The sequence below is a fragment of the Chryseobacterium capnotolerans genome (genome assembly GCF_021278965.1).
GTDB classification, from domain to species: Bacteria; Bacteroidota; Bacteroidia; order Flavobacteriales; family Weeksellaceae; genus Chryseobacterium; species Chryseobacterium capnotolerans.
In genome coordinates this window covers 3,518,962-3,576,632 of sequence record NZ_CP065589.1, presented here as the reverse complement: position 1 = coordinate 3,576,632, position 57,671 = coordinate 3,518,962, and the positions used below count along the sequence as shown (strand labels likewise).

General features: G+C 36.6%; 59 protein-coding genes, 4 tRNA genes and 3 pseudogenes (1 of these 66 running past the window's edge). 42 read left to right on the top strand and 24 right to left on the bottom strand.

The window, feature by feature from the left end:
* Together H5J24_RS17155 and H5J24_RS17150 are read right to left on the bottom strand one after the other, a co-directional pair.
* Positions 1–409 carry the 5' portion of a helix-turn-helix transcriptional regulator gene (locus tag H5J24_RS17155; protein WP_068941621.1) on the bottom strand. The gene continues 272 nt to the left of window position 1, outside the view, so the window shows 409 of its 681 coding nt (coding positions 1–409); it begins with the start codon at positions 407–409; the stop codon falls past the left edge of the window.
* A gap of 288 nt (positions 410–697) precedes the next feature.
* A complete protein-coding gene (locus tag H5J24_RS17150; protein WP_082811083.1) occupies positions 698–2,863 on the bottom strand; it encodes a TonB-dependent receptor domain-containing protein in 2,166 nt (721 codons plus the stop codon).
* 143 nt (positions 2,864–3,006) lie between these two features.
* Between H5J24_RS17150 and H5J24_RS17145 the strand changes: the two genes are divergently transcribed.
* Both H5J24_RS17145 and H5J24_RS17140 read left to right on the top strand, forming a co-directional pair.
* Entirely contained in the window at positions 3,007–4,029 is a 1,023-nt protein-coding gene (locus tag H5J24_RS17145; protein ID WP_068941627.1) for a sensor histidine kinase, read from the top strand.
* Positions 4,026–4,727, top strand: a complete 702-nt coding sequence (locus tag H5J24_RS17140; RefSeq protein ID WP_068941629.1) for a LytR/AlgR family response regulator transcription factor — start codon at positions 4,026–4,028, stop codon at positions 4,725–4,727. Before H5J24_RS17145 ends, H5J24_RS17140 begins: the two co-directional genes overlap by 4 nt.
* A 216-nt stretch (positions 4,728–4,943) precedes the next feature.
* Here the strand turns inward: H5J24_RS17140 and H5J24_RS17135 are convergent, their stop codons facing one another.
* The 3 genes from H5J24_RS17135 to H5J24_RS17125 form a co-directional block, all read right to left on the bottom strand.
* Positions 4,944–5,876 carry an alpha/beta fold hydrolase gene (locus H5J24_RS17135; protein WP_068941630.1) on the bottom strand — a complete coding sequence of 311 codons (933 nt, stop codon included), beginning with the start codon at positions 5,874–5,876 and terminating at the stop codon, positions 4,944–4,946.
* A gap of 194 nt (positions 5,877–6,070) precedes the next feature.
* Positions 6,071–6,553 (bottom strand): type II toxin-antitoxin system VapC family toxin, encoded by a 483-nt coding sequence (locus H5J24_RS17130; RefSeq protein WP_068941632.1) that lies wholly within the window; start codon positions 6,551–6,553, stop codon positions 6,071–6,073.
* Positions 6,543–7,325 (bottom strand): hypothetical protein, encoded by a 783-nt coding sequence (locus H5J24_RS17125; protein ID WP_068941634.1) that lies wholly within the window; start codon positions 7,323–7,325, stop codon positions 6,543–6,545. Before H5J24_RS17125 ends, H5J24_RS17130 begins: the two co-directional genes overlap by 11 nt.
* A gap of 186 nt (positions 7,326–7,511) precedes the next feature.
* Between H5J24_RS17125 and H5J24_RS17120 the strand changes: the two are divergent.
* The 32 genes and pseudogenes from H5J24_RS17120 to H5J24_RS16970 all read left to right on the top strand — a co-directional run bounded on the left by H5J24_RS17120 (position 7,512) and on the right by H5J24_RS16970 (position 32,774).
* Positions 7,512–8,797: pseudogene (locus H5J24_RS17120) on the top strand (adenylosuccinate synthase).
* Between the two features lie 145 nt (positions 8,798–8,942).
* Complete coding sequence (locus H5J24_RS17115; protein ID WP_068941637.1) at positions 8,943–9,233, top strand: hypothetical protein; 291 nt, start codon at positions 8,943–8,945, stop codon at positions 9,231–9,233.
* A 249-nt stretch (positions 9,234–9,482) separates the two neighbouring features.
* Positions 9,483–9,875 (top strand): hypothetical protein, encoded by a 393-nt coding sequence (locus tag H5J24_RS17110; protein WP_232815721.1) that lies wholly within the window; start codon positions 9,483–9,485, stop codon positions 9,873–9,875.
* Positions 9,876–9,904: 29 nt separating this feature from the next.
* Entirely contained in the window at positions 9,905–10,330 is a 426-nt protein-coding gene (locus H5J24_RS17105) for a hypothetical protein (protein ID WP_232815720.1), read from the top strand.
* A 162-nt stretch (positions 10,331–10,492) separates the two neighbouring features.
* Positions 10,493–11,266, top strand: coding sequence for a ParA family protein (locus H5J24_RS17100; protein WP_045494103.1), 774 nt, complete (start codon positions 10,493–10,495; stop codon positions 11,264–11,266).
* A 69-nt stretch (positions 11,267–11,335) separates the two neighbouring features.
* Positions 11,336–12,226 carry a ParB/RepB/Spo0J family partition protein gene (locus tag H5J24_RS17095; protein WP_068941641.1) on the top strand — a complete coding sequence of 297 codons (891 nt, stop codon included), beginning with the start codon at positions 11,336–11,338 and terminating at the stop codon, positions 12,224–12,226.
* Positions 12,227–12,865, top strand: a complete 639-nt coding sequence (locus H5J24_RS17090) for a DUF5683 domain-containing protein (RefSeq protein ID WP_068941643.1) — start codon at positions 12,227–12,229, stop codon at positions 12,863–12,865.
* A gap of 60 nt (positions 12,866–12,925) precedes the next feature.
* The gene (gene dapB / locus H5J24_RS17085) at positions 12,926–13,627 is read left to right on the top strand and encodes a 4-hydroxy-tetrahydrodipicolinate reductase (RefSeq protein WP_068944999.1); all 702 of its coding nucleotides are present in this window, start codon (positions 12,926–12,928) and stop codon (positions 13,625–13,627) included.
* Between the two features lie 132 nt (positions 13,628–13,759).
* Positions 13,760–15,409, top strand: a complete 1,650-nt coding sequence (lepB, locus tag H5J24_RS17080) for a signal peptidase I (protein ID WP_068941644.1) — start codon at positions 13,760–13,762, stop codon at positions 15,407–15,409.
* A 57-nt stretch (positions 15,410–15,466) separates the two neighbouring features.
* Complete coding sequence (locus H5J24_RS17075) at positions 15,467–16,084, top strand: WbqC family protein (RefSeq protein ID WP_390881145.1); 618 nt, start codon at positions 15,467–15,469, stop codon at positions 16,082–16,084.
* A 76-nt stretch (positions 16,085–16,160) separates the two neighbouring features.
* Positions 16,161–17,835 (top strand): annotated as a pseudogene (locus tag H5J24_RS17070) (S8 family serine peptidase).
* Positions 17,836–18,047: 212 nt separating this feature from the next.
* On the top strand, positions 18,048–18,539 hold the full coding sequence (locus tag H5J24_RS17065) for a lipocalin family protein (RefSeq protein WP_068941648.1): 492 nt from the start codon (positions 18,048–18,050) through the stop codon (positions 18,537–18,539).
* A 25-nt stretch (positions 18,540–18,564) separates the two neighbouring features.
* Positions 18,565–19,254: a YiaD family glycine zipper/OmpA-like lipoprotein gene (locus tag H5J24_RS17060; RefSeq protein ID WP_068941650.1), complete on the top strand. Its 690-nt coding sequence runs from the start codon at positions 18,565–18,567 to the stop codon at positions 19,252–19,254.
* A gap of 108 nt (positions 19,255–19,362) precedes the next feature.
* A complete protein-coding gene (locus tag H5J24_RS17055; protein WP_068941652.1) occupies positions 19,363–20,250 on the top strand; it encodes a decaprenyl-phosphate phosphoribosyltransferase in 888 nt (295 codons plus the stop codon).
* Entirely contained in the window at positions 20,247–21,566 is a 1,320-nt protein-coding gene (locus tag H5J24_RS17050; RefSeq protein WP_068941655.1) for an FAD-binding oxidoreductase, read from the top strand. The genes H5J24_RS17055 and H5J24_RS17050 overlap by 4 nt, the downstream gene beginning before the upstream one ends.
* Positions 21,566–22,291: an SDR family NAD(P)-dependent oxidoreductase gene (locus H5J24_RS17045; protein WP_068941657.1), complete on the top strand. Its 726-nt coding sequence runs from the start codon at positions 21,566–21,568 to the stop codon at positions 22,289–22,291. The genes H5J24_RS17050 and H5J24_RS17045 overlap by 1 nt, the downstream gene beginning before the upstream one ends.
* A gap of 3 nt (positions 22,292–22,294) precedes the next feature.
* Positions 22,295–22,882 carry an HAD-IB family hydrolase gene (locus tag H5J24_RS17040; protein WP_068941659.1) on the top strand — a complete coding sequence of 196 codons (588 nt, stop codon included), beginning with the start codon at positions 22,295–22,297 and terminating at the stop codon, positions 22,880–22,882.
* Between the two features lie 24 nt (positions 22,883–22,906).
* A complete protein-coding gene (locus H5J24_RS17035) occupies positions 22,907–23,380 on the top strand; it encodes a hypothetical protein (protein ID WP_068941661.1) in 474 nt (157 codons plus the stop codon).
* Positions 23,381–23,382: 2 nt separating this feature from the next.
* Complete coding sequence (locus H5J24_RS17030; protein WP_068941663.1) at positions 23,383–24,558, top strand: cysteine desulfurase family protein; 1,176 nt, start codon at positions 23,383–23,385, stop codon at positions 24,556–24,558.
* Positions 24,559–24,643: 85 nt separating this feature from the next.
* On the top strand, positions 24,644–24,961 hold the full coding sequence (gene trxA / locus H5J24_RS17025; RefSeq protein WP_027374941.1) for a thioredoxin: 318 nt from the start codon (positions 24,644–24,646) through the stop codon (positions 24,959–24,961).
* 132 nt (positions 24,962–25,093) lie between these two features.
* Positions 25,094–25,167, top strand: a tRNA-Asp gene (locus H5J24_RS17020).
* Between the two features lie 33 nt (positions 25,168–25,200).
* Positions 25,201–25,274 (top strand) — tRNA-Asp (locus tag H5J24_RS17015).
* 32 nt (positions 25,275–25,306) lie between these two features.
* Positions 25,307–25,380 (top strand) — tRNA-Asp (locus tag H5J24_RS17010).
* Between the two features lie 33 nt (positions 25,381–25,413).
* Positions 25,414–25,487, top strand: a tRNA-Asp gene (locus H5J24_RS17005).
* 249 nt (positions 25,488–25,736) lie between these two features.
* Positions 25,737–26,311: pseudogene (locus tag H5J24_RS25995) on the top strand (phage integrase SAM-like domain and Arm DNA-binding domain-containing protein); the annotation flags it as partial.
* Between the two features lie 33 nt (positions 26,312–26,344).
* Positions 26,345–26,974, top strand: a complete 630-nt coding sequence (locus H5J24_RS25990; RefSeq protein ID WP_346729918.1) for a site-specific integrase — start codon at positions 26,345–26,347, stop codon at positions 26,972–26,974.
* Between the two features lie 261 nt (positions 26,975–27,235).
* Positions 27,236–27,424 carry a DUF3606 domain-containing protein gene (locus H5J24_RS16995; protein WP_028123103.1) on the top strand — a complete coding sequence of 63 codons (189 nt, stop codon included), beginning with the start codon at positions 27,236–27,238 and terminating at the stop codon, positions 27,422–27,424.
* Between the two features lie 98 nt (positions 27,425–27,522).
* Complete coding sequence (locus tag H5J24_RS16990; RefSeq protein WP_034981618.1) at positions 27,523–27,765, top strand: DNA polymerase ligase N-terminal domain-containing protein; 243 nt, start codon at positions 27,523–27,525, stop codon at positions 27,763–27,765.
* A 306-nt stretch (positions 27,766–28,071) separates the two neighbouring features.
* Complete coding sequence (locus H5J24_RS16985; RefSeq protein ID WP_068941666.1) at positions 28,072–29,466, top strand: UvrD-helicase domain-containing protein; 1,395 nt, start codon at positions 28,072–28,074, stop codon at positions 29,464–29,466.
* A 391-nt stretch (positions 29,467–29,857) separates the two neighbouring features.
* On the top strand, positions 29,858–30,265 hold the full coding sequence (locus tag H5J24_RS16980) for a hypothetical protein (protein WP_228428852.1): 408 nt from the start codon (positions 29,858–29,860) through the stop codon (positions 30,263–30,265).
* A 2-nt stretch (positions 30,266–30,267) separates the two neighbouring features.
* Entirely contained in the window at positions 30,268–31,626 is a 1,359-nt protein-coding gene (locus tag H5J24_RS16975) for a Dyp-type peroxidase (RefSeq protein WP_028122561.1), read from the top strand.
* A gap of 11 nt (positions 31,627–31,637) precedes the next feature.
* The gene (locus H5J24_RS16970) at positions 31,638–32,774 is read left to right on the top strand and encodes a catalase family protein (RefSeq protein ID WP_068941668.1); all 1,137 of its coding nucleotides are present in this window, start codon (positions 31,638–31,640) and stop codon (positions 32,772–32,774) included.
* Between the two features lie 225 nt (positions 32,775–32,999).
* On the opposite strand, the gene H5J24_RS16965 is transcribed toward H5J24_RS16970, so the two are convergent.
* The 14 genes from H5J24_RS16965 to H5J24_RS16900 all read right to left on the bottom strand — a co-directional run bounded on the left by H5J24_RS16965 (position 33,000) and on the right by H5J24_RS16900 (position 44,514).
* A complete protein-coding gene (locus tag H5J24_RS16965; RefSeq protein ID WP_068941671.1) occupies positions 33,000–34,769 on the bottom strand; it encodes an oleate hydratase in 1,770 nt (589 codons plus the stop codon).
* A gap of 126 nt (positions 34,770–34,895) precedes the next feature.
* Positions 34,896–35,894: an MlaD family protein gene (locus tag H5J24_RS16960; protein WP_034972710.1), complete on the bottom strand. Its 999-nt coding sequence runs from the start codon at positions 35,892–35,894 to the stop codon at positions 34,896–34,898.
* A gap of 3 nt (positions 35,895–35,897) precedes the next feature.
* Positions 35,898–36,665, bottom strand: a complete 768-nt coding sequence (locus H5J24_RS16955) for an ABC transporter ATP-binding protein (protein WP_028122565.1) — start codon at positions 36,663–36,665, stop codon at positions 35,898–35,900.
* Positions 36,666–36,674: 9 nt separating this feature from the next.
* Positions 36,675–37,436 carry an MlaE family ABC transporter permease gene (locus tag H5J24_RS16950; protein ID WP_028122566.1) on the bottom strand — a complete coding sequence of 254 codons (762 nt, stop codon included), beginning with the start codon at positions 37,434–37,436 and terminating at the stop codon, positions 36,675–36,677.
* A gap of 36 nt (positions 37,437–37,472) precedes the next feature.
* Positions 37,473–38,432: an alpha/beta fold hydrolase gene (locus H5J24_RS16945; protein ID WP_034981335.1), complete on the bottom strand. Its 960-nt coding sequence runs from the start codon at positions 38,430–38,432 to the stop codon at positions 37,473–37,475.
* A 100-nt stretch (positions 38,433–38,532) separates the two neighbouring features.
* Positions 38,533–39,165, bottom strand: a complete 633-nt coding sequence (locus H5J24_RS16940; protein WP_068941673.1) for a porin family protein — start codon at positions 39,163–39,165, stop codon at positions 38,533–38,535.
* Between the two features lie 128 nt (positions 39,166–39,293).
* Positions 39,294–40,811 (bottom strand): oleate hydratase, encoded by a 1,518-nt coding sequence (locus H5J24_RS16935; protein WP_232815719.1) that lies wholly within the window; start codon positions 40,809–40,811, stop codon positions 39,294–39,296.
* 98 nt (positions 40,812–40,909) lie between these two features.
* Entirely contained in the window at positions 40,910–41,200 is a 291-nt protein-coding gene (locus H5J24_RS16930; protein ID WP_232815718.1) for a helix-turn-helix domain-containing protein, read from the bottom strand.
* Positions 41,197–41,784, bottom strand: coding sequence for a hypothetical protein (locus H5J24_RS16925; protein ID WP_232815717.1), 588 nt, complete (start codon positions 41,782–41,784; stop codon positions 41,197–41,199). Before H5J24_RS16925 ends, H5J24_RS16930 begins: the two co-directional genes overlap by 4 nt.
* A gap of 33 nt (positions 41,785–41,817) precedes the next feature.
* Positions 41,818–42,375 (bottom strand): hypothetical protein, encoded by a 558-nt coding sequence (locus tag H5J24_RS16920; RefSeq protein WP_028122571.1) that lies wholly within the window; start codon positions 42,373–42,375, stop codon positions 41,818–41,820.
* A gap of 11 nt (positions 42,376–42,386) precedes the next feature.
* Positions 42,387–42,527, bottom strand: a complete 141-nt coding sequence (locus H5J24_RS16915; protein ID WP_154656849.1) for a hypothetical protein — start codon at positions 42,525–42,527, stop codon at positions 42,387–42,389.
* Between the two features lie 85 nt (positions 42,528–42,612).
* Positions 42,613–43,347 carry a hypothetical protein gene (locus H5J24_RS16910; protein WP_028122572.1) on the bottom strand — a complete coding sequence of 245 codons (735 nt, stop codon included), beginning with the start codon at positions 43,345–43,347 and terminating at the stop codon, positions 42,613–42,615.
* Between the two features lie 134 nt (positions 43,348–43,481).
* Positions 43,482–44,114 (bottom strand): hypothetical protein, encoded by a 633-nt coding sequence (locus H5J24_RS16905; RefSeq protein WP_068941675.1) that lies wholly within the window; start codon positions 44,112–44,114, stop codon positions 43,482–43,484.
* A gap of 55 nt (positions 44,115–44,169) precedes the next feature.
* A complete protein-coding gene (locus H5J24_RS16900; protein WP_034981338.1) occupies positions 44,170–44,514 on the bottom strand; it encodes a helix-turn-helix domain-containing protein in 345 nt (114 codons plus the stop codon).
* Between the two features lie 672 nt (positions 44,515–45,186).
* Here H5J24_RS16900 and H5J24_RS16895 point away from each other — a divergent pair.
* From H5J24_RS16895 to H5J24_RS16875, 5 genes are all read left to right on the top strand, one after another.
* Positions 45,187–45,453 carry a hypothetical protein gene (locus tag H5J24_RS16895; RefSeq protein ID WP_028122574.1) on the top strand — a complete coding sequence of 89 codons (267 nt, stop codon included), beginning with the start codon at positions 45,187–45,189 and terminating at the stop codon, positions 45,451–45,453.
* A 22-nt stretch (positions 45,454–45,475) separates the two neighbouring features.
* Positions 45,476–47,251, top strand: a complete 1,776-nt coding sequence (locus H5J24_RS16890) for a TonB-dependent receptor plug domain-containing protein (RefSeq protein ID WP_232815716.1) — start codon at positions 45,476–45,478, stop codon at positions 47,249–47,251.
* Positions 47,252–47,556: 305 nt separating this feature from the next.
* Complete coding sequence (locus H5J24_RS16885; protein WP_232815715.1) at positions 47,557–48,459, top strand: SusC/RagA family TonB-linked outer membrane protein; 903 nt, start codon at positions 47,557–47,559, stop codon at positions 48,457–48,459.
* 59 nt (positions 48,460–48,518) lie between these two features.
* Positions 48,519–49,904, top strand: a complete 1,386-nt coding sequence (locus H5J24_RS16880) for a RagB/SusD family nutrient uptake outer membrane protein (protein WP_028122576.1) — start codon at positions 48,519–48,521, stop codon at positions 49,902–49,904.
* Entirely contained in the window at positions 49,891–52,476 is a 2,586-nt protein-coding gene (locus H5J24_RS16875) for an alpha/beta hydrolase family protein (protein ID WP_068941678.1), read from the top strand. Before H5J24_RS16880 ends, H5J24_RS16875 begins: the two co-directional genes overlap by 14 nt.
* A gap of 37 nt (positions 52,477–52,513) precedes the next feature.
* Here H5J24_RS16875 and H5J24_RS16870 read toward each other — a convergent pair whose 3' ends face one another.
* From H5J24_RS16870 to H5J24_RS16850, 5 genes are read right to left on the bottom strand one after another with little or no spacing between them, the layout of a single operon-like run.
* Positions 52,514–52,774, bottom strand: coding sequence for a DUF6520 family protein (locus H5J24_RS16870; RefSeq protein WP_232815714.1), 261 nt, complete (start codon positions 52,772–52,774; stop codon positions 52,514–52,516).
* A 32-nt stretch (positions 52,775–52,806) separates the two neighbouring features.
* Positions 52,807–53,331: a hypothetical protein gene (locus H5J24_RS16865; RefSeq protein WP_232815713.1), complete on the bottom strand. Its 525-nt coding sequence runs from the start codon at positions 53,329–53,331 to the stop codon at positions 52,807–52,809.
* On the bottom strand, positions 53,315–54,313 hold the full coding sequence (locus H5J24_RS16860; protein WP_232815712.1) for a MauE/DoxX family redox-associated membrane protein: 999 nt from the start codon (positions 54,311–54,313) through the stop codon (positions 53,315–53,317). The genes H5J24_RS16865 and H5J24_RS16860 overlap by 17 nt, the downstream gene beginning before the upstream one ends.
* 11 nt (positions 54,314–54,324) lie before the next feature.
* Complete coding sequence (locus H5J24_RS16855) at positions 54,325–54,489, bottom strand: hypothetical protein (protein ID WP_167386977.1); 165 nt, start codon at positions 54,487–54,489, stop codon at positions 54,325–54,327.
* A 35-nt stretch (positions 54,490–54,524) separates the two neighbouring features.
* Positions 54,525–54,776: a hypothetical protein gene (locus H5J24_RS16850; RefSeq protein WP_123882493.1), complete on the bottom strand. Its 252-nt coding sequence runs from the start codon at positions 54,774–54,776 to the stop codon at positions 54,525–54,527.
* 307 nt (positions 54,777–55,083) lie between these two features.
* Between H5J24_RS16850 and H5J24_RS16845 the strand changes: the two genes are divergently transcribed.
* From H5J24_RS16845 to H5J24_RS16835, 3 genes are all read left to right on the top strand, one after another.
* Complete coding sequence (locus tag H5J24_RS16845) at positions 55,084–56,067, top strand: hypothetical protein (protein ID WP_232815711.1); 984 nt, start codon at positions 55,084–55,086, stop codon at positions 56,065–56,067.
* Positions 56,043–56,741 (top strand): helix-turn-helix domain-containing protein, encoded by a 699-nt coding sequence (locus tag H5J24_RS16840; RefSeq protein ID WP_232815710.1) that lies wholly within the window; start codon positions 56,043–56,045, stop codon positions 56,739–56,741. The genes H5J24_RS16845 and H5J24_RS16840 overlap by 25 nt, the downstream gene beginning before the upstream one ends.
* Positions 56,742–56,909: 168 nt before the next feature.
* On the top strand, positions 56,910–57,638 hold the full coding sequence (locus tag H5J24_RS16835; protein ID WP_232815709.1) for an RteC domain-containing protein: 729 nt from the start codon (positions 56,910–56,912) through the stop codon (positions 57,636–57,638).
* Positions 57,639–57,671 lie beyond the last annotated feature (33 nt).

Below are 57,671 nucleotides of genomic sequence, written 5' to 3'. Positions count from 1 at the left end.
CTTTACTGCGGTCAGTCTCAGGCGAAACATAGATGCCAATCTTTTTCTGCAATTGATCTGCTTTTTCCTTTTCACTATATCGTAAGACCGATTTTATTTTGTCTATAGCATTGGAAACATTCTTGTGTATCGTTTTGTCTGTATAACGTTCCGACAGTTTGGAAATCATAATCAAAGCATTGGCTTCATCACTGGTAAGAAGAATCGGAGGAAGGAAGAAGCCTTGTAAAACGGTATAGCCTTTCTGAGGCTCATAATCAATAGGAACTCCAATTTCACCTAGCGCTTTAATATCCCTGTACACTGTTCTGATACTGATCTCATATTTATCAGCAATATAATCAGCCGTTACAAATTGTTTAGATTGCAAAGTAGTAAGCACGGAAATCAGTCGGTCAATTCTGTTCATTGTTTTTAAAACATGAGATTCAAAAATATAAAATTATTAGATATGTCATTGCGATGAAGTGGAGTGATCTAAAAAACTCTTCCGGATATTCTTTGTATAATTTGAAATCTGTGTAATCTCGAGAATTTTAGAATTAAAATAATTCCAAACTATTCAGGTTCTCGGATCTGTAATCTGATTCATATAGTCTCACGCAGATCTCACAGATTTCGCAGATGTTTCTGTATGATTGAATCCGCTTAATCCGCAAAATCTGTGTGAGTTTATTAAATTAAGAATATTTGAAGCTTATTGATTCATCCTGTTTCTTTCCTCTTCATTTCCGAAATTTCTATCCTTAGATTTTAGATCATTATTCCCAAATCTGTAACTTAATGAAAGTCTGAATCCTCGTGTATAATTATTGTTTCTGAAATTGGTTTCAATACCATTGGATTGATAAGAGATCAAAGGTCTTTGGCTGTTTAGAAGATCAGTTCCGGTAAGAGATACGGAGAATTTTTTATCAAGACACAGAATCTTTACTGTCACATCCAAAATATTCATCGTGGAAATATGGAAAATTTGATATCTGCCCGGAAGTTGTAACCCATAATTGACACTCAGAGAAAACGTTTTTTTCTTATTCAGAGTAAAGTCATTATTACTATACAGATAAGCATTGTAACCATCAATAGAGGCGGTGTACGGAACTTTAGATTTTACATTCTGATAATTAACATTGAATCCTGAAAAGCTGTTCCACCATTTTACAGCACTGAAATTATAAGAGGTGGAAAAACCAATCTGGTAAGTGTCTGCATAATTTACAGGAGTATTTCTGGTCACATTGGTATCCGGATTTAAAATAGATAATGCCTGCCCGAAATCTGAAACTTTGGAATAATATAATGAAGAAGTCCATTTTTGCCCCTTGATATAAGAAAACTCAATATTGTCAATAATAGAAGGCTTCAGATAAGGGTTGCCTTCGGAATAATAAAAAGGACTTGAACGGACAACAAATGGATTCAGGTAATCAAAATCCGGACGTCTGATTCTTCTGTTGTAATTCAATGAAAAAGAATGGTTGTTGTTCATCGTATAAGTAAGATAAGCTGTTGGAAACAGTTTGATATAATCATTTTTGTCAGTTTGGTTGCGGGTTTCTGAAAACCCGGTTGTTTGGGTAGCTTCAGCACGTAATCCAAGTTTAGCTTCCCAATGGTTATTAAATTTTCTGCTTAATGAAAAATATAAAGCCTCGTTATATTCTTTATAAATGAAGGTATTGGATTGATCGGTATTAAGGACTGGAACACCGGTTTCTTTATTGTAGGCTAAAAAATTATTATCGGTACGGGTAAAAGAAAAACGGCCACCAAAATTAAAGTCTGCCCAGGAAAGTTTGGTTTCCAGATCTGCTTTTCCTGAATAATTACGGATTTTGTTCATGTTTGAATTTAATGCTGAAAAATAAGTCCCGGGAAGCATTTGCATTTTGGAATCAAGTTCACTTCCGTAGAAATCTCTTGCATCATCCTTTTTATATTCAAAAAAATCAAAATCTGTAGTAAGTACAGTTTTAGCACTGTCCATTTTTATGGTGTTAAACCAATTTAAACTATTAATATTGGGTTTATTGGAAGATTGAGTGTCAGAAGAAATAAAAGAATCAGGCTGAGAGGTTTGATAATTCATTCTTGAAGTAAACGGAGAACTTGAACCCTCTTCTGTGCTGAAGCTTCCCAGATATTTTAATCCGGTTGTCCATTGATCTGTAACTTTGTAATCAGCTCCTAAACTGATTCCCAGATTTTTGTTTTTGCTAGCGCTCTGAGTATCCATAGCCCACAATTCATTTTGATAATAAGTATTGCTTTGGGAGCTTGATCGGGATTTTTGTTGTTCCATATACACAGAAGATTGTAGAGAAAGCTTTCCATGATTATAATTAAACATGCCCTGTACGCTGTTTCCGGCATAGAATCTTTGGGTATAATTGGTGCCTAAACTAGCATTCCACGAATTATTTTTAGCGGTTTTAAGTTTAATATTAATAATCCCGTTGTTTCCTTCCGCTTCATATTTTGCAGGAGGAGAAGTGATCACCTCAATGCTTTTAATATTATCTGAAGGAATCGTTTTCAGAAAAGCAGCTACCTCGCTTGCAGGCATCTTTTGAAGACGGTCATCAATCATAATCAATACTTCACCTTTTCCAACAATAGATACCGCTTCATTTTGTACCCTTACCATCGGGGCAGATTTTAAAGCATCCAAGGCATTTCCACCCGTTGAAGCAGTTGAATTTTCAACATTATAAATGAGACGGTCTACCTTTCTTTCAATAATTTTTTTCTGCTTTTTTATAACAACAGTTTCTAAAGAAGTTTCACTGTTGGTTTCTTTTTCCTGTGCATTCATTGTATTGATGAATAGAAGAAGTATCGCTGGAAGAAGTAAAGTTTTCATAATCTTTGTCTTTATTTTTTAGCAAAACTGCAGCTTTGAGTCTGCTGAAACCAATTTTATCGACGTTCCCTCGTATTTTGTCGACAAACCCGGTGTTGAACTTTTCCATAAAAACCTATTTTTACAAAAAAATAATAACCGATATGGGAAAACTACATCTGAATAAAAAAACGGAGATTGGCCTGCACATTTTATTTTGGCTGCTGACTTTGTATTTTATGCTGGTAGGCCAACCGCTCTCTTTCGGGATGCCGGAGCTGGATCTGTTCTTTAAAACCTATGCTATAGTCTTTGTACTGACCTTCTACTTTAATTATATCTTGGTAATGCCAAAAATCTTCAACGATTTTAAATGGATAAAGCTGTTGATAGGAATTATCATTACTTATTTGTTCTTTACATTAACACGCTTTGTTATTGAACAGGTGTTGACAGACTGGTGGCTAGGGAAGGTAAATTATACCAATCCCGTTTTAGGAAACTATCTCCTGGATAATCTTGCTTATAGCAGCAAACCTATTATTTTCAGTTCATTTCTGTGGTTAATTATCCATGTGATAAAACTTTTAGAATATAATAAGGTTATTCTGGAAGATCAGAAAAATACGGAGATCAAATTTCTTAAAGCTCAGATCAACCCTCATTTTATTTTCAATACTTTAAATAATATCTATTCAATGGTTCACTTTCAGTCACCGGAATCTCTTTCTGCTATTGAAAAACTGAGCAGCATCATGCGTTTTACCACCTATGAGGCACAGAAGGAGCATATTGCCCTGTCAGAAGAACTGGATTATATAAAAGCCTATATAGAATTGGAAGAATTAAGACATTATGAAAATAATATTGTAAAATGGCAGTCCGGGATTAAAGATGAAAAACGAAGAATAGCACCCTATATTCTGTCACCATTGATTGAAAATGCCTTAAAACATGGGGCTTACTCAGAACAAAACCCAATTGAGATCAATATATTTACAGACGATAAACTTTTGAATTTTGAAGTCATCAATTCTATAGGCAATAAAAAAACAGATAAACTGGGTGGTATTGGTTTGGATAATCTTAAAAATAGGTTAGAGATGTTATACCACAGCAAATATAAACTTGAAACCACCCGTCTTGAAAACAAATTTAAAGCATCCATACAAATTCAATTTTCATGAAACAAAAGATCAATTGTATTATCCTAGATGATGAGCCCTTTGCAGTAAGGCTTTTGAACGATTATGCCTTAAAAACCGATCTGTTGAATATCATATATGCCGGAAGTGATGTGTATGAAGTGATGAAATTATTGGGTTCAGAAAATGTAGACCTTATTTTTATTGATATTCAGATGCCTGAGCTTACAGGAATTGAAATGATGAAAATGTTTAATAAGAATCATAATTTCATTGTAACTACTGCGTATGCTGAGTATGCTTTGGAAGCTTTTGATTTCCACGTGGTGGATTTTTTATTGAAGCCCATTACTTTCAATCGCTTTTATCAGGGAGTACAAAAATTTATACAATGGCAACAGGCTTTCATTCCTGAGCCACAGCTGGATCATCTTTTCGTACGATCAGACAGAAAATATTATAAAATAGCCTTTGATGAGGTTATTTATATCGAAGGATTAAAAGATTATATCAGAATTCACACCATCAATGATAAAGTAATGGTGCTGGAAAATATGAAAGATATTTTAGAGAAACTTCCTGAAAACAGATTTATGAGGATTCATAGATCTTATATCATTGCAACCGATAAAATAAAAGTCATTGAAGGAAACAGAATCCAGATGAGAAATATGGATTTCGTTACCGTAGGAGAAACCTACCGCAAATCTTTCTCAGAATGGATTGAGACCAGCGGATAATTCTACCCTAAACTTTTAGATACTTTTTTTGATTAAGGTGAGTCTTCAATTTCAATAAAAAATCAGGACAGATAACAAAATCATTATCCCTAAAATACAAGAATTTAAATTATCTCGCAGATTTTGCAGATTACGCAGAATTTATCCATAATCATCTGTGAAAATCCGTGCTATCTGTGGGAAAAAGACTATTACATTGCCTCTATCTGCAAGAACCTATTTACAATGTCTTAACATCCAATCATAAATCTCACTCAGCACCTGCTCCCGTATTTCCTCATTCAAAATTTCATGACGCATCTCCGGATAGATCTTTGTCTCCACATCCTGAAAGCCATCACTTTTTAAATTGTTAATGGTAAGGATGACTCCTTTACCAAAATCACCAATCGGATCATTCTTTCCGCTTACAAACAGAAAAGGAAATGCTGGCGAAATAGAAGAAGCCCAATTTCTTGAAGTTGCTCTTTTATAAACTGTAAACAGCGTATAAAAAGCATTATGGGTAAAAGGAATTCCGCACAATTCATCCTGTTCAAAAGCAGTTCTGTTCTTAGGATTAATGCTTAGCCAGCTTGTATCACCAAAATCTTTATCTCTCTTAAAATGCTTATTATTGACCTTGGTAAAAACAGAATTTAAAAAAGTACGATGTTTTGGTGCTATGGCATTAGCTATGGATAAATAGCCTCTCAATAAATCAATTCCAGGCAAAGGTCCACCAGTTCCGGTAATAATAGCCCCGGCAAATTTCTTACTTGCTCTCTGAAGAAGACAACGAGTGATAAAAGATCCCATTGAATGTCCCAGAATAAAATGGGGAACATCCGGATATTGCGCTGCAAGATGATCTGCCATCATTTCTGTATCAGCAATTAGCCTCTCATCCGGTTTTTCAAGCTGGAAGAACCCTATCTCGCTTTTATCTTTTACGGACTTTCCGTGACCCAGGTGATCATACGTCAGCACTGCAATGCCATGGTTTGCAAAATACTCAGCTATTTCCGCGTATCTTCCACTATGTTCCTGCATGCCGTGAACGATAAGGAGGGTGGCTGTTACTGTTTCTGGAGTGAATAGAGTATGAAACAGGTCTGATTCTTTGTTGAGTTTGGAGGGAAGGTATGCTGATTTTTGTGATGAATTCATAAGAATGTTCAAGTGGTAAGATATTTTATTTTGATGTCAGGGAGTTTATAATTTCCAACAATTCCATTAAATATTATGATGAGACTTTGTTGGTGTTTTCAATTTTGGATGATGAGTATTTTATTAGAGATAAGATGGTAGGACAATTGATTGGTAATTGTTCTTAAGCTTTGTTAATCAAAACTTAAAAGTATCTATAAATCTAAATAACCAAAATATTCATTTGGTGGAATACTTAAATCTATAAAATTAAAATTTGGCTTTTGTCCTTCTTCTTGGAGAAGATTATAAATTTTAATACTCTCGGTGTCTGAAGACAAATAATAAATGATATTTTTCTCTACATCTGCTTGAGAAAATAATTTTGAGTCATTTGGAATTATATTTCTTTCAGCTAGTTTTAATTTTCCTTTTTTTGTGAAAACTATTTTAGCAATTTCTCCTGTTTTAATAGCATGATTCAAATTAAATGGAAGAATAGCTAAATTTCTTAAAGGTAGTTCTGATATAGAACCTCCAACACAATATTCAGCAATTGAAATTGTTGAAATGTGCATTTTGATATCTTTGTTTAAAAAATATTTATAATATTCCAAAGCATTTCTAAATAATGGATCTGCATCATTTAAAAACCTAATAAAGAAACTTGTGTCTAGTAAAACTCCATTAACTTTCATAGCTTCCTCTTATTTGTCTTAACCATTCATCAGGATTAATATTTGAAAGCCAAGATTGTTTTGCTTTATCTCTTAATTTTTTCAAATAATTTTCATCAAAAATGGGATTATAATCAATTAACTCAATGAATTCTAAATTTGTAAAATCAATTTCCCCGTTTTCTGAATGCTGATTACCTTTAGCTCTTATACCTAAAGATTTGTATAGAATATTTTCTTCTTGTTGTTCTAAGAATGAAATTGGAGTTTGAATTCTAACTGTTCCATATTCATCAGTCAATAAATGAATATTAGCTTTATCTTTACCTCCTGCATTAGTTATTTTTCCATAAAAATAAAATTCTGCTTCAGCCCAAATTGCTTCTGTTCTTTTAAAATCAGAGAATTTATCAATTCGAATACTATTAGACTCTTCAAGTGATGTCGTTATATCAAATGCAAAATCTTTTTTCTTTGCTAAATCTTGAAGGTTTTCAATAGCTTTAGCTGTTGCTAAATCTAAATAATCAATAGTATTAGTCTGGGAAATTAAACCTAATATAGCATTAAAACTAACTATATATTGTATGCCGGTTTTAAAAATATTTCTAACAGATCCCTCTTTAATATCATAAGAAATTAAAGGTCTATTTTTTTTATCTCCAGAATATAACAAGTCATCAACATTGTTTAATATAGAAATTATTTCCTTGATATCAAAGTTATCAGGATTTATATCTACGTTTCCAATTTTTCCAGAAACTTTTATTTCTATTTGACCATGTTTTTCCACAAAACAAAAGTAAACAAATTTTTATTTCAAAAAATTATACGACATGACTTTATTATTTTTGGATTAAATTATTTTAACACCTTCAACCCTATGATTTTCACCCAATCCAAAATAAATATCCCCTATAATTTGGCTGTCATTTTTTTTAAAAGTAATTTTGCACGAATCTTAAAACAAAAGTAAAATATGTCAACTTATGTAGTTGTAGGTCTTCAGTATGGAGATGAAGGTAAAGGTAAAATCACGGATGTTTTATCAGCAAAATCGGACTATGTAGTGCGTTTCCAAGGAGGAGACAACGCTGGTCACACGGTTTATGTTGGTGAAGAGAAATTCGTTCTGCACCTTCTTCCTTCAGGAGTTCTTCAATGCAAAGGGAAATGTATCATTGCGAACGGAGTAGTGGTAAACCCTAAGTCTTTTATTAGAGAAGTTGGTCAGATCGAGAGCAAAAACTTGAGAACAGACCACATTTTTATCAGCAGAAGAGCGCATGTGATCATGCCTTACCACATCCTTTTGGATACTTACCGTGAAGAGGAACACGGCGGAACTCAGATCGGAACAACCAAAAAGGAATCGGACCTTGCTATGAAGATAAAATTGCAAGAGTCGGAATCAGAATGGTTGACCTATTAAACCCTGAGATTTTAAGAGATAAAATTGAGAAAAACTTAAAAGTTAAGAATTCTCTTTTTGAAAAATATTATGGAAAACCAGCGTTAGACGTTGAAGAAATCTATAATGAATATTTAGAAATCGGAAAACAGCTTCAGGATAGAATCGTAGATACTGAATTAGAGCTAAACGAAGCGATCAGAGACGGTAAAAACGTTTTATTTGAAGGAGCACAGGCATTAATGCTTGATATCGATTTCGGTACTTATCCATACGTAACTTCATCTTCTCCATCTACAGGAGGTGTGTGTTCAGGAGCAGGAGTTCCGCCGACATCACTTCAAAACCTGATTGGAGTAGCAAAAGCATACTGTACAAGAGTAGGTAACGGACCTTTCCCATCTGAATTAGATAATGAATTAGGTGAAAAGATCAGACAAATCGGTGGTGAATTCGGGGCAACTACAGGAAGACCAAGAAGAACAGGTTGGTTAGACCTTGTTTCTTTGAAGCATGCTTGTATGATCAATGGGATCAATAACCTTGTGATTACTAAACTTGACGTTCTTACAGGGATTGAAAACCTTAAAATCGTTACGCATTACAAAACTGAAGACGGAAAAATTATCGATTACTTTACTTCGTCCACAGAGAAATTATACAACTATGAGCCAATCTACCAGGATTTACCAGGTTGGGCGGAAGATATCACAAAAGCTAGAAGCTATGACGAACTTCCTGATAACGCTCAGAAATACATCGAATTTATCGAGAAATACTTAGGAATCAATGTGTATTTAGTTTCTGTAGGTCCTGAAAGAAGTCAGAACATTATCAGAAAAGAATTATTCTAATATTCTTAGAACATACATATAGAAATAGACCATCAAACTGATGGTCTATTTTTTTTGATTAAGTTAACGATTGCCTTATATTTTGAATGGATGATATTATTTGATATCCCTGAAAATTTCTATATTTAAAAATTAATTCTATTCAATGGAAAACAATACCAGAACCCGTAATGCATTAAATAATATTGTAATCAGCCTTCTATTTATAGTTGCATACGGGGTTTTACTGTTTTTATACAATGACATACCTCTTAATGAAATCAGTAACTTTAAATTCTGGTTATTTCTGGCCTGTAGTGGATTGTTTTCTTTATCGGGAATTTTTTTCGCAGCAAAAAGCTATAAAACAGTAAAGAAAAGTTCAGTCATTCTTATTATTGTTAATTCATTAGGATTGTTAATTCCTTTGGTTCTTTTTCTGATGGTGATGATCTGATTTTAATTGGCTCAGATTCAGGATTTATCAGCTGCTATTTCATTTTTCTTTTTTTCTTAAAAACAATGCTGTTTTTAGGAAGTATTTTAAATTTCAAAATGTTAAATTTTAAACATTTTCATAAAATTTTATAATATTATGTTGTTTTGGTAAAATTATGGCAAATCTTTTGATATTGAAACATTGCTTATCGATAAGAACTAATAAAACTAATAATCACATTTTTTAACAGTTTAAATAGTAATAGTGATGAAACACCAGAATCAAAACGAGGAATTTCGCTTCAATGAAGTTCTTTTTGAGCACCGAAACAAACAATACGGTGCTTATGTATTAAGAAACGAATCAGATAGAATATTAACCAAAGCACTTTTTATAGGAGTAAGCCTAATGGCTGCAGTTTCTATTACACCAGCTGTAATTTCTGCATTTAAATCAGATGCAGTAGTGGAAAGAACAGGTGATGATGGAACACGTATAATTAAAGATATTCCAATCATAAAAGAAGATCCGCCTGTAAAAATTACTCCAGTAAGACCAGCTGCTGCGTCTAATACAAAAACATTTGACAGTACAGTTCCTACACCATCAAAAGATGCTCAGGATAATGTAAAAAAGATCCTATTCCGGATGATGCTGTAGCAGGCTTTACAAATAATTTTAAAGGCGATGTGGTAACACCTAATACCCATGTTCCTTCAACGTTACCTGTTTCAGGGCCGGTTATCAATACCGCACCGCCGGTAATTCCGGAGCCGGTAGATAAAAACAAAATTGCAGAAGCCGGAGAACTTGGGGTAGAAGCCAGTTTTAAAGGAGGAATAGATTCTTTCAGAAATAAAGTGATGAATAACTTCGATGGTTCAGGATTCGAATCAGAAGAAATAGTAAAAACTACGGTTACATTCATTGTAGAAATGGATGGAACAATTTCAGGGGTAAAAGCTAACGGAACCAATGCCGATTTTAACAATGAGGCCATCAGAACAGTGAAGTCAATTTCAAGCAAGGGAACCTGGGTTCCTGCCAAAAACAAAAAAGGAGAATTTGTAAGAAGTTACTTCAAGTTTCCAATCTCCATGAAGTTTGATAATTAATATCAAAAATCAATTTTTAAGAGTTATCCACAAAGAATTTTTTTGTGGATAATTTTTTTTATTGTTAAATTGCTTATTAACAATATTTTAACTCAATTTTGATTTTCTCTATCTATCGGGAGCAAAGAAAAAAGTGTATTTTTGAAACTTAAAGTTCTAATAATGGCAAAAATCATAGGTATTGCTAATCAAAAAGGTGGGGTAGGAAAAACTACTACCGCTGTAAACTTAGCAGCAGCATTAGGAGTATTGGAAAAGAAAATATTGATCATTGACGCTGACCCTCAGGCCAATGCTACATCTGGTTTGGGAGTAGAAGATGTTCAGTATTCCACCTATAATCTACTAGAGCATAGTGCAGATACAAGAGCATGTATCAAAAGAACGGCAACGCCGAATCTGGATATCATTCCATCACACATTGACCTGGTAGCAGCAGAGATCGAATTGGTAGACAAAGAAGATCGCGAATATATGCTGAAAAAAGCCTTGGCCAGTGTAAGAGATGATTATGACTATATCATTATCGACTGTGCACCGAGTTTAGGTTTGATTACAGTAAATGCACTTACTGCAGCAGATTCTGTGATTATCCCGATCCAGTGCGAGTATTTTGCATTAGAAGGACTTGGGAAACTCCTGAACACCGTTAAAAATGTTCAGAAGATCCACAACAAAGATCTTGGAATCGAAGGTCTTCTGCTTACTATGTATGACAGCAGATTAAGACTGTCTAACCAGGTAGTGGAAGAAGTAAACCTTCACTTCCCGGAAATGGTTTTTGAAACCATCATCAGCAGAAACGTAAGACTGAGTGAAGCACCAAGTTTCGGAGAAAGTATCCTGAATTATGATGCAGAAAGTAAAGGAGCAGTTCAGTACATTCAGTTAGCTGAAGAAGTTCTTTTAAAGAACGAAAACTTAGTAAAGAATTAAATTAATAATAAATGGCCACTGAGTGAATGCTAGCCATCACTTACCAAACATCATTTATCAATTATATCTATGAAGGACAAAAAAAGAGCCATGGGACGCGGCTTGGGCGCCATTTTAAGTGCAGAATCCAAAGCAACTGTAAATTCAGCTACTGATGAGGGAGCTGATAAGTTTGTGGGAAATATTGTAGAAGTTGCGCTTGAAGATATATATCCGAACCCGACGCAGCCGAGAACTTATTTTGATGAGAAAGCATTAGAAGAATTAGCACAGTCTATTAAAAACTTAGGGATCATCCAACCGATTACCTTAAGAAAAGACGGTGAGAAATTTGAGATCATATCCGGGGAAAGACGTTACAGAGCAAGTAAAATTGCAGGATTAACAACTGTTCCTGCTTATATCCGATTGGTAAATGATCAGGAACTTCTGGAGATGGCTCTTGTTGAAAATATCCAGAGAGAAGATCTTGATGCCATCGAAATTGCCCTTACTTATCACAGACTTTTAGAAGAAATAGGTCTTACGCAGGAAAATCTTAGCCAGAGGATAGGTAAAGACAGAAGTACCATTACCAATTCAATCAGATTGTTAAGATTGAATCCGGATATTCAGAATGCGATCAGAAGCGGTGAAATTTCTGCAGGACACGGTAGAGCAATCATCAGTCTTGAAAGCGAAGAAAATCAACAGATTTTATTTGATCTGATTATTAAAGAAAAATTGAATGTACGCCAGGCCGAACAAGCTGCCGCAGCATTGAAAAATCCAAAATCTCCAGCTGCTAAAAAAGCAAATGCGGAGTTATCCAATAACTATAAAAGAGCTCAGAAGACCATTGCTGACATCCTGGATGTAAAAGTAGAAATCAAGGCTTCTGGAAATGGTAAAAAAGGTAAAATTGTTCTGGACTTCAAAAATGAAGAAGAGCTGGAATATATTTTATCCCATATTAAATAAATGAAGAAAATATTTTTCACATTTTTCTTGTGTATTGCTGTATTAGCTTACTCACAAGTTGCACCTATTGATACGGTTCGGGTACAGAAACCTCCGAAAGAGGAACTTCCTGTGGTAAAACCAACCAAAACGGAAGCTAAGATCATTGAAGATCTTGAAAAGGCTAATGGACCAACAAAGGTTACGGTAAAACTGAACCCAACCAGAGCTGGATTATACTCAGCAGTATTACCTGGCTTAGGACAGTTCTACAATAAAAAATACTGGAAAATTCCAATCGTTTGGGGAGCGGTAGGAGCCGGAGTTGGTATTGCAATATGGAACGATAATCAATATAAGAAATATCGTGAGTACTATATTGCCAAGCTAAACGGTACGCCTAACGAATTCGTAGACGCACGTCCGTGGTTAGATAAGAGAGCGCTGGGAAATGCTCAGGACAGAGCAAAAAGGCAAAGAGATTATGCCATTGCTATTACAGGACTGATCTATATATTGAATATTGTAGATGCTGTAGTAGATGCACACCTTTATGAAAGCCGCCATGATCCTGATTTAACGTTTAAGCCCTCAGTAATCCAGGATCAATACGGATTTGATGCTCCAAAAACAGGATTCGCTTTAAGTTATAGATTTTAATACAGAATAAATACACAAAACCGAAAGGTGGAAGGTAACAATCAAAATAAAAAAGATTACATGAAAATAGCATTAGTTGGTTACGGTAAAATGGGTAAGATCATTGATGAGATCGCACAGAAAAGAGGTCATGAAGTGGTTGCCCGCCTGAAGGAAACTCCAACTGCTGAAAATCTTAACAATCCGGATGTTGTGATTGAATTTTCCCTACCGGAAGTTGCATACGACAATATCAAAGCTTGCCTTGAAAATAAAATTCCGGTAATCTGCGGAACTACTGGATGGCTGGATAAAAAAGCAGAAATAGAACAAATGGCTGTAGACAATGATACTGCATTTTTATATGGTTCCAACTTCAGTTTAGGGGTTAATTTATTTTTTGCTTTAAACGAAAAGGTGGCTGATCTGATGAAGAATGTTAATGAATACTCTTGTCAGCTGGAAGAAATTCACCATATCCATAAAAAAGACGCTCCAAGTGGAACAGCAATCTCCATAGCAGAAGGAATTATCAATAATAATCCGAAATTTGATGCATGGAAGCTGGAGGAAACAGAAGGTCGTCAACTGGGAATCTTCGCAATTCGTGAAGATGAAGTTCCGGGAACTCACAGTGTTTTTTACAGAAGTGAAGTGGATGAAATTGAGATCAAACATACTGCATATAACAGAAATGGCTTTGCATTGGGAGCAGTAGTAGCTGCCGAATGGATCAAAGACAAAAAAGGAAACTTCGGAATGAAGGACGTTTTAGGACTTTAATTGTAACAAATTCTGTAAATTGCAGACCAATAACAGGAAATGATGAATAGTAAATTGTAAATGGCAGAACGCTGTAATCATTTATTACTCATCATTTATCATTTATATCTATAAGAATAGGCACAAAAAATTATGAATTATTTTTTAACGTATACAGTGTATGTCCTCATTTTATCCATATTAATGGGGATTTCAACATGGAAGTTGTTTAAAAAAATGGGGTATAGCCCTTTATTTGCATTTATACCTTTCTATAACTATTTTATTATCCTGAAAGAAACAAAACATCCGAAATGGTGGGCCATCCTTTCCTATCTTCCGATTGTAGGACCCATCATGATGTCTGTTTTCCATCTTTATTTAGTGAAGAAATTTGGAAAAACACTTTTCAAGGATCAAATCCTTACAGTGATTCTTCCGTTTATTTATATGGCAACCATCAACTATTCCAAAGAGGTAGAACTGGAAGATGAAAATGCCAATGACCTGTATCTTACGGATGAAGAAAAAGAAGCGAAAAAGAAAGATACATTTTTGGGATCTATTACTTTCGCGGTAGTATTTGCAACCATTATTCACGTTTTTGTAACACAGCCGTTCGGAATTCCTACAGGTTCCATGGAGAGAACTTTATTAGTAGGAGATTTCCTTTTCGTAAACAAATGGAGCTATGGGTACAGACTTCCAATGCGCCCGGTAGCAATACCTTTCCTTCAGGGAACCATTATGGATACTGGAGTAAAAGGGAATCCAAAAGATGATCCAAAATCTTATGTAGACGGAGTAAAACTACCTTACACAAGAATCTTACAGTTCAATAAGCCGCAGAAAAACGATGTAGTAGTTTTCAACTACCCTCAGGATTCAGTTCATACTGCAATTGATAGAAAAGATCCATACGTAAAAAGATGTGTGGCTACAGCAGGTGATACTTTTGAAATGAGAGCCGGAAGACTTTTCGTAAACGGAAAGCCGGAAGCTGTTTTAGGAGACCAGGAAGTACAGCACAGATATATCGTTACAACTGATAGTCAATTAGATATTCCTACATTATATAAAGCTTATGGTTTTTTACCGGTACAGGAAATTCAGCAGAATAACGGAGGATTTATTTATGGCTTTCAAGGGTTAACCGATAAGATTGCTAAAGAGATCAAAGAACTTCCTCATGTAGTTGACATGAAAGAAGATGTTTCAGTAAAAGGAGAAGCAGCAATAGCCTATAGAGACGAAGCCAGAACAAAAATAGACACAACACAATCTATTTTCCCGGTTAATAAACCTTGGAACCAGGATTGGTATGGTCCGGTTAGAATTCCTAAAAAAGGAGATGTTGTAGCCATTAACAACGAAACCCTTCCCATGTTCCAGTGGATTATTTCCGAATATGAGCATAACAGCTTAGAAAAGAAAAACGGGAAAATCTTCATCAATGGAAAAGAAGCTAATCAATATACAATTCAACAGGATTATTATATGATGGTAGGGGATAACAGAGATGCTTCATTAGATGCAAGATTCTTTGGTTTCGTTCCGGAAGAAAATATCGTTGGAAAACCAATGTTTACATGGATGAGCCTTCAGGGAGCTTTTCCGGACAGCAGTTCTACATACCAGGCACCATTCAAGATCCGTTGGGACAGAATGTTTAAAGCAACCAACACAGGAGAAGCCAATAAAACTTCATACTGGTGGATTGCTGCAATGATTTTAATATTATTCTTCGGTTGGGAATATTTTGTCAAATTATTCAAAAAGAAAAAAACAGAAGACGAGTTATAAATAAAATTAAACTTAAAATAGAATGAAGTATTTGAAAAAATACTTCATTTTTGTATTATGAATATGAAGAATGTTTTATTGCCGGTATTTTATATGCCACCGGTTTCGTGGTTTTCAGTATTTTTAGATGCTGAAAATGAAGTAGTATTGGAACAGTTTGAAAACTTTCCAAAGCAAACCTATAGAAACAGAGCTAATATCTATGGGGCTAATGGGAAATTATCTTTGATTATCCCTATCAATCATAACGGGAAAAGAGAATTTAAAGATATTGAAATCTCTTACAGGGAAGATTGGAGAACACTTCACTGGAAATCAATTCAAACAGCATATCAGAGTTCGCCTTACTTCGAATATTATGAAGATAAGTTCAGAAAGATCTTTGATCTTAAAGAAAAGTTTCTTTTGGATTTTAACCTTAAAGGGTTAGAAATCATCCAACAGATATTGAAAACAGAAAAGGCACACTCTTTGAATGAAGAATATATCAAAAATCCGGAAGGAATCAATTTCAGAGAAAAATTTTCTGCAAAACAACCTTCAGAATTTGAAATGGAAAGCTATTATCAGACCTTCTCAGACAAATTCGGATTTTTAGAAGATTTATCGATTTTGGATCTTGTTTGTAACAAAGGCCCTGAATCGCTTGTTTACATAAAGAATATAAAACATTAATATAAAATCGTCGCGCTTGGTATCTATTACAACAGCAGATGACGGTTGTATATGACTTTAAAACAAATATCAGTATATGAAAAAGGTATTATTAGCTGCAGTTTTTTTAACAGGTTTTGGTTTCTCCTTTGCACAGGAGTCGAAAGCTAAAAGTGTTGACCCTAATGAAGATAAAAATCTGATGATGTGGTATCACAAAGATTTTGCTACTTCAAAAATATATGGAGTCAATACTGAAAATGCATACAAATATTTGGAATCAAAAGGATTAAAGCCTAAAACAGTAGTTGTTGGAGTTTTGGATAGTGGCGTACAGGTAGATCATCCGGGATTGGTGAAAAATATGTGGAGTAATCCTAATGAAGTACCTGGCAACGGTAAAGATGATGATGGAAACGGATATATTGATGATATTCACGGATGGAACTTCATTGGAGGAAAAAATGGTGATATCGACATTGATAACATGGAGGTAACAAGAGTTGTTGCCAAATATAAACCTCTTTTTGAAGGAAACGACTCTGCAAAGAACAAAGACAATCAGGCTAAAATGCCGGAAGACTTTGCCATGTATATGAAAGCTAAAGATCTTTTCACAAAGAAAAGTATTGAAGCTCAGCAAAACTTCAGAACCTATTCTATGATCAATGAGCTGATCCCGAATATGGTGCAGCTATTAGGAGGAAAACCAGTAACGGCTGAAAATATCGCAGCCATTAAGAAGCCTACAGATCAAAAAGGATGCCGTTGCTTTAGAGATATTAAGTCAAGTTTCTCAAAGTCCGGATTTTAAAGGAGTATCTTCTGCCGATTTTGAAAACAAGATGAAAAAGGATATGAAAGAGGCGATTGATCATTATGCGCCTGCAGCCAAGCAATATGACCTTTCATATGATCCCAGAAAAGAAATCGTAGGAGATAATTATGATGACTATTCTGAAAAAAATTATGGAAATAATCATTACGAAGGGCCTGATGCAGAACACGGTACACACGTAGCTGGAATCATTGCTGGACTTCCGCAAGGAAAAGAAATTCAGCATGGAATTGCTTCAAGAGTTGCTAAAATTATGACGGTAAGAGCTGTGCCTAATGGTGATGAAAGAGATAAAGATGTTGCAAATGCCATCAGATATGCTGTGGATAATGGGGCGAAAATTCTGAATATGAGTTTTGGTAAACCAGTTTCTCCGGGGAAAGATGTAGTTTGGGATGCCTTCAAATATGCAGAAGATAAAGGCGTTCTTTTAGTAAAAGCAGCAGGTAACGAAAATGAAGATGTTGCGGAGCATTTGGCATATCCTACCAACTATAAAAATGTTAATGATGAAAAACCATTTGTTAATAACGTGATTGTGGTAGGGGCGAGTACTAATAATGATAATGCTCTTAGAGCAAGTTTCTCCAACTTCAATAAAAAAATGGTGGATGTTTTTGCTCCGGGAGAAAGAATCTATTCTACTGTTAAAGGAAGTAAATATGAGTATCTAGATGGAACCTCTATGGCCTCTCCGGTAGTATCTGGAGCTGCGGCTGTTCTATTAGCTTATATGCCAAACCTTACGCCAATTCAGATCATTGAAGCATTAAAAAAATCAAGTAATCCAAGTACAGCAAACGGTTTCGCTGATTTTTCTGCTGCTGGAGGTGTTATAGATGTGAAAAAAGCAGCTGAATATGCGTATAATAACTTCTATAGCGGAAGCAAAGCTCCTGTTGTTAAAAAAGCAACCAAAGCTGTTAAAAAATAATTATGGTATCCGTTTTATGAATGGAGAACTCGGAGATAAAGGCGATAAACCGCGATATAAGGCTGTTTTGTTATCTTCAAAAAAATAGTTAAAATATTCATTTTTAAATATCTAATAAAAAAGTCCGAAATTTTTCGGACTTTTTTATTTTTTAAATACAATTTTGGCACGGTTTTTTGTAACTTTATTGTAACAAAATAATAAACAACAAAATGAAAAAGTTACTACTTGCAGGGATGTTAGGAACATCACTTTTTGCAGTGTCTTGTTCCTCTGTGAATAACGCAGCTACATCTCAGAATCAAAGAGCAGATTTTCTTAAATTAAAAGGAGATTGGCAGATTGTGAGCATAGACTACGATAAAGGGTATAAAATTAAGCCTTTTGACGAAGGGGCAGATGCACAGTGTTTCGTAGGAAGCCACTGGAGATTAATTCCTAATAACTGGACAGGTGCTTATACTCTGAACGGAGGTGGAAGCTGCCCAGCCATTACACAGCCTATCAAGTTTGAAATTAAGAATGGTGATACATTTATGTTTAAAAAAGTTCTTGCAGGTACAAAAGCAAAACAGAATATTGCAGGGTATACTTTATCAGTAATCAACCAAAGTACAGATCAGTTTTCTCTTCAGCAAGACGTTCCGTTTGAAGGAGGAAGTGTAAAAGTGGTTTACAATTTCGAAAGAACCGGAATGAAATAATTAAATAACATAAAAGATAAAAAAAATGAAATTTACAAAAACATACGTAGGAGCTCTTTTCTTGTCATCAGCATTATTATTGACAAGTTGTGAAGCCGTTCAGAATTCAAATCACCAACAAAGAGGTACAGCTGTAGGAGTCGCTTCAGGAGCTGTATTGGGTGGTATCCTTGGAAACAATGTAGGAAAAGGTGGAAACGGTGCTATCGGTGCTGTACTAGGTGGTATTATCGGTGGTGTTGCAGGTAACGTTATCGGTAACAAAATGGATAAGCAGGCAAAAGATATTAAAGAAACTTTACCAGGTGCTCAGGTAGAAAGAGTAGGTGATGGTATTAAAGTTACCATGAATGAAAGTATTGTAAACTTTGCTTTCGACTCTTCAAACCTTACTTCTGTTGCACAGGGTAACTTAGATAAATTAGCTAAAGTATTGGTAGATAACCCAGATACTAATATCAATATCTATGGTCACACAGACAGTGTAGGTAAAGATGCATACAACATGGCACTTTCTCAGAGAAGAGCTGATGCTGTAAAAGCTTACCTAGTAGGAAAAGGCTTAGCAGGAAGCAGAATGTTCACAAAAGGTGAAGGGAAAAATATGCCGGTTGCAAGCAATGATACAGACGAAGGAAGAGCTAAAAACAGAAGAGTTGAATTCGCAATTACTGCAAATGAAAAAATGATTAACGATGCCAAGCAAGGGCAGTAATTAATTTAACATATAAATATTTTCGTAAAAGACCGCCCTGGCGGTTTTTTTTGTATTTTTATGCCTGTCAATTTTGAATTTATTATTTTTGCAATTGAAATAACATAAATGAAAAAATATTTAAAACTGCTCCGTGTAGAGCAATGGGTGAAAAACCTTTTTGTATTTGTCCCTCTATTTTTTTCTGGTAATATTACCAATCTTGATTTACTTACCAAAAGTATCTTTGCTTTTATCATCTTTTCATTGGCTGCAAGCATCGTTTATATTCTTAATGATTATAATGATATTGAGGCAGATAGCAAGCATCCAGAGAAAAGAAGGCGCCCGCTGGCAAGTGGGGCTATCTCAAAATCTACTGCAATAGGAATCCTCATCGGATTGGTGATTGCTGATATTGCTTTTGTAGGTGTTGCCCAAATGTATTTCCAGCAGCCATTATGGAAATTTGCAACTATTATCGCTTTTTATGTGGTGATGAATCTGGCGTATACATTCAGATTGAAGCATGTTCCGATCATTGATATCTTTATCATTGCCATAGGATTTGTCCTGAGGGTTTTAGCAGGAGGCTATATTACTGGAATCAGCATTTCCCAATGGGCGATCTTGCTGACGTTTGTATTAGCATTGGTATTAGCTATTGGAAAGAGGAGAGGAGAGCTTATTAATGCCCAGGTGTCAGGTAAAACAAGAAAGGCTTTGGATGGGTATAATGTACAGTTTGCAGATATTGCACTGTCTATTTCCATTACATTAGCTATTGTCTGCTATCTGATGTTTACTCTTTCACCGGAGGTGCAGGCGAGATTCCATGAAAGAGTATTTTACACAGTCGTTTTTGTTGTATTTGCTCTTTTAAGATATCTGCAGCAGACCTTGGTGTACAACCGAACAGAATCTCCCACAAAAATTGTGTACAGAGACCGTTATATACAGGTTACTTTATTACTTTGGGTGGCCACATTTTTAATTCAAATTTACTTTAAGAAATGAAGCCGAATTTCACACAGAAAGTTACAAACTGGGGTAATTACCCGGTAGTGGAAAAAGAAATGAGATCTGAGGACAGCTTCAAAAACATAAAAGAGTTCGTACTCAGCCACAATGAAGTTATTGCAAGGGGAAACGGAAGATGTTATGGAGATGCTTCGTTGGGCGAAAGCATTTTTTCTACCAAAAAATTAAATAAATTCATCAGCTTTGACCGCCTGAACGGAATTATAGAATGCGAATCCGGCGTATTGCTTTCGGACGTGCTTGAAATATCGGTTCCGCAGGGATATTTCCTTTATGTAACACCAGGAACTAAGTTTGTTTCTGTTGGAGGAGCAATTGCTTCTGATGTACACGGAAAGAACCATCATGCAGAAGGTTGTTTTTCAGAATATGTGATTGAGTTTAAACTGATGATTGAAAACGGGGAAATTATTACCTGTTCAAGAGAAGAAAATTCAGAAAAATTCTGGGCTACTATCGGTGGAATGGGGCTTACAGGAATTATTCTGACTGCAAAATTCAAGCTTAAAAATATTGAATCTGCCTATATCCGTCAGGAAAGTATCAAAGCAGATAACCTTGACGAAATTTTTAAACTGTTTGACGAAAGTGAAAGCTGGACGTATACCGTAGCGTGGATCGATTGCCTTCAGAAAGGAAAAAATATAGGAAGAAGTATTCTGATGCGAGGAGAACATGCTTTTCAGCATGAATTGCCGCAAGCTATGACAAAAAATCCTTTAAGATTAAAGGGTAAATTGCAGCCTACAGTACCTTTTTATTTTCCTGGATTTGTTTTGAACGCCCTTACGGTAAAGATCTTCAACTGGCTGTATTATAAAAAACAATCCAAAAAAGAAGTGAAGAACTTTATTGACTACGAAACATTTTTCTATCCTTTAGATGCCATTAATGAATGGAATAAGATCTATGGAAAATCAGGTTTCATACAGTATCAGATGGTAATTCCAAAAGAAGCAGGAAAAGAAGGAATGAAGAGAATTCTTGAAACGATTGCCAATAGTGGAAACGGATCATTCTTAGCCGTATTAAAACTTTTCGGAAAGAATAATCCGGACGCTTACAATTCTTTCCCTGTGGAAGGGTATACACTGGCGCTGGATTTTAAAGTCAATTCAAAACTGAAAAAACTGGTAGATCAGCTGGATAGTATTGTTCAGGAGTTCGGAGGAAGAATTTATCTTACCAAAGACAGCATGAGCAGATCCTCATTAACCAATTATCTGAAAAATATTCGAAGTCCTAAATTTGTGTCTTTACAACACAAAAGAATTTTAAACAACAATTCATAATGATAGTTCTGGGAAGTACATCTGAAGTGGCACAGGCTTTTGTGGAAAAAGCACTTCAGGAAGGAGAAAAATTTGAAAAAGTCTATCTTTTTACCTCAAATAAAGAAACTACAGAAAGGTTTGCAAGACATATTGATGTGAAATTTCTGCAGCAGTCTGAAGTCATAGAGCTGGACCTGATGAAAGAAATTGATTATAACAAATTTGATTATATCAATTCAAATGTATTATTTTGTGCCGTAGGATATTTAGGTGAAGGAACAGAGGAAGGATTGTACGATAATAAGAATACGGAACGTATTATTAATATCAATTATTCTAAATTAATTCCGGTCATGAACTATTTTGCCCATAAATTTGAAAACAGAAGATCAGGAACGATCATTGGTCTTTCATCGGTGGCAGGAGATCGTGGAAGACAGAGTAATTTTATTTACGGGAGTGCAAAAGCTGCTTTTACAGCATATTTGAGTGGGCTTAGAAATTATCTTTTCAGTAAAAAGGTACATGTACTGACTGTAAAACCTGGGTTTATGGCAACCAAAATGACAGAAGGCCTGCCTTTAAACCCTAAATTAACAGCAACTCCTAAACAGGCAGCCGCCTGTATTTATAAAGCGTTCAAAAAGCAAAAGAACGTGGCATATGTTTTGCCGATTTGGAGTATTATTATGATGATTATCAGGAATATCCCTGAATTTATATTTAAAAAGTTAAAGCTTTAAAAAATGAAAAAGTTGTATTGTTTTGATTTTGACGGAACCCTGACGTATAAAGATACCATGTTTATGTATCTTAAATTCTACGATTCTACAAAATACAGAATACAATTTTTAAGACATGTACCGCTTTTCATTCTGCTGAAGCTTAAACTGGCAGAAACAGAAAAAGTAAAGAAAAGCTTTATTGGATCTATTTTAAAAGGACAGTCTCAGGAAAAAATAGAATTGAAATCCAAGCAATTCTTTGAATTGCATTACCCTAGAATTGTAAGGGAAAATGCGCTGGATTTTATTCAAAATATCGATAGGAATAATACACAGAGTTTATTAGTAACCGCGTCGTTAGATATCTGGGTAAAACCTTTTGCCGAGGTATTGAAAATGCAGCTTGTTTCTACGAGAGCAGAGTTTAAGAACGGTGTTTTCACAGGAAATTTTATCGGGAAAAATTGTAACGGAAAGGAAAAGCTGGTACGAATAAAGGAACAAATCCACGATTCTAAGTATGACAAAATTATTGCATTTGGTGATACTTCCGGGGATAAGCCAATGTTGAAATGGGCCAATGAGGGACATTACCAATTTTTTCACTAATTTTGGGTGATAAAAGTGTAAAAAATGAAAAGTCTGTTAATTGCATGTACAGCCATCCTGATGAGCTGCGCAACAACAACATCATCCCAACAAAAATTGTCTGATATGCAGCAGAAAGCAGAACTTCTTGTAACCAGCTCTCAAGGAGGTGCCCAACAGACTGGTTTCAGGATTATTAAAGATGAAAAAGAATACCTTGCTTTAGGGAAAGGTGGTTTTCAACTTATAGAAGAAGGAAAAGATCCTGCATCCAATTATCCAAAGTTTCCAAAAGATAAGACCGTTGTTGTATATAATCTTGGGAGCTTCAGATCTGGTAGTCATACCATCAATGAGATTAAAGGAGTATCTGTAAAGGATAATGTCCTGTATGTAGAAGTTCCGGCTGGAGAACCTTCCGGCGGAATGGAAATTCAGGTGCTTTCTAATCCCTGGTTCGTTTTTGCCGTTCCTGCCAATTACCACTTTACCTCTGTAGAATTAAAATATTCAAAATAATAATGGATAAAATATATTTAGATAATGCCGCAACCACTCCGCTTGCAGAAGAAGTTATAGATGCAATGGTTGGTACGATGAAGATGAACTTCGGAAACCCGTCTTCAACCCATAGCTTTGGACAGGAAGCCAAAATCCTTATTGAAAATGTAAGAAGACAGGTTGCAGACTATCTTCATGTAACTCCTGCAGAAATCATTTTCACTTCTTGTGGAACAGAATCCAATAATATGATTATCAAATCCTCGGTAGAACACCTTGGAGTAGAAAGAATCATCAGCTCGCCTTTAGAACATAAATGTGTTTCTGAAAGTATCCTTGATATGAAAGCGAGAAAAGGAGTAGAAGTACATTATATCCGTCCTAACGAAAAAGGAGATATTGATCTTAATAAATTAGAAGAATTACTAAAAGCTTCAGATAAAAAAACTTTGGTAAGTTTAATGCATGCCAATAACGAAATCGGAAACCTGATGGATCTTAAAAAAGTAGCTGAACTTTGCAAGGAGCACAACGCTCTTTTCCATTCAGATACAGTGCAGACTATGGCTCACATGAACCTGGATTTCTCGGATATTCCTGTAGATTTTGCTTCATGCAGCGCCCATAAGTTTCATGGACCAAAAGGATCAGGTTTTGCGTACATCAGAAAATCAACAGGTTTAAAAGGGATCATTACCGGAGGACCACAAGAAAGAAGCCTTAGAGCAGGAACAGAGAATGTTTGTGGTATCGTAGGGCTTGGAAAAGCATTGGAAATTTCTCTGGATCATATGAATGAATATACTCAGCATATGCAGGAAATTAAAGATTATGCTATCGAAAGATTATCTGCTGAAGTTGCTGGCATAAAATTCAATGGAAGAAGTGCTGAAAAGGAAAACAGTCTTTATACGGTTTTAAGTGCTTTACTGCCTTATAAAAACCCATTAATCGGATTGCAGCTGGATATGAAAGGAATTGCTATTTCTCAGGGAAGCGCATGTTCTTCCGGAGCATCTAAGCCATCTATGGTGATGATGATGGTACTTTCTGAGGATGAAATGGATCATTGTACGCCTTTACGTATTTCTTTTAGTCATATGACCACAAAAGCTGATATAGACGCATTAGTGGATGCTTTAAAAGAGATTTCAAAGGATTATGCTATAGAAAAAACTAATGTTGAGCATAGATAGTCTTATGATGTAAAAGTTGTAATTTTGAATACTCAAATAGAATTGAAAAAGAAAAATAATATTAATTAAAATAAAAGAAACAAAAATGGCTTTAGAAATTACAGACAGCTCATTCCAGGATACAGTATTAAAATCAGACAAACCAGTTTTGGTAGACTTCTGGGCAGTATGGTGCGGACCTTGCAGAACGTTAGGACCAATCATCGAAGAAGTAGCTTCCGATTTTGAAGGAAAAGCAGTAGTAGGGAAAGTGGATGTAGACAACAACCAGGAGATTTCAATGCAGTATGGTATTAGAAATATCCCTACAGTTCTTATTTTTAAGAATGGAGAAGTAGTAGATAAATTAGTAGGTGTAGCTCCAAAAGAGGTAATCGCTGAAAAATTAAGCGCACACTTATAAAAAAATAAGTTTGATAATGAATGCCTTCCACGATTGGGAGGCATTTTTTTTGAAAATAATTTGCAGGTAATAAAAAAAGGTGTAATTTTGCAACCACGAAAAAGAAACGACGTTCTTTCACACAAAAAACATGATCCGGTAGTTCAGCTGGTTAGAATGCCGCCCTGTCACGGCGGAGGTCGCGGGTTCGAGTCCCGTCCGGATCGCATAAAGTTTTTCAATTACTTTTAAAAAAGATTGATCCGGTAGTTCAGCTGGTTAGAATGCCGCCCTGTCACGGCGGAGGTCGCGGGTTCGAGTCCCGTCCGGATCGCAGAAGTTTTCTCAATTTCTTTTTAAAAAATTGATCCGGTAGTTCAGCTGGTTAGAATGCCGCCCTGTCACGGCGGAGGTCGCGGGTTCGAGTCCCGTCCGGATCGCAGAAGTTTTCTCAATTTCTTTTTAAAAAAATTGATCCGGTAGTTCAGCTGGTTAGAATGCCGCCCTGTCACGGCGGAGGTCGCGGGTTCGAGTCCCGTCCGGATCGCAACTACAATATCAATGTAGTACAAAAAGCTTTAAAACGTATGTTTTAAAGCTTTTTTTTGTTTTATGTCTGTTCAAAGAGAACTAAAAAAGCACAATCTGAAAGTGACCTATTCAGTGACCTGTTAAAGCAGGTGTAAAAAGGTCACTGAAAATTCAGAGAAACCCTTTTCAGTCGCTAGTTCAGCAATTGAATATCTTGTGATAAGTTTTTGCTAAGATTAATTTTAAATCTCAAAAGCTAAACGAAATGAACAAGACATTCAATTTACTTTTCTATGTGAAAAAAGCTAAAATCAATTCTGTAGGAGAGTCTCCTATATATTTACGAATTACAATTGATGGGAAAATATCCGAGGTCAGTACAAAACGTACAGTAAAGCCTTCAAAATGGAACTCTGCAATGCAGAAGGTTAGCGGCTCTTCAGAAGAATGCAGATCACTTAATTTTTATCTGAAAACATTTGAGCAGAAAGTTTATGATTCCTATCATGAACTAATCAGAGATAAGGAAACAGTATCTTCTGAGGCTCTTAAAAATAAGGTAGTAGGTAGAGGTGAACTGACCAGAACACTCATTCCTGTTTTTCAGGATCACAATGATCGAATGGAAAAACTGATTGGAAAAGAATTTGCCCAAGGAACATTAACCCGTTATAAGACCTGTCTAAAGCATACCAAAGATTTCTTGAAATGGAAATACAGTGTTGCCGACGTTGAAATTAAAAAGATTGATTACGCCTTTCTGAACGATTTTGAATTTTTTTAAGAACCGAAAGATCCTGTAACAATAATTCTGCAGTAAAGTATATCAAGAATTTTGGTAAGATCATTCGTATCTGTCTTGCAAATGGATGGATGGAGCGAGACCCTTTTATGAACTATCATTCTAAGTTCAATGAAGTGACAAGAATGTTCCTTAATGAAAAGGAAGTAGAACTGCTTTTTGACAAAGATTTTAAAAATGAGAGATTGTCTTTGGTAAGAGATATTTTTCTGTTCAGCTGTTTCACCGGATTGGCGTATATTGATACTCAAAAACTAACATACCAAAATATCAATTTAGGACTTGATGGTTCTCAATGGATCTATACCAAACGTCAGAAAACTAAAACTACTTCTAATATTCCCTTGCTTTCTCAAACAGAGAAAATTATTGAAAAGTATAGAAATCACCCTGTATGTCTTAATACTGGAAAGTTGCTTCCTATTCTTAGTAATCAAAAAATGAATGCATATCTTAAAGAGATTGCTGACCTGTGCGGAATTAACAAAGAATTGACCTATCATATTGCACGCCATACTTTTGCAACAACGATCACTTTATCTAACGGGGTTTCAATTGAAAGTGTGAGTAAAATGCTAGGTCATAAGAGTATTAAGACAACACAGCATTATGCCAAAATACTTGATGAAAAAGTCAGTGAGGATATGATGGAATTGAAACAGAAATTTATTGATAAAAAGAAAATTGCAATAAGTTGTTAGGTTATTTGGGTTGACTGAAGGATTCTTATTTTTATTAATTATTTGAAAATCACTGAGAATATGGAATTATGTGATGTGACTTTTGTACAAAAACTTATTTCTAGGCAGCCAATTTCGTGTTCCTGTGGATAAGGCTCTGTAAATGAATATTGGTTCTTCTTTTGAAACTTTTATTCTACAATCAACATGTAATCTTCGCTTTGTGGCTATTGATGTCATTACACTGGCATTTTATTTGTTTCTTTTCATCAAAATCACATTATGGCAGACAATAAATCAAAAAAAGACCAGCGTGACCGCAGCCAGGTCAGTGGTTCTGAAAATTATGAAATTCAATATTTCAAAGATAAACTGGGCGTAAGCTCACAGGCAGTAACCGGAGCAATCCGGGCAACGGGGTCTAATGACCGCAAGACACTTGAAGCTTATTTAAAAGATAAGCATAAATAATAATTTAAAAAGCAAACAGCAAACAGCAGAAAGCTTTTTAATGATCTGATCTTTCTGGCATTGTCAGGGAGATTTTTTTGTTTGTTAAAGAAATTAATATGAGCTTATCAAAATATCATAAAAAAAGATCAGAAGACAAAACACCTGAACCCTTCGGCGGTGTTCCGTCAGGAAAAGAATTGAGATTTGTCGTTCAGAAACACGATGCTTCACATTTGCATTATGATTTTCGTCTGGAAATGGATGGCGTCCTGAAAAGCTGGGCGGTACCGAAAGGGCCTTCACTGGATCCGAATATCAAAAGACTTGCGATGATGGTAGAAGATCATCCGTATGGTTAAAAAAAACATTAGAAATTGATTTATTTCCTTCATCTGATATCAATACAGAATATTTAAAAGAATGCTTTAAAAACTTAGGACATTCAAAATCTTATGATAATTTAATTGAAAAAACAACGGAAAATCCTGAACTTTGGGAGTCTGAGTTAATTAAAAGAATTGACAATACTATAAAAAAGGGAAGGTTTGCTCAAGAACTAAGTATTTTAATTGAGGGAGGGGCGCTAATTTATGGGGAATTCATTGTGCCAGGCTATATTAAAAATGCTATTACACACATTGCAAATTGTAAAAAAATTTCTATAAATGCTAAATAGTAGGCAGAAGAAAGCAGCATTTGAAATCTCTGGAAATACAATAGTAAGCGCCTCTCCAGGAACAGGTAAAACAAAAACTCTAATTGCTAGAGCACAAAAAAAACTTGAGTCTATTCCTAAACATAAGTCTTTAGCTCTTATAACTTATACAAATGCTGCCGCAGATGAAATTGCTAGTAGATTAAATACCGATGATAAAGATATATTTATTGGTACAATTCATAGATTTTGCCTTGAATTTATATTAAGACCCTTTTCTTGGATTTACAAATGGCATAAGCCAAGAATAATTTCATATGATGAGCTGAAAGAATTTATAGAAATAAACTCCGATATTGAGTTAGGAGATAATCCACTTGATGAACTAAGTAAAATAAAAAGACTTTTAAATGGTGATTTAGATTGTTCAAATACTGATAACATTGAATCGTGGATATATATTTCTGAATTATATTTCAATTTCTTAAGAGATAAAAAGGCAATAGATTTCAATGAAATTTTATTCAAATCATATAAGATTGTTTCTGAAAATGATTTTGTTGCACAATCTATAGCAAATAAATTTTACGAAATATCGATTGATGAGTTTCAGGGTACAAATATATTTCAATACGAAATTTTAAAGGCTATTCGAAATGAATCTGAAGATTGTACATTTTTTATGGTTGGAGATGAAAAACAAAAAATATATGCCTTTGCTGGAGCTATTGATAATGCATTCAGTAGAGCATCATATGATTTTCAAGCAGAAATAGAAAATTTAGATACAACATATCGTTCTACTACAAATATAGTTAAAGGATACTCAATTCTTTTTAAAGATCATATTGAATTACAGAATGATTCAAAGTACAAAGACTTTAATTTTGATATAGTAATTTGTGAAACCAAATATGACAATAATAATGATTACATAGCTAATACCATAGCCAAGCTTATAAGTGATGGTAAAGCTGAATTATCCGATATTGCTATATTAACAACGAGTTGGAGAGATGCTTATTTCATAAGTAAGTCACTTCGTCAAAAGTATCACGTGGTTGGTCTTGGGTCTTTACCTCATAAAAATATGAATACTTCCTCTTTTGGACTTATACGTTCTTTAAGCAAATTTTTATTTTCACCTTCAATTATAAACTTAAGAATAATCAAAAGAAATTTTGATTCTCATTCTTTAGAAAATAACATAGTATTTACAGAAAAAGAATTAACTTATAAAATTAACTCATTGATAACAAGTTTTAAAGAGCTTGAATTAACTGCTAATTTAACTAAAGGTTTAAGTTCAGTAAAACACATATTTGATACAATTTTTAGTGTAAATAACTCTGATATTGAAGAAATAATCAACAGTATAAATAATATTGATAAATCTCAATTATAAAGATTGATTTTTTATAGTTAAATAGGTTTTATTCTCTCAAAATTACAACAAGATTAAAGATAAGATATTTCCTTTTATCAATTGAAGCTTTTAAAGCAAATAGGTGGGATTAGGGAGTTTTAGTACATAATATACGAATTTTGGTATATTTTTAAGGCTGCCTGTGGCTTTACATTTGTAGTACACTCTTGAAAATTATTGTTTTTATCTCAAAAAACAATGTGAATAATTAATCAAAAATCTGAATTATGGGTTTCATAGACAAAATCAAATTGACTGCCGAATTGGCAAAGGCGAATTTCAGTGAAGGTATTGATGATGGTTACGACCATTCCACTACATCTGCCGGCAAAAAGGGTTACGCTCTGGGCGTGTATCTGAGTTAACGGCGATGGCAGACCTTAAACCGGGAGGTGCAGAAAACCTCAGGACCATAATGGAAATTGCAGGCGGAAACCTGAAAGGGGCAACCAAAGTAGGAACACTGCACGACCTGCGTATCGTTTTATTTGATAACGATACCAAGATTCTTTTCTGCACGGCTTATGATGGCGACTGGGATGCTTATATTGATGATTTCGCCACAAAAATTCCGCAGCTGATGGACATCATTTTCGGTAATGTGGAAGGCTGGCCGGGCATAAAAGACCCGAGTGTAAAACAGTTCATTCTAGACCATCAGATTACCGCGACCGGCTGGTATGTTGGTGTTCCGCATCTTACTGTAAATGATGTGAGGAGAAATGATAAAATCATTACCGGACTTAATAGGGCGATTGACGAAGCAAATAAAATCTAAGTATGGCATTGGAATTTTTAAAGCGGATATTCAATCCCAATAAAGTAGAAATTGAGCTGAACGAAATACAGGCCTTAATTCTCAGAAGCCGCCCTATTCCGTATTTCGGAACGGTGGCAATCATTGAAATCAAAGATGCTGTGGCAGCCAGACAAATGCTCCAAAAACTCTTGCCGATTGTGAGTTCTGCGGAAGACTGGCATAAGAATGAAGGGGCATCGGTTACGTTGACGTTCACTTATAAAGGTCTGGAAAAAATCGGCGTGCCTAAAGAGTCGCTTGAGACTTTCCCCGAATCCTTCAAGGAAGGAATGGCAGACCGCTCCCGTTTTCTATATGACATTGGTGTCAATGACCCCAAAAACTGGGAAAGGGTTTTTAAAAGGTCGCATATTCACATCGCTGCGGCGATTATCGCCAACAATGAAGAGGCGTGGAAAAGCAAGCTGGAGGAATTTCGGTCTAAATTGGCTGATAATAGAGGCATAGAAGTAATCTTGAGTCACAATTTCAGCGTATCTGAAGAGGTTAAAAATGTGTTCGGATTCAGAGACGGTATTAGCAACCCGGAAATTGAAGGCAGTGGGATAGAAGTTCCGGCTGGATTTGACCGCCCGCTTAAAGCAGGCGAATTTATACTGGGCTATCCTGGAGAAGCCGGCACCATAAAGCCGTTTCCACAGCCTGAAGTTTTAGGGAAGAACGGTTCTTTTATGGTTTTCAGAAAGTACCAGAGCCAAGTGGCGGAATTTAATCAGTTCGTTAAAGAAAATTCTTCTTCGCCGGAAGAGGGAGAGCTCTTGGCTGCTAAAATGGTAGGTCGCTGGCGAAGTGGTGCACCTTTGGTTTTAGCTCCCGAAAAGGATGATAAATCGCTAGGAGATGATATGCAAAAAAACAATGATTTTTCTTTCAAGAATGATGAGTACGGTAAAAAGTGTCCGTTCAGTTCGCATATCCGCAGGATGAACCCAAGAGATTCCAAATCTTTTGTTTTGGAGGATGAACGTTTGCACAGGATTATCAGAAAAAGTGTAACTTTTGGCGACATTGTTCCGCCGGAGGTAACCAAAAATGACGGTAAGGAACGTGGACAGTACTTTATTGGCATTAGTGCTGATGCAATGGGAACACTGGAATTTCTTCAAAAACAATGGGCAAACGATGGTAACGCCCAAAATCTGGGAACAGAAAAAGATCCTATGATCGGTGTACAGGACGAAGACGCACTGTTTTCTGCACCGGGAGAACCCCTCATCAAAAGATACCGTGGTTTGCAGACCTACAACATCGTGAAAGGCGGCGAATATTGTTTTATCCCAAGCATTTCTGCTCTAAAATGGATTAGCGAATTAAAATAAAAAAAAGCACTATGGAAGAATACATCAAGTACAGTTACGAAGTGGAAGAAATTCCAGAAAATTTCGATGAGTATATTACCACCATTAATAACGATATCCGCGAATACATCAAAAATACGCCAAACCTAAGCAGGGCGACCCATCATACAAGAGATGCGCACGCCAATGGCTATGCAGTGCTGAAAGCAGAGGTTGAAATTTTGGATAATCTGCCCAAAGAACTGGCGCAGGGCATTTATGCGAAACCCGGAACACACCAGGCAGCAGTTCGCTTTTCCAATGGTTCGTCCAGAGTTTTGCCCGATAAACTAAGCGGTAATGCACAAGGATTTGCTTTAAAGATTTTTGGGATAGATGGCAAAAAATTATCTCCCGGAGAGGAAGATTCTCCCAATGTTGATTTTAACCTGATTAATAATCCCGTGTTTTTCTGTAACTCGGCAGAACATTATGTTTTCATTTCAAAGCTTTTTTTAAAGCTAAATGATTTCTTTGAAAAGGGAGCCTTGGGAAAATTGGAATTTGCCACACTTTGGGTCACCGAAAATAAAAAAGCATTTCCAAATTTTGAGGCTTTGAAGGAATTGGGCGCTCTTAAAACTTTTGAAAAAATCCCTTCCATCAACAGTTTTCTTTACGAATTTTACAGTATGGGAGCGGTACGCCACGGTGATTATATCGCCAAAGTAAGAGTGATCCCAACTGAGCAGACCAAGAACGCCATCACGGAAAAAGATATTGATCTAGACAGCGCAGAATGGCCGTACAGAAAAGGAATTATCAAAGAAATAGCTCAAAAAGAACTTACATTTGAGTTGCAAATACAACTTTGCAAAGACCTGAAAGAAATGCCTGTGAATGACCTTACAAAAGAATGGTCGCAGGAATTATCACCATTCCGTACGGTGGCAAAAATCACAATACCAAAACAAACGGTTCCTGAGGATGGTAATTTTGAAATTATGGAAAATCTGTCTTTTACACCGTTTAGAACCATCGAAGAGAATTCACCGATCGGGAATTTACAGCGTTCACGGCAGTCAGCGTATGTAACATCTTCAACCTCAAGACACGAACTAAACCACAAAAAACGTAAAGAACCAAAGAATTTGGAGGAAGCATTCAGTCCGGAGTTTTATAAATTGTAAAATATTATAAATAAGAAAATCGAAAATCAAATGCTAATATCCTGGAAATTTATGTGATACTGCTATTTCTAGGAAATTTCCCTTTTATTTTAAAGATGAGAAATGGATTTCAACAGAGGGGAATTAGAAAAGTATATGTAGATTCATTTTCAAAATAAAAAGAGGCTGTTGCTTTGTAACAGCCTCTTTTTATAATTGTATAAATAATTAAATTAAAAAAATCTTTTATAACAACTTGGCTTCTTTTAAAATCTCTTCAACATAAGTACCTTCTATTTTCTTGACACCATATTTTTCAAGGATTGAAATCAACCAAGGAAATTCAATTTCATTTAGGTTTTTATTGTCATTAAGGTGATAGATGGATTTCAGCAGTACCCTGATGTCATATGAAGAAGCAAAAACTTCCGGGACACCTCTGTCTACATCCAAAAGGGTGTAAACTGCCTCCATTGCTGTACGCACGGAATATTCGGTCGTGAATACGGTGTCTTTTCCAGTTTCGGCAAAATTACCGATAAAAGCAAGGTTCACAGAACCCTCCGGAACCACCAATGGGCGGTCTCCCAATGCACGAGGCATAAAGTAAGATGTGATATAGGGCATACGGCAAGGGATGCTGTTGGCAGCTTGTGCAATTTCTGCAATTTCATTTTCAGGAACACCAATATGGTATAAAAATTCTTTGCAAAGCTCTATCCCCGTGGCTTCCGTAATTTTCTTTTGGATATAATTTCCTGGTTTATGAGAATACAACCCATAAACCCAAACAATTACTTCATTTTTTTTCTGAGCCTTGAAGTGGGGCTGTCTGCTGATGGAAAAGCCATACCACCAGTTAGAATCGTTTATTGTGACAGGTCCGCTAGTCACTATAGAACCGCTTCTTGGGTCTTTTTTTGTTATTTTTTCTATATACGGAATCACTTTTTCGTCGAAGAAGGTAATGCTTCCGGAGATTACCCAGTTGGCTTCGGGAATGTTTTTGTAGAACTTTTCGGGTTTTCCAAAGGCATCATCCTGGTCTGCCAGATTCTGCCAAAGTTGCCAACTTCCGCCAATGCCGTCAGCAACAGGAGCAGGGTTATGATTGTCACCGTATGTACTGCTTTCGGTAATGGAGCCGTTGGTAACAAACACCAGGTCGTTTTCGGTCAGGCTGATGCTTTCTGCATTGCCATTCTTAATATATTCGATTTTCTTCGCTACTTTTTTGCCGTTTTCATTTTCTACAAGTATGTTCTGAACCTGGCTATCATACTGGAAGGTAACACCGTGGGACTCAAGGTAGCTTACCAACGGATGAATCAGTGATTCATATTGGTTGTATTTCGTGAAGCGTAGTGAGGACATATCTGCTATGCTGCCAACGTGATGGATGAAACGAAGAACATATCGGCGCATTTCCATCGCACTTGCCCAGGGTTCGAATGCGAACATCGTAGCCCAGTAGGTCCAAAAGTTGGATTGGAAAAATTCTTCTGTAAATACCTGGTCTATCTGTACATCCTGTAGTTTTTCTTCAGGAAGAAGAACCAGCGCTATAAGTTCGTGGATGGCTTTCTGGGAAAGTGTAAGCTTGCCATCCGTGGGCAGTCTTTCTCCACGGTTTTCGATAACACGGGCGTGGGAAAAGCTAGGGTCTTCTTTATTGAGCCAATAATATTCGTCCAGTACGGAAACGCCTTCCGTTTCTAATGAGGGTATCGAGCGGAACAAATCCCAGAGGGTTTCGAAATGTGTTTCCATTTCCCGTCCGCCTCGTATGATGTAGCCTTTCTGCTCATTCCAGATACCGTCCATACTGCCACCGGGTAAAGCTAATTCTTCCAGAATACGGATTTTGTTTCCTTCCATTTGCGCATCGCGTATCAAAAAAGCTGCGGCGGCCAATGAAGCTAATCCAGAACCGATAAGTACGGCAGATTTCTGTTCAATATTTGCCGGTTTTTTCGGGCGGGCAAATGCTTCGTAATTCCCATTACTGTAATACATAATTAGATTTTTTTAGTTTATAATATATGATAAAATAACCTTGTTTTTGTTTAATAAAGTTACACATATTGCTTTCACTTTATATATCCCAAAATTCTAATTGTATGTGCTGATATTCCAATAATGTTATCTTTGGAGATTCTGTTTTTCGGTTTCCCTTTTCTTTTTTTCCTGTTTGCGGAAGTAACCTCTGAAGAGAAAATTATGCTTCAGAGCCTCCATATTCTGGTTGAAGCCTTCGGTTCCCTTTTCGATATTGTAAAGGCTGTTATTGATGTTTTTTGTAAGAACGGTATCAGTGATAAGGGCATTTACCGGTCCTTTTCCATTTTCTATATTTTTACTGAATGTCTGCAGGTTTTTACCAACTGTGATAAGTTCATTGCTTACTGTATTAAGATTATTGCTGGCGGCATTGACGTTATTGAAAGTCTGCTTAAGCTGGGACTCAAAATCTTTGTTGGCAAGGAGAAGTCCCGTTGCTCCTTTTCCCTGGCGTGTAGACGTAATGATGGCTTCTGCAGTACTGCTCAGGTTTTCTATATTTTCCGTGCTTTGGCGTATTTTCAGGATGGATAATTTTAAGTTTTCGGCAAATGCCTTGTCATTAATTAATTTTAAAATCTGGCTGCTGTCAATTTTATGCACAGTGTTTTTAAGAGATTTGGATATATCGTGTATATTGTTGTTGCTTGCCGATAGCGTGTTGAGTATTTCATCCACACCTGGTTTGGTATCTGCCGTGAGATATTCTTTTTCCTGCACCGGTCTGCCCGGCTTCCCGTAAGGTAAAATATTGACCACCGCATTGCCGATAATGCCTTCTGTTCCAATCGAGGCTTTGGCACTATTGTCTATATGCTTTGCAATATCTTTGTCTATAAGCATAATGACCTCTATATCATCCCTTTCGGACAATTTTACAGATTTTACAGAACCCGCCTGCATCCCTGAAAATAGCACATTGCTTCCTTCCCTGAGCCCATTAGAGTTTTTGAATTTTGCCCTGAGCTCAAATTTGCTGGTAAAAATACCCGAACCGCTGCCAATGTAAAAGAAAACAGCCATCATAAGTATAAGCCCCGAAATTACAAATAAGCCGAGCTTGATATTATTTTTATTCATATTTTAATCAAAAAATTGTTTAATGTTTTCGTCATCAGAACTTTCAAATTCCTGATAAGTACCTTGTGCATAGCATTTTCCGTCAAGCAGCAAGACTACTCTGTCAGCCGTATTTTTCACACAGTTCATATCGTGTGAGATAATGATTGATGATGTTTTGTATTTTCTATGTATATCCATGATAAGGCTGTCTATTTCTTTTGCCGTTACCGTATCAAGTCCGGTGGTAGGTTCATCATAAAGGATGATTTCCGGCTTGAGGATGACAGTACGTGCCAGAGCTATTCTTTTCAGCATCCCTCCCGACAATTCGGATGGCATAAGGTCTACGGTATGTTTAAGCCCCACACTATCGAGTGCTTCTTCAACCCGTGCGTCAATTTCAACCTGCTTCAGCCGGAACCACCGTCTTCTTAAAGGGAATTCCAGATTTTCGCGGATGGTCATAGAGTCATAGATGGCATTTCCCTGAAAAAGAAAACCTATTTTTGAGCGTGCCTTGTCCAGCTCTTGATTTTCCAGTTGGACAATATCCTGCCCGGAAATCATTATCCTACCGCTATCAGGTGTTAAAAGCCGGACGATACATTTGATAAGCACAGATTTTCCCGTGCCTGATTTTCCGAGAACTACAACATTTTCGTTCTTATCGACCGTTAGGTTAAAACCGTTAAGCACTTTTTTTTCACCAAAGCTTTTATAAATATCTTCAATGACGATGGCCGGTCCATTGTCATTATTGCCGTTTGCTGTTGTTTTTGTTTCCGCCATAATGATGATTTAATTATATCCGAGAATGCCGGTTATCTGTACCGCAATCAGGTCCAAAACGAAGATAAGGATAGAGGAGAGCACGACCGCTGAATTGGCGGCGTTCCCCACGCCCCGTGTTCCTTTTACTGCATTATAGCCTTTATAGGCACCCACGATTCCCACTGCAAAACCGAAAAAAAAGCTTTTGATAAAAGCTGGTATGATGTCACTGAAATCCAAGGAGTCAAAAACCTGTGAATAGAAAAGTGACAGGCTAGTTGTACCGCCAATGTTAACACCTATCCAGGCACCATATAGTGAAATGGCATCCGCCAGGATGATAAGTACGGGAAGCATAAATGTTGTAGCCAGGACACGTGTGGCAACAAGGTATTTAAAAGGATGTGTACCGCTTACTTCCATTGCGTCTATCTGTTCGGTAACCCGCATCGAGCCCAGCTCTGCCCCGATGCTACTGGCAATTTTACCTGCAAAGATGAGAGCGGCGATTACGGGTGCTATTTCACGGATGATGGCAATGCCTACCATTACAGGCAGCTGGGATTCCACACCATAGCGTACGAGGCTTGGCCGCAGCTGCATCGTAAGAACCAAGCCGATGATAAAGCCTGTCATGGCAATAAGCCCCAAAGATTTGTAACCTATGAGATAGCATTGTGCGAGCAGTTCCTTTATTTCATATGGTGGACGGAAACCTAATAGAAAGTAATTTTTGGTAAACTGTGTGATATTGCCTGTTTCCTGTAAAAAACTACGTATTTTAATCATTAACAAATTATTTTTTTAAATTAAAATATTTTTAGTCTACTTTTCCAATTGCTGTATTTTTTTATTGAGCCAATCCCTTATATCTTCATATACATATTCTTTAATATCCTCATTAAGTATTTCGTGCCGCATAGCAGGATAAATTTTAATTTTAACATCTGTAAATCCATCTTTTTGCATTTGTGTTACCGTTTTTTCAACCCCTTTTGCGAAGTCTCCTATCGGATCATCAGCTCCGCTTACAAAAAGAAAGGGAAATTCTTTTGGTAATTTTTCTGCCCATTTTCTTTCCGTTGCCTGTTGGTTTAGAGAAACTAATGCGTAAAAACCATTATTGGTAAAAGGTACTCCGCATAGGCTGTCCCGGCAAAATGATTCACGGTTGGATTTGCTGAGGCTCAGCCAGCTGGTAAGGTCGCCATCTTTCTCGCCTTTAAAATGTTGATTATTAATTTTTGAAAAAGTTTGGTTGATGAATTTGCTCCTGTGTTTTGGGGCAATAATATTCTTAATGGACAGGAAAAATTTAGCCAAACCGATTCCGTTGATTTTTCCTCCCGTTCCCACGATGACTGCGCCTTTAAAATCGGCTTCCTGATTCTGAAGTAAGCATCTTGCAATGAAAGACCCCATAGAATGACCTAGTAAAAAGTGAGGAATGTTAGGGTAATTGTTTTCTAAAAATGCAGCCATCGTTGCGGCATCGTCTATCAGTTGCTGCTTGGGATTTTCTTTTTGAAAATAGCCAAGTTCTTCCCGATTTTCCGCCGTTTTTCCGTGTCCGAGATGGTCATATAATAGAACTGCAAAACCATTGCTCGCCAGATATTCCGCAAAATCCTTATAACGACCGCTATGCTCCTGCATCCCGTGGAGAATAAGAACCGTAGCCTTTGGTGATTCATTTATTGGTTCGGATAATTCATAAAAAAGCGTGTGCGAACCTGAGTTGCCAATTTTCTGCTTGATTATATAGCCTGATGTATGCCTTGCCATAGTCGGTTGGTTTTGCACAAAAACAAATTCTGCCCTTGACAAAAGTAAGAGCAGAATAAAGTTAGATAAATTGGTTATTATACAAAATCTCTTTTATTGATTAAAGAGAGATTCGATATCCTAATGAAAGATTCCATCCACGGTTATAAGATGTTACGTTGTCTATATTGGAAAGATTACCTAATCCCAGGCCATATTGTCCTTTCAGATAGATTCCCCAAGGTGTTTCGTATCCGGCACCGAAATTAAATCCCCAATCGAATCCTTTAGTTTCATCGCTGCCACTACCAAAGTTGATGTCGGTTTCCTGAGAACCGATTACTGGGATATTCTCTCCTTTATATTTACCGCTTACTCCAAATCCGATGTAAGGCCCTACCTCTGCAAAAATTCCTCCGGACTTTCCTCCTTCAATTTTATACTGATATCCGAGATTAACAGGGACTTCAAGGTAATCCATGCTGGTTTTGAAATCTCCGATGCTGGTAGCGGTTTTTGAGCCCTTGTTGCTGTAAAATAAACCGGGCTTTACGTAGAAACCTTGTGACAAAGGGATGTTAACGCCTGCCCCGATACGGAACCCCGTTTTGGAGTCATCGGATTCGGAAGAATTATCGCCTACCTCTGTCTTTATTTTATTAAAATTCAGACCTATTTCAGGGTCAATCGTTATTTGCGCCTTTACAGCGAAAGTAGTTGCACAAAGTGCAATGGCCAGTGTGATTTTTTTCATTTTTTGTATTAATTTAAATTGTCAATCTAATATTGTCGTTAACAAAATTTTTTTTGTTTAATTTCTGTAAGAGGTATGAATGGCTTTTGCCAGCACGTCTGGTTTTTTCCAGTGTTCCGTTACTGGTGTTACTTTTTATCGAGTCCGAGCAGGGTATAGACCGCAAGGCGTGCTGCACGAACCGAATATTCTTCTGTGAATACCATATCTTCCGGTATTTCCACAAACTGGCTGATAAGAGCCAGGTTGGTGCTGCCTTCAGGAACAACTGCAGGACGGTCTTTTTTAGCTCTTGGCTGAAACAAAGCATCGATGTAAGGCATCATACACGGAATAACATTGATAACGCTATCTTTTATTTCCTGTTCGTGTTTTTCAAAATGCAAATGATGAATCAACTCTGTCAAAATTTCTTCGCCCGTGCAATCAATCATCGGCTTTTTCACATAATCTCCCACTGCATCTGGATATAATCCGTAGCCCCAAAGAATAGTAGTATCATCGCCTTGCGCTTTGAAATGCGGTTGTGCAGCCACCACAATTGACATTCGCCACGATGAATCTTTAAATGTCATCAAAGCTCCACTGCCCGGTTTGTTGCCAGTGTATTCTTCAATAAGTTTCAGAAATTTATTTCCTTTGAATGTTGGTGTGAAAGAATACCATTTTGTTTCGTCAGGTTTGGTAAAAAACGGGTCGGGATTACCCAACTTGCCGGGTTTCTTGTTGGCAATTTCACGCCATAATGCAAAACTTGGCGGATTTGACGGCAAATATTTTGCAGGCGTGTTATAATCGCCGTTATTAGAATTGTCTGTAATGCATCCGTTGGTAAAGAATACCAAATCGCCTTCATTCACGGTTATTTTCTCTGTGTTTCCTTCTGCATTGATGCATTCTATTTCCGTTACGGTAATGCCATCATCATCGGCAAAATCCAAATCGGTAACGGTTTTTCTTAATGAAAAGTCCACTTTATGCTGGTCCAGAAATGCCTTCAACGGTAAGATAACGGATTCATATTGGTTGTATGGTGTTCTGGTAACCCCTTCGAGTGTTTCGATTCTTGAAAATTCCAACAGCATACGTTTCATATAGCGTTGAAATTCAAAAATACTGCTCCATTCCTGCCAGGCAAAAGTGGTTTGCCACATATACCAAAAGTTGGTTGTAAAAAAATGATCGTCAAACCAATCACGAATAGTAATGTTGTCTAAATCATTTTCATCGGCAAAAAACAATTTCAAAAATTTCATCCGGTCCTGAGTATTGAAACCCATATCCGTTACAGGTAAAATGTTTCCGTTTTTGTCAATCAACCGCGCTTTTGCATTTGTCGGATTCGCGTGGTCAAATGCCAGAATTTCGTCTTTTACGGAAATGTTCGGGACATCCAGAGAAGGGATACGGGATGTTAATTCCCAAAAGTTTTCATAGGTTTCTTCGTTGAGCATACGCCCGCCACGACAGATGAACCCTTTTTCTTTAGTTCCTGCACCATCGTTGCTACCGCCCAAAATCGGCAGGGCTTCAATGATGTGAATGTTTTCGCCTTTAAAGCCTCCGTCTTCTAACAGATATACGGCGCCGGCAAGACTTGCCAATCCGCCTCCGATGAAATATGCATGTTTGTTCGAATTGCTCATATGATATTTTTTTTAGGTTATTTTTATATGATAAAGGTATTGATATACATTAATTCCTTGGTATCCCTAAATTCGAAAATCATATACGGAATTTCTTTTTAAAAATGCTGTTGTCTTCGGTACCTTTGGGGCGATATTGACGCATGCTTTTTAAAGAAACGGCCGAATGCAGAGGTAGAATTAAAGCCTGTTTCAAAAGCAATCTGAGAAATATTTTTTTCTGGATAGCCGAGCAGAACGCAAACCTCTTTTAATAAGGCCTCATCAATAATCTGATGCGGCGTTTTGCCGGTCGCTTTTTTTACAATCAGAATAAGATATTTGTTGGAAATGAATAGCTTGTCCGCATAGTATTGTACGTCCTTATGCTGCAAAATATTTTCTTTCACCAATTCATTGAATTTAAAAAAATATGATTGTTATCCTGTGGAGTGGGATATGCGTTGTCTTTTCTGCCTTCATCAATTAGAACTGCAACTTCCAATAAAATATTAATAATAATAGTACGAAAAATATCTTCTGTAAAACGACCATTCCTCGTGGTCTGCTGCTGAAGATATTCCAACAAATTGATTAAGTGTTTACTACTTGCTTCGTTGGAAATAACTACATTAAAAGTAGTTTTATTGAATAGAGACAGATTCTCGATAAAAAATGGATTAGAAATGTTCTTAAGCAGGAAATTCTTTTCAAAGAATAGAACCTTCATGCGGAAATCTTTGCTGGTATTTACAAATTTTATAATTGTTGACGGAGCAGATATCAGGAATCCGTTTTGGGATATATTGTAATGGTGATTATCAATTTCTAAATCAATACTACCGGAAACACAGATGCAGAATGCATAAAAATCCATGCGGAACAGTCTTTTTGGGAATTCAAAAATGAGTTTTCCTGAAGATATATAGTAAGGTTCATCACAGTGTACCTGATAAAAAGATAATATTTCTTTAATACTTTCGTAAGCTTTCATAGTTCCTTATTTAATTCAACAATTTATAAAATATTATTGATTTGTAATGTCAGGAATAGTTCTGTAAGTCCTTTCAAACATTTCTATAATATTTCTTTCCTCTTTGTCAATATCCTGAACATTGTTGTTAAGTAACATATATGAGCTGATCGATGGATATTCAATATGGGAAAATGTCTCGTTACCTACTTTACTCTGAATATACTGAGAATAGACCCGAAACCTCTGATTATTTGGTAAATGCTCAGTTAACTTTTTAGGATTAGAAAAATCGATAGATCTTGCGGAACACAACCCAAAACTACAATCAGGATGCTTATCAAGCAAGGTCGGAATTAAGGAAATACAGGTATCTAGTATTTTGACAACAGTTTTGAAAGTATTTTTATTAATAATTTTATTGTACTTATAGTCGCTTCCCCGGTCTTTTTTACAATAAAATTTGAGAGCAATTACATTTCCATTATGATACTCTGCCCTAATAATATAATGCAGTTTAATATCGGTACAGAAGAATTTGTATATATATGTAAAAAGATGGTCGGAACCATCTTTACAATTATCTTTCTGTATGAATTTTAACTCGTACAAATTTTTAAAGTTTAATTTATCACTCTTTTAGAACTGTGTGCGGACACAACAACTTTCCTGCCCTTAAGATCTGCGGCAGAAATCTTTACAGAAACTACTGTTCTCAATGGTTTCCAGTTCAGCTTCTCTCCTTTTGATATCGTCTTTTTCATTATAGAATATATTGTGCTTTACAAAAATACAAAATTTATTCCTATTTGCAAGTTGGAAAAATTTGACCTAAGTTTAAATATATTATCATTTATTATTTAAAAAATCAATTTCTTTGTGAATGTCAATCAGAACCAAAAATACTTCTATATCTTCTTCATATTCATAATCCTCACCATATACTTTCATTGCAAATTTTATGAAATATCCCAAAAAGCCTAGTGCAATAAAACAATGAAATTTATAGCACTCTAAAGAATGTGATGTAAACTTCGGATAAATAGATGCTTCCGCCCGGTTGTGACCTTCGTCAAAATGCGATATTAAATTTATGACATTATTACTTCCAGAATGTGCAATTTCGGAAAGTTGTCTGTACAACTCCTTCGTGGTATTATTAAATACATTATTTACATTAGGTGTTTTCTTTTCTAGCTTAGAAACCTCTTTTTTCTCAAGCTCAATTAGCCTGGTGAGTGCCTCAAGTTGCTTTCTAATTAAAGTTGATGCTTCAATTATATCACCGGACATTATTAAATTGTTAATCAAAAAATGTGTCCTTATATAAGATGCAGATACACCAATCTGGTACGAGATATTATCATCAAGATTCTTAACAGGTGTATGGAAATTCTTTGAAATTGTCAACATAAGACCGTCCAATATCAACTTAAAGTCTGGTAACTTTTCAATTTCGGCTTCAGCCAACTTGTACTGCTCCTCGGAACCTTCTCGTGATTTTTCCGAATTGATTATAAAATTGGAAATTTCTTCCATATAATCCGCTACAATCTCTATAAATTCTCTATCATTTGTTTCCATGAAGTTATTTGGATCTAATATACGATTTCCTAGGTGATTGAGAATTAATTAGAAATTATCGTATATCTCAAATACTTTCGATTCCAAATTGCTCAAACTTAAATTATGTATTTAAAACTGATATAAGTGTACAATTATTTTAATTTTATTTTTTCCTGATATGACAAAAACGATGACTCCGCGTATTTATTTATTTCTTCATACTCATCACGAAATCTTTTGTAATGCTCTATCGAATTGAAGAAATTAGTTTGCAAGTTGATTTGCCCTAAGACCATACTGAAATAGTAGTTATAAATACTTTTAAGATCATCATCCAGTTTATTCAGTAAAAAATAATAGTACATTCTCCAACGAAACCAATCATCATATTTTCCAAAGAATAACCAATTATTAAAATGCATAGTTATATAATGATTTAGAGCATCCACCCCAAACTCATATTCAATTTGAAGATTTTCCTGACCAAACATTTTGCTTTCTAAATCTGCAATTGTACTTGCATATATATTTTTTCCATACATATTTTTAAAAAATACTCTATGGTAATATTCGTTACTTTGCAGATAATCGTATTTGTCGGTGAGGATGTCATCTAACTGAGCAACGAGATGAATTTCCAAGCAATTATGCTCAATAGCGCCGGTTTGCAACCATTTTTTGAAGTTAAAATCTTGGATTAGATCTTTTCCCATATGATTAGCGAATTCGACAGCTCGATCCATAGCATTCCACCAAATTTGAGGAGAAAAATTAATTCCATTCATAAATATAGTTTTGGATTATTAGTTTGTGTTGCGAATAGATTATGGTTTCTGTAAATTAAAGAGGTTCAATTTTCAATATCTCAATATCTACAATTCTGGTCCCGTTTTCATTATAAATCTGCTTCACAGTTACTTTAATCTTATCATATTTTGGTGTGGGAAAATTCATTAATTCAGAAATGTTTAAAAATCCAAAAGCTTTCGCTAATAAAGCAATATGGCGTGTAGAATATTTATGATTTTCCTTTATATTTTCAACATTACCGACAAAGCTTTTAGTTAAGCCCATTTTTAAACTTAATTTTTCTTGAGAAATTTCTTTCTCCATTCTAAGTCTCTTAATATGATTAATGAAGTCATAATCAAATTGAGTTGTTTCAAAAACAAAAGTTTTTTCCATAATTTTTTTAAAAAATCACACCTATATATTGGTGTATTGAAATTTATTCTTATATTTGTTCTAGCGAATTGATAATTAGCCCATATAGGGAAATTAAAACGATGTATCTCGGACCGAAAAGACCAATTTTACCTTCGAGATTATCGTGAAATCGCTCCATGTCTAAAAGTTTCTTACTTTTGCATACGGCATGCGAGCGGTTCTCACGTTAGCTTTAGAAGGTAATCTTTAGATGAAAATTTAAAGAAGGGTTTGGTCGCCCTCGGTTCTAAAGTGTGAGACCGTTCCCTGCTATTTTTGCATTTAACTCCTCATCTTAAACGCATCGTTCCATATATAAAATAATATTTATGAGGACGACATTTTCAACCATTCTGCTTATTTGCCCACCGGAATAGTCCGCCAGCATAACAGAAAAAAATTACAGCTTTATGCCAGTTTTGCTTGCAAAATGCTGGATTGGTATAACCTACATATTATCGACAAACTCCGAAATTCCTTTAAAAGTAAAAGGAAAGCCAGACTACGCTTTAAACTCGCACATTAAAAGTACTCGCTTTCTTTTGATTTTCCAAATTATTTTCAGCACGAAGGGAATTTAATACTGAAGACAAAAAAATTCAACGGTCTGTATAATGCATATGGTTACTGTTGTTTTTAGATTTCAATAGAATGTTTTCTCATTTAGAAATGACACTTTACAATGAGTTTACTCATTGCGGCTTTACAGCTTACACGGGACACGATTTCATTCATATTATTTCAAGATGTGCTAGGGCAGGAGGTTTTGCTATGTCCTTACTGAAGCTTCCTCCCAAGCATCATCAAATAGATACGCTAAAAACATATTCAAGAAACAGAAAGTGTAACGTAACCATAGAAAAACAAAAGCCCTTTCCACAAAAGTTGACTGCTAGCGTAGGAAAGAGCAAAGTCTAACGAATTAAACCTATTCAAAAGTATGAAAAAAAGCTTTTGCAACCTAAGTCATCTTCAAATGGCTTTTGGCTTCACCTTGCTCGTCTCCGGCGTAGCAATAGGGCAGATGCGCACCATTACAGGCACTGTCACGGAAAATAACCAGCCAGTCAAAGGTGTTTCCGTATTTCAGGAAGGTAAAGAAGAAGTGGCTGTGACCAATGCAGCAGGCGTTTACCGTGTTCAGGTATCGGGAGAAAATCCCGTAATCATTTACCGCCATCCGGACTATCCCGAACGAAAAATCACTTTAGGCAGCAGGATAACCGTCAATATCTCATTAGGTAAAGAAAAGGAAATTGAGGAAGTTGTTCTCAATGCAGGTTATTATAAGGTCAAAAACAAAGAAAGAACAGGAAGCATTGCCAAGATCTCAGCCAAAGACATCGAAAATCAACCTGTCACCAATGTCCTTGCTTCAGCGCAGGGTAGGATGAGCGGGGTTTCGATCACTCAGAATTCGGGAACACCTGGAGGGGGATTTGATATTCAGATCAGGGGTAAGAACAGTATCCGTCGGGAAGGGAATGAACCGCTATATATTATTGATGGTGTTCCTCAGGCTTCTGAAACGCCTTCATTGTATTCCAACAGGATCCTTCCTTGGTCATCGATCAATCCTTTGAATGCGATCAATCCAAATGATATTGAAAGCTTTGAGATTCTAAAAGATGCCGATGCTACGGCTATCTATGGAAGCCGTGGAGCCAACGGGGTCATCATTGTGACCACTAAAAGAGGGAAGAAGGGAAGGTCCGAACTGAAACTGAACACTTCCTATTCTTTAAGCAGGATCACAAGACCGATGGAGCTGATGAATACGGAACAGTATATCAGCATGAGAAAACAGGGATTTCAGAATGATAATGTGCCATATCCTGCAACTATGTATGATATCAACGGAACCTGGGACCAGTCGAGGTATACCGATTGGCAGAAAGAACTGATCGGCGGAACAGCTGATGCTTATGCCGTTCAGTTGTCTTTGAGCGGAGGTTCTGAGATCACCTCCTACAATATAAGCTATGGTCATAATGAACAGTCAACGGTTCTTCCTGCTGATTTCAGGTACAGGACGGATAACGTCAATGCCAATTTTTCTTATTTTACGCCTGACAGGAGACTGGAGTTCAATTTTGTCAACATGTTCTCCTTTCAGAAGAACAATGTTCAGAACGATGACCTTACCCTGAAAAGCATCACCTTAAGTCCGAATGCGCCTGCACTGTACAATACGTCCGGAAATATCAACTGGGAAAACGGCACCTTTACGAATCCTGTAGCCTCATTCCTCAGTGAGTATATCAATAAGACCGCATTTTTTGACAACGGGCTAAACGTCTCCTACAAGCTTTTTCCTTTTCTGTCGGTCAAGATGAATGCCGGGATCAGCTATCAGAATTTCGAGGAGAGATCACTGAAGCCCCACACCATCAATAACCCCGCATTGGGTCAGACGAGCCTGAACTCGACCTCATCAAAGAATAATCAGGTGAACTTTTCCTACATACTTGAACCGCAGGTTGTCGGAACGTATCAGTTCGGGAACCATCAGTTTGAGGCCTTGGTAGGGACTACTCTTCAAAAGACGCAATCTGATCAGGGTGCGATAACGGGAAGGGGATTTGAAAGCAATGCACTGATCGACAATATTGGCGCTGCCAGTGTAAAGACCATCTCTGATCAGGTACGCAGTGAGTACAACTATACCGCAGTGTTTGCCCGATTTAATTATCAGCTTAAAAAAGGTATATCCTAAACCTTACAGGAAGACGGGATGGTTCAAGCCGTTTCGGTCCCAACAATCGCTTCGGGAATTTCGGGGCATTAGGAGGGGCGTGGCTGTTTTCGGAAGAGAATTTCCTGAGAGATTCCAAATGGCTGACCTTAGGTAAGATCAGAGGAAGTATAGGAACGACAGGAAATGACAAGATAGGGGATTACCAATACCTCAACACCTATATCATTTCCTCCAATATCTATAACGGACAGACCGGGCTTAATCCCGCACGATTGTACAATCCCAATTTCAGCTGGGAGAAGACGGTGAAAAAGGAAGTGGCAATGGAACTTGGATTTTGGAAGGGACGCTTTAACTTCTCAGGAGCGTACTATGAAAATACTTCATCTAATCAGCTGGTGGGTATTCCACTTCCTGCAACTACGGGGTTTTCCTCGATACAGTCCAATCTTCCTGCAAAGATCAGGAATACGGGATGGGAATTTGACACGTCGATTCAGGTACTCAAAAATGGAAAGTTCAGATATGATACGTCATTCAATCTGAGTATTCCTCGAAACACGCTGGTAGAGTTTCCGAACCTCGAAGGTTCGACCTACTCCAATCAATATGTTATTGGCTATCCGACGACTATTGCGAGAGTGTACCAGTATGAGGGAATCGATCCTGCAACAGGATTATATAAGTTCAAGGATTTCAACGGTGATGGAAAGATCAATTCTCCAGATGACAACAAGGCAGTGGAAAAACTTGGCGTCCGGATGTTTGGCGGATGGTCAAGCCAGTTCAGGTTCGGTCAATGGTCAGCTTCCTTCCTGTGGCAGTTCGTTAAACAGAGGAACTGGAATTACAACCGCCAGATGCTGATGCCGGGAACACTCAGCAACCAGCCTGTCGAGGTTCTGGATGCATGGTCGCCCTCGAATCCGGAAGGAACCTATATGCAATACTCAGCGGGCTATAATCCTCAGAAACTTTCACTGCATGGTTTCTTTCAGAATTCTACCGCTGCGGTAAGTGATGCCTCTTACATCAGGCTGAAAAATGTACAGGTCAATTACCGGATACCGGTAGATAGAATGGGGATCAAGGAAGCGATGGTCTATTTTCAGGGACAAAACCTTCTGACCATCACCGACTATTTCGGAATGGACCCGGAATTTTATCTGGTAGGTTATCTGCCGCCTTTGAAGACGTATTCTTTGGGATTTCAGGTGACGTTCTGATGTGAAACTGAATTCCTTTGATATGCAAATAAAAACTATACTCTTAATATTTAAAGAAAATGAAAAATATAATTAATCAAATGATGTATCTGCTCGTGATGCTCGCCGCTCTACTCAGTACGATTGCCTGCGAGAAGTTTGTGGAAACTGATTTCCCGAATAACCAACTGGCCACTGAAATGATCTTTGAAGACGAAAAAACGGCAGATGCCGCCCTGGCAGGTTTGTATTCAGGTCTGTGGACCGGCTCTGTGATCAGCGGTACATCAGACGGTTCAGGTGCTCTGCTGGGAACCTATTCCGATGATATTACCTGTGTCTTTACCAGCGCAGGGAATGCGATCCTGGATATTTACAACAACCAGCCCCTTGCAACGAATTCTACAGTCAGTCTGGTCTGGACAAATGCCTATCAGCAAATCTATATGGCGAATAGTATTATCGAAGGCGTGGAAAGATCAAAGAGCCTTTCTGAATCGGCAAAGGACAGGATCAAAGGGGAAGCTCTGATGATCCGTTCTCTGATTTATTTTTACCTGTACCAGATCTATGGAGAAATTCCTTATACCGATACTACAGACTATGTGTACAACAGTACACTGAACAGAATGCCAAAGGATCAGTTTCTGATAAAGCTTGAAACAGATATGTCTGAGGCGGTAAACCTGCTGCCGACAGCATATCGTAATGCGGAGCGGATCTATATAAATAAGGGGGTCGGATATCTGGTGCTGGCCAAGATGAAGATGCTGATCGGTAATTGGCAGGAAGCGGAAGTACTATGTCAGGCAGTCATTCAGAATGCGGACTATGTTTTTCAAAATGACCTGTCCAAAGTTTTTCAGAAAACAGGAAAGCATATCATCTGGCAATTGAAGCCTAAGAATAACACAGACCCAACCAATGAAGCATTGCTCTACAATTTTGTTTCAGCACCAACATCTTTTGTCCTTAACCCTGATCTTATCAATTCTTTTTCTATGGGTGATCTCCGCAGACAACAATATTTTGTAGCAGTGGTATTCGGTTCCCAGACGAATTATAAGCAGACCAAGTACAAGGTGACTACAACGACCAATAGTACTGAATACTCCGTCATTTACAGGTTGGAGGATGTTTATCTGATGCTTGCAGAATCTCTTATGAAACAAAACAAGACCGCTCAGGCAGTACCGTTCATTAATTACACCAGACAGAGGGCAGGACTGACTGCATTAACTACTTCGATTTCACAGTCTCAGGCGATGGAGGAGATAAAGAATGAGAGAAGAAAAGAGTTTTTTGCAGAACACGGCAACAGGTTTTTAGATCTGAAAAGATGGGGACAGCTGGATCAGCTCAAACCTGTAAAGGTCAATTGGAAAGCAACCAACCAATTCTTTCCGTTGCCACAGAAAGAAATGCTTTTGAACATGAATCTAACGCCACAGAATGATGGATATTAATAGGAGGGACAGAGTTGTAAGGGTTTTAAGATTTAACAAGAGGTTTTCAGAAATTAGGAATGCAGAAGGACAAGGGTCCAGATCGTTTGGATATGTAATGAAGTACAGTTTATATGCTTTGCTTATGACTATGTTCGTCAGTCTGACTACCGGAAAACTATCTGCTCAAAACTATGAACATCTTGAAAAGTTGGTAAGGGAAACTGAAGAAACACGATTCCCTGAATCTTCTGATAATGGGAAGTGGCTGGCCTGGTATTCTGTTTTGGGCGATGGTTCCAAGAATCTGAAACTGCAGAGTATATTGAATCAAAATCTTCTGTTGGAAAGGAAAAATATCAATTTAATGAGGTTTGTAGGGAATCATCTGGCGATCCAATCCGGAGAAATGCTGGAATACCTTGATCCTGAAACAGGAAAATCCCGATCTTTGAAGAATGTCAGCAAATTTCTATATGATGATAAGAATAATGCCTTGATTGTACTTTACACAGAAAAGGAAGGCCGTAAGTTAGAAGTTTTTGATACCGATCTGAATCTCCGGCAGACCATTGCTGATGTTCAGTATGTATATGCAAAAAATGATCAAACGGTCGTCAGAAGAAAGATGGGTGATCTGAATGAAGTTCTGGTATTGAAAAAGGGACTTTTTGAAAATGTCTTTTCAACAACGGAAGACCTGAAAAATGTAGTTCCGTCAGGAACTAAGGAAAATGGTCTTGTGGTTCATAGCCTTAATGATGGTACATCTAAGATCTACTACATTGCCCGGGACAAAAAGCGATTTGTATTGGACATCAGCCAATACAATGATTATGATCAGATGACGCTCAGCCCATCACGTTCCGATCATCACATCGTTATCAAACTAGAGAAAAAAGTAAGAGCCAAAAAAGAAATGGTGGATGTTTGGTATGGAACAGATTTCGACCTTGCAGCGCATAATACCTCCATACTTAAAGCTATTCAGATTGATTGGAACCCATTCACTGCAAAGACCAATATGATGACCCGTTCCGGCTATTTTGGGGAAACTACAATAGGTAATGACCTGTATCTGATGAATCAGGTCGACAAAGATCAGGTGGATAAGATGGATAAAGCAGGAGGACAAGGTTTTGATAAACTTTTTTTGTGGAATGCCGCTGTGGATGAGTACACTTTTATCTCCGATGTGCAGAAAGAAATGGTGATCTCTCCGACGGGTGATTACCTCCTTATTCAAAAGGAGAATAACTGGCAACTCTATAACACAATAAAACTCCAAATAGTGGATTTAGACGTTTCTCGGGAAATGATGCCTTATTTTACTTCAGACAACGATGTCCTTTGGGTTGGGGGCAATACGATTGCTGAGCAGAATCTCTTTAACAGAAAGGTCAGGGAAGTATTTAAGGGAGAAAACTCAATGATCGAACTGATCGATTTTAAACGTGTCTATACCGATATCGGAAATAAAAGAGATTTCAGGACAGCGGATCTAAAGAAACCTTTGGTCATCAAGACCACGGATGTGAGAGATCTAAGTGTATCTTATGCCTATTTGAAAAATAGGAAACTTTGTTCAATTTTATCTCCTACTCCTGATCAGATCACTGAATTTAAACAGTTGGGTCAAAACGAAAGTTATTACTGGATTGCTGAAAATTATAATAAACGACCTATGCTGATGGTCAAAAAAGCGAAAGAAAATCCTAAGGTATTGTATGTGTCGGATCAGAATGATCAGAAGTTTGAGAAAACTGAGATGATCAGGATTTCTTATAAGGGTTCGGATGGTGAGAAGATCAGCGGTGCGTTGTATATGCCGCTGAACTTTGACCGCTCTAAAAAATATCCTGTTGTGATGCATATCTATGAGAAACAGGACTATCTCACCAAAAGGTTTTTGAGACCATCTTTTGCAAATCCGACAGGTTACAATATTCCGCTGTTGATAGAGGAGGGGTTTGCAGTGTTGCTTGCCGACATCTCACAATCTGATAAAGGTGCCGGAATATCTGCTTTGGATAGTATCAATAATGCTTTGGATGAACTGCAAAAAATAAAATATGTGGATATGAATAGAATTGGTTTGATGGGACAGTCATTCGGAGGATATGAAACCAATTTTATAGCCACTCATTCCGATCGTTTTGCGGCGTATGTTTCAGGAGCGGCTGTTTCAGATGTAATCCGCACCTACTATGCCTATAACTATAACTTTCATGCGCCAGATTATTATAGATATGAAGGACGGCAGTACTGGTTTAAATCTACGGTTGCTGAAGATCCCGAAAAATACATGAGGAACAATCCAATTATGTTTGCTCAGAATGTCAGTTCACCAATGCTCTTATGGACTGGGACAGATGATGGCAATGTCAGCCCAGAGGGTACAAAATCGATGTTTATCGCTTTGAGGAAATATAAAAAACCTGTGATTGCATTATTCTATGATAAAGAGGGTCATGCGATGAAAAAGCAAGAAACACAAAGAGACCTGACCGTCAAGATTTTAGACTGGTTTAATTATCATTTAAAGGACTATAAAGATATTTCTTGGATACATAAATATATAAAGGGTGCTTAATAGCACCCTTCTTTTAATAATTAATTGATGAAGGAGGTTAAGGAATTCTGAAGAGTTCCGTTTCGCATCCTGTTTGATAAAGATCGTGAACACCGGAAGCATCACTGACCGTACATACAAATCCTGTATTGTCGGTCGTACATTGCTGCTCCGTCATGACACATGGCGCGCCAGGATTTTCAAGATCGATTTTCCAGCCAGGAATTTCTGCTTTAGCAGATTTGGATGCTACATTGGTAGCATACGCACTACCGGCTCCAATAAATAGGATAGCCAATGGCAATACGATTTGTCTCACTTTTTCATGATGTTAAAATTTGTTGTTGGTGCCTACTCTTTGTTCAGGTTTTCGGCTTCCCCTGAAATGAAATGTTGAATGATGTTTTGCGCAAAACGATATCTGATTATTTCATTTTCAACAATTACATACAGTTGGTCTTTATTTATTGCAAATTGTATTCGCTGCTCTTCGGATCTGTTCGGTATATTTATGCTTCCAAGATATTTTTGTTCTTGTGTAGAATAGAGATCAAGTATGATGGCTCTTTTACCCTTTTCCTTCTCAAGTTTTCCCTTGCGGTCTGATCGAACAAAGAGCACTCCCTTGTAAGCAAATGATCCTTCATTGACGATGAGCGGATTGTTCAGTTTTCGGCTTCCATCAGATAAGACGGATAATCCCAGATGCGGTGTTTTGACCGTGTCAATGGTCTTGTAGACATTCTTTGACTTCAGATTGTAGTCAGTAACGACAAACTGATTCTTGTAATGATAGACATAAACCACCTTTCCTGTAAAAGCATCGTAATTTAACTGCCCGTCAGGTTCAAAAAATCCTTCACTTTTTTTTCTCAAGCAAATCGGGTCTTAGCTTTATTGAATCCTTATGACCTTTGGAAATAATCCCCAAAGTCTGTATCTGTTTGAGACGGTGAAAAGCACCGATTACAAAATGATCTGAATCAAGGCTTTTTATTTTTCTGAAATAGGTCTTTCCAACTTTTTGTTCCGCTAGCTCATTCTTTCCGGTCTGTCCTGAAAAAACGACAGGTATTGTTCCGTCATACAGATATGTTATACTGTCAGCGACTTCCAACATCGGTGATCTGAAATTGATGTCTGTTCGGTCCAATCGTAAATTCTGCTGTTTCAATGGAGACAAATCGGTGATTTTTGTAATCGAAAAAGGTGCGGTATAATTGCCCAAATATAAAGTATCACCGTAGAAGCCTGCAATATAATACGAATTCAGTTTCAAATCATAAGTACCATCTTTCAGAATGGGATGCTGCAAAAATCTCCTTTGGAAACCATTGTCCCTCTTTAAAATATTTTCTGACTGCTTGTAGAGAAAAAACATTCCTGCCGAGGATAGAAAAGCTGTCACTACAAGGATTAAGCTCATCTTTGTTCTGTTGATCATCTGATGGTCTGCAGAAAAAATTATAGAAAAGACAACAATCAATATACATATCAGATTGAAAATTAAATGCGTGTTCCAATCCATCTTTTCAAGAATGCCACCACACGAACATGGAACAAATTCACTATAGTTAAGAATCAAATAAATATAGACAGTAAACAAAACCATCAAAATGTATGATCCATATAAACCGATATACCTTGTTCTTTCAGAGATCAAAAGGAAACAAACCAAAAGCTCAAGGATTAAAATTCCGTATGTAATAAAAACTGCATAGGCACTCAGGAGAGGTGATTGTGCGATTTGGATCTGAAAATTCTCAAAATCCATCATTTTACTGATACTTGCATAGCAGAAGAGCAGTATAAAAAAATAGCTCACGAATTCTACAAATATTGTTTTGATGGTTTTCATAATCTTAATATTTATCCTTTTCTGACTAATATCCATTTGACATTTTTCCCACAGTAGGTTGGCATTACTTCGCCTTTTGAAAGGTAAACTACGGTGCTTATCCTTCCTTCAACCTCCCATTCTCCACTTTCGGTACATCTCTTTCCGGTGCTTAAGATCACTTTCTGATTTTCCATTTTTTGAAACTGTATCAGTTAAGCAGAAATTATCCTTACCAGATCGTGTCCTGCGCCATCCTCCAGTGCTGCTTATCTTTTTTCGGTTCATCATCATCACCTGTATCCATATTGTCAGAACCTTTTTCTTCCGCAATGCCATTTTGAATCCTTGCAGATTCTTTATTGCTTTGAACTTTCATATTTTGTTGTTTCTGTTCTGTTGTATTTAAATCAGACTCAGATCTTTCACAAGACTGCATACAGAATGCAGTTATTAGACTTAAAAGTGAGATATACTTTTTCATTTTTTTAACAATGGTTTTAAAGTTATCCCGGCCGGTTTTTGATACTGATTAGAATTCTGATGTCGAAATTAGGTGGGTTAGGGAATTAAAAAAAACTATTGTTGCATCGATTGATACATTAAATGTAACTATTGATCAATCCTACCAACAAAATTAAGGTGTATCGTATTAATAATCAGTTAGTTGTTTTGGGTGTAAAGTTTGAACAAGCGTTTGATTGTGGTTTTTTTGTTAAATTTGTATATATCTTATCATAATGCATTATTATAATGGGGTTTTAACGCTATTATTCACTTTGTTTGTGTTTATGACACAAGGTCAAGAGATACAGCAACAATCTTACAAAGAGATTTCCCGATTGATCGATTCTTATTCTGAGAATGATGAAAGGGCAATTGTTTTTGTCAAAATGTACATTGACAAAGCAAAAAATGACCATAACCTTAAAAAATTGATCCGAGGTTACGAAGAAGCCATCTATTACAGCAAAGAAACCAGCAGGAAATTATCTTATGCTGACAGTGCCATTGTCACCGCTGTAAAATCAAACGACCAGGATCAGATCGCGAGAGCCTATGCAGGAAAAGGAATTATTTATTACTATAATCTAAGACAATATAAAAAAGCTTTACAAGAATATTTAATAGCATTCAAATATTCAAAAAATTCAAAAGATGGTTACCTTAAAAATAAGATCATCTATCATTTGGGAATGATCAAAAGCTATTTGGGATACTATAAGCAGGCAGCTGTACATTTTTCAGAGGCAGCTGATTTTTTTGAAAAAAATGCCAAAGAGAGTTTAGATCGGAACATTAGGTACAATAATGAATCAGGTTATTTTAACAGTATTTATCGCTTAAGCACTTGTTATAAAAATCTAAGACTATATCATAAGGAAGACTCTCTGATTAATATTGGGCTGGAAAGACTTCATAACAATAACGAGCTTGTAGTTGAGTTTGGATATTTCCAGAAAGGAAAGGGTATTCAGCTGCTGAGAAAAGGAAATACAGATGAAGCCTTAAAGCGATTAAAACTCTCACGTGATATTTTGATCACCAATCAAGATTACGCATCATTGACGAGCGTCTATTTTAATATAGGGAAACTATATAAGTCGATTGGCAATAGAGCTGAATCGTTAAATTATTTTAATAAAGTTGATTCGCTGGTCAATAAATTTTGGTTTATTACCCCTGAGATCAGATCAAGTTACCTGTATCTGATCGATGATGCTAAAAAAATGGAGATACTGAAAGGAAGATGTATTACGCGGACCAGTTGTTAAAGGCTGACTCTATTATTAATGCTGACTTTGTGATACTCACGGACAAAATTTATAGTGAGTATGATACGGACAATTTATTAGAAGGGAAGAATCAGGAGATCAGAGACCATCAGGTCATTTTATATTCTTCCATTGTTGCAGGATTGGTAATCTTGTTTTTTCTCATTTGGAGATTCCGGAAAAGAGAAAAGGAATTGAATGCGAGGTATCAGGAAGTGCTTGAAAAATTAAGTACCTCAAAAGAAACCATTAGTTTCGACTTCATACCACCCGCTTCATCTGATGAAAACAGTTTAGACTTATACAGTTCAGAAATTATCGAGGACATCAAAACAAATCTGAAGATTTTTGAAGACGAAAAACAATTTCTTCAGCAGAATTTAACACTTGACATTGTTGCCAAAATGATAGGAAGCAACCGAACCCATTTATCGTATGTACTTAATGTACACTTTGATGTAACATTTCCAACATACCTTAAAGCTTTAAGAATCAGATATATCACCAATTTACTTGTAGAGGAAACTATATATCTTAGTTATAAAATTGAAACACTCGCCAAAATATGCGGGATGGCGAACAGGCAGATCTTCTCAGCACACTTTCTCGAGATCAACAGTATCAGGCCTAGAGATTTTATCAGAATGAGACAGGAAGAATTAAAGAAGACCTGACTTTTTTATTTTTTTAGCCCGATTTTTACGTTAACAATAAATTGAAAAACGTATGAACGGACAAAATTTTAAAAAAAAGTAGATCAACTTTGGAAAGATCTTACAACAGCAGTAGATCAGATCAACAGAAGTGAGAATGATGTTGTGATTCGGGCAGAAGAAATTCTGATGGAAACAGACGCTGCTGTAAGACAATTGAAAGACCTATTGCGCCAATATCAATTTCCGGACTGGAGTAACGAAATATATTTCTTTAAAAATACCAAACCGCAGTTCGTAGCAGTATATATCTACTATTCCAAAGTGTTAGCCATAGAAGCCTCAAAACCCTATGCTGATTCGCAGGCGTTAAGATCGTATTATGAAAACGAGAGATCCAATCTTTTATATTTCTATAATGAGCAAAGAGAATTTATCAGTTATTATCGTCGTAAATCGACATACTTAGACAAAAAATATTTCGTTCGGTTCAAATTTGATTTTAAGTTAAAGCTCAGTCCGGAACTGTACAGTTATGATGAGGAATTTTCCACCTCCCACGACCATATTGTGTCTCAAATATTGGCAAATGATCTTTTAGAGCAATATTTAACAAATAAAATTGATTCAAAAGACGGTAAAGACAACTCTATTGACCATATTAAGAATCTGGAATGGACGGCTCCGAAAGTTGCCCTTATTGAGCTGTTGTATGCACTTCATCAAACGAAGTGTTTTAATGGAGGTCATTCAGATCTGGCGGAAATTTTCCGTTGGGCAGAAAATTCACTAAATATTAATCTGGGTAATTATCACAAGACTTTAGGCGAAATACGGTTAAGAAAAATAGACAGAACTAAATTTTTGTCATTGCTTCAGCATAATTTTAATCAGTATTTGGATGATTTAGACCTATAGGAGAACAATTAGTTTCTACACAAAATTCTCCAA

Coding starts and splice junctions, on each gene's coding strand:
- H5J24_RS17150 (WP_082811083.1), bottom strand. CDS start 2,863: ATGAAAACTTTACTTCTTCCAGCGATACTTCTTCTATTCATCAATACA.
- H5J24_RS17145 (WP_068941627.1), top strand. CDS start 3,007: ATGGGAAAACTACATCTGAATAAAAAAACGGAGATTGGCCTGCACATT.
- H5J24_RS17140 (WP_068941629.1), top strand. CDS start 4,026: ATGAAACAAAAGATCAATTGTATTATCCTAGATGATGAGCCCTTTGCA.
- H5J24_RS17135 (WP_068941630.1), bottom strand. CDS start 5,876: ATGAATTCATCACAAAAATCAGCATACCTTCCCTCCAAACTCAACAAA.
- H5J24_RS17130 (WP_068941632.1), bottom strand. CDS start 6,553: ATGAAAGTTAATGGAGTTTTACTAGACACAAGTTTCTTTATTAGGTTT.
- H5J24_RS17115 (WP_068941637.1), top strand. CDS start 8,943: ATGGAAAACAATACCAGAACCCGTAATGCATTAAATAATATTGTAATC.
- H5J24_RS17110 (WP_232815721.1), top strand. CDS start 9,483: ATGAAACACCAGAATCAAAACGAGGAATTTCGCTTCAATGAAGTTCTT.
- H5J24_RS17100 (WP_045494103.1), top strand. CDS start 10,493: ATGGCAAAAATCATAGGTATTGCTAATCAAAAAGGTGGGGTAGGAAAA.
- H5J24_RS17095 (WP_068941641.1), top strand. CDS start 11,336: ATGAAGGACAAAAAAAGAGCCATGGGACGCGGCTTGGGCGCCATTTTA.
- H5J24_RS17090 (WP_068941643.1), top strand. CDS start 12,227: ATGAAGAAAATATTTTTCACATTTTTCTTGTGTATTGCTGTATTAGCT.
- dapB (WP_068944999.1), top strand. CDS start 12,926: ATGAAAATAGCATTAGTTGGTTACGGTAAAATGGGTAAGATCATTGAT.
- lepB (WP_068941644.1), top strand. CDS start 13,760: ATGAATTATTTTTTAACGTATACAGTGTATGTCCTCATTTTATCCATA.
- H5J24_RS17075 (WP_390881145.1), top strand. CDS start 15,467: ATGAATATGAAGAATGTTTTATTGCCGGTATTTTATATGCCACCGGTT.
- H5J24_RS17065 (WP_068941648.1), top strand. CDS start 18,048: ATGAAAAAGTTACTACTTGCAGGGATGTTAGGAACATCACTTTTTGCA.
- H5J24_RS17060 (WP_068941650.1), top strand. CDS start 18,565: ATGAAATTTACAAAAACATACGTAGGAGCTCTTTTCTTGTCATCAGCA.
- H5J24_RS17055 (WP_068941652.1), top strand. CDS start 19,363: ATGAAAAAATATTTAAAACTGCTCCGTGTAGAGCAATGGGTGAAAAAC.
- H5J24_RS17050 (WP_068941655.1), top strand. CDS start 20,247: ATGAAGCCGAATTTCACACAGAAAGTTACAAACTGGGGTAATTACCCG.
- H5J24_RS17045 (WP_068941657.1), top strand. CDS start 21,566: ATGATAGTTCTGGGAAGTACATCTGAAGTGGCACAGGCTTTTGTGGAA.
- H5J24_RS17040 (WP_068941659.1), top strand. CDS start 22,295: ATGAAAAAGTTGTATTGTTTTGATTTTGACGGAACCCTGACGTATAAA.
- H5J24_RS17035 (WP_068941661.1), top strand. CDS start 22,907: ATGAAAAGTCTGTTAATTGCATGTACAGCCATCCTGATGAGCTGCGCA.
- H5J24_RS17030 (WP_068941663.1), top strand. CDS start 23,383: ATGGATAAAATATATTTAGATAATGCCGCAACCACTCCGCTTGCAGAA.
- trxA (WP_027374941.1), top strand. CDS start 24,644: ATGGCTTTAGAAATTACAGACAGCTCATTCCAGGATACAGTATTAAAA.
- H5J24_RS25990 (WP_346729918.1), top strand. CDS start 26,345: ATGGAGCGAGACCCTTTTATGAACTATCATTCTAAGTTCAATGAAGTG.
- H5J24_RS16995 (WP_028123103.1), top strand. CDS start 27,236: ATGGCAGACAATAAATCAAAAAAAGACCAGCGTGACCGCAGCCAGGTC.
- H5J24_RS16990 (WP_034981618.1), top strand. CDS start 27,523: ATGAGCTTATCAAAATATCATAAAAAAAGATCAGAAGACAAAACACCT.
- H5J24_RS16985 (WP_068941666.1), top strand. CDS start 28,072: ATGCTAAATAGTAGGCAGAAGAAAGCAGCATTTGAAATCTCTGGAAAT.
- H5J24_RS16980 (WP_228428852.1), top strand. CDS start 29,858: ATGGCAGACCTTAAACCGGGAGGTGCAGAAAACCTCAGGACCATAATG.
- H5J24_RS16975 (WP_028122561.1), top strand. CDS start 30,268: ATGGCATTGGAATTTTTAAAGCGGATATTCAATCCCAATAAAGTAGAA.
- H5J24_RS16970 (WP_068941668.1), top strand. CDS start 31,638: ATGGAAGAATACATCAAGTACAGTTACGAAGTGGAAGAAATTCCAGAA.
- H5J24_RS16965 (WP_068941671.1), bottom strand. CDS start 34,769: ATGTATTACAGTAATGGGAATTACGAAGCATTTGCCCGCCCGAAAAAA.
- H5J24_RS16960 (WP_034972710.1), bottom strand. CDS start 35,894: ATGAATAAAAATAATATCAAGCTCGGCTTATTTGTAATTTCGGGGCTT.
- H5J24_RS16955 (WP_028122565.1), bottom strand. CDS start 36,665: ATGGCGGAAACAAAAACAACAGCAAACGGCAATAATGACAATGGACCG.
- H5J24_RS16950 (WP_028122566.1), bottom strand. CDS start 37,436: ATGATTAAAATACGTAGTTTTTTACAGGAAACAGGCAATATCACACAG.
- H5J24_RS16945 (WP_034981335.1), bottom strand. CDS start 38,432: ATGGCAAGGCATACATCAGGCTATATAATCAAGCAGAAAATTGGCAAC.
- H5J24_RS16940 (WP_068941673.1), bottom strand. CDS start 39,165: ATGAAAAAAATCACACTGGCCATTGCACTTTGTGCAACTACTTTCGCT.
- H5J24_RS16935 (WP_232815719.1), bottom strand. CDS start 40,811: ATGAGCAATTCGAACAAACATGCATATTTCATCGGAGGCGGATTGGCA.
- H5J24_RS16925 (WP_232815717.1), bottom strand. CDS start 41,784: ATGAAAGCTTACGAAAGTATTAAAGAAATATTATCTTTTTATCAGGTA.
- H5J24_RS16915 (WP_154656849.1), bottom strand. CDS start 42,527: ATGAAAAAGACGATATCAAAAGGAGAGAAGCTGAACTGGAAACCATTG.
- H5J24_RS16910 (WP_028122572.1), bottom strand. CDS start 43,347: ATGGAAACAAATGATAGAGAATTTATAGAGATTGTAGCGGATTATATG.
- H5J24_RS16905 (WP_068941675.1), bottom strand. CDS start 44,114: ATGAATGGAATTAATTTTTCTCCTCAAATTTGGTGGAATGCTATGGAT.
- H5J24_RS16900 (WP_034981338.1), bottom strand. CDS start 44,514: ATGGAAAAAACTTTTGTTTTTGAAACAACTCAATTTGATTATGACTTC.
- H5J24_RS16895 (WP_028122574.1), top strand. CDS start 45,187: ATGTTTTCTCATTTAGAAATGACACTTTACAATGAGTTTACTCATTGC.
- H5J24_RS16890 (WP_232815716.1), top strand. CDS start 45,476: ATGAAAAAAAGCTTTTGCAACCTAAGTCATCTTCAAATGGCTTTTGGC.
- H5J24_RS16885 (WP_232815715.1), top strand. CDS start 47,557: ATGGAACTTGGATTTTGGAAGGGACGCTTTAACTTCTCAGGAGCGTAC.
- H5J24_RS16880 (WP_028122576.1), top strand. CDS start 48,519: ATGAAAAATATAATTAATCAAATGATGTATCTGCTCGTGATGCTCGCC.
- H5J24_RS16875 (WP_068941678.1), top strand. CDS start 49,891: ATGATGGATATTAATAGGAGGGACAGAGTTGTAAGGGTTTTAAGATTT.
- H5J24_RS16860 (WP_232815712.1), bottom strand. CDS start 54,313: ATGAAAACCATCAAAACAATATTTGTAGAATTCGTGAGCTATTTTTTT.
- H5J24_RS16855 (WP_167386977.1), bottom strand. CDS start 54,489: ATGGAAAATCAGAAAGTGATCTTAAGCACCGGAAAGAGATGTACCGAA.
- H5J24_RS16850 (WP_123882493.1), bottom strand. CDS start 54,776: ATGAAAAAGTATATCTCACTTTTAAGTCTAATAACTGCATTCTGTATG.
- H5J24_RS16845 (WP_232815711.1), top strand. CDS start 55,084: ATGACACAAGGTCAAGAGATACAGCAACAATCTTACAAAGAGATTTCC.
- H5J24_RS16840 (WP_232815710.1), top strand. CDS start 56,043: ATGTATTACGCGGACCAGTTGTTAAAGGCTGACTCTATTATTAATGCT.
- H5J24_RS16835 (WP_232815709.1), top strand. CDS start 56,910: ATGGAAACAGACGCTGCTGTAAGACAATTGAAAGACCTATTGCGCCAA.